Genomic DNA, 57671 nt, shown 5'->3' with positions numbered 1-57671 from the left:
TGCATAAAGTTGGAAGCAAGTCCGGCAATAATAGCAATTATCATAATTGGTGCAAGCATTATTGCAACTTCAACTGCTGCCCCGGAAAAAATTTGATGAACACTATTTTCAGTCACATCCCAGTGAATAAATTCTGTAAAGGTTTGTTCATATAATGTTGTCATCGTATTTTTCATTGAACTGCCAAAAACTATTAATATAATAAATACAAATAATAGAAGAAAAGCAGTATTAATATCCTGGCTTTTGGCAACCTTCCCTTTTTTACGTTCATCCTGTCTTTTCTTCGGAGTTGCTTTCTCAGTTTTTTCACCTGCAAAAAATTGTAGATCCATCTTTAATTGCAAGTTAAGCACCTCCGAATAGTTGCATTAATCCCCTCATCGTATCAAACATTGTTTCAAATAAACTTTTAATCAGAACAATATACAAACTGAGGAATAATAAAATCACAATAAAACTTACCAAAATTTTCAAGGGCAGACCTACAACAAATACATTCAACTGTGGAACAGCTCTGGCTATTATTCCTAAAGCTACATCTACCAAAAACAGACAGCCGACAATTGGGATAGCCATTTGAAATGCAATGAGAAACATTTTATTAAATGCATCGATAATAAAATCAGCAATGGATCCATCTGTAAAAGGTATAAATGCATCGATTGGTATAAAATTATAACTATTAAAAATTCCATCTATTAACAAATGATGACCATTAACCGATAATAGAAATAACAATGCAATAATATAAAAATACTGTCCGGTTAAAGGACTTTGTGCACCTGTTTGAGGATCCATTACGTTTGCAATGGCAAAACCCATTTGAAAATCAATAAATCCTCCCGCAATCTGTACAGCTGATAAAATAATATAGGCTATTAAACCAATTAATAAACCAACAAGCGCTTCTTTTACAAGTAGAAAAATGTACATTTCATCAATTAAAATAGTTGTTGCATCAACTGTATAAAACATAATAAAAGCTAAAAAGAAACTAAATCCTATTTTAAATGGTGTTGGTATTGTCCGATATGAAAATAAAGGGAGTGTAACGAAAAAAGCAGCTACCCGGACAAAAATGAGTAAAAACACAGGGATACTATTCAAATTAATTACTTCCAGCATAATCTAACCTACAAACTGATTTAAATTTTGAAACAAGTCAGTGGTGAACTCGATCATTTTTGTAAGCATCCATGGGCCAAAGAAAATAAGGCCCACTAAAACGGCTACTATTTTGGGAATAAAGGCAAGGGTTTGTTCCTGTATTTGTGTTGTTGCCTGAAATATACTTACAAGCAGTCCGACAGCCAGTGCTAGAATAAGCAACGGTCCAGATACAAGCAAAACCGTGTAAATTCCTTTTTCTGCTAATGACAAAACAAATTCACTACTCAAGCAACATAACCTCCTTCTCCTTTATCTCTTCAATCAGCATTAAAAGCCGTCCAACAATGAATGTGTAATCAAATACCAGCCATCAACTAACACGAATAATAATATTTTAAATGGCAGGGATATCATTACAGGTGGCAGCATCATCATTCCCATTGACATTAAAACACTGGCTACAGCCATATCAATGATTAGAAATGGAACAAAAATCATAAAACCCATCTGGAATGCTGTTTTTAATTCACTGATTGCAAAAGCAGGAACAAGTGTGGTTAGCGGAATATCCTGTAAACTCTCTGGTTGTTCCAGTTCAGCATAATTCATAAATAATGCCAGGTCCTTTTGCCTCGTATGTTTTGCCATAAACTCTTTCATTGGGATACTTGCTTCTTCATAAGCTTCATCCAGCGTGATTTCCTCATCAAAAAGAGGTTGTAATGCCCCATCATAAACCTCTCCAAATACCGGTGCCATAATAAAGAATGTGAGAAACAAAGCGATCCCCACCAATACCTGGTTAGGCGGCATTTGTTGTGTCGCCAGCGAAGTTCTTACAAATGATAGAACTATTATAATTCTGGTAAAGCTGGTCATTAAAATTAAGATACTTGGTGCTAACGATAAAACAGTTAATAACAGCAGTAATTTAACCGATGTCGAAATATTTGAAGGATCTGAACTGGAAAACATATCTATAAATTCATTCATACTTATCTTCCTTCTGTTTCTGTTGATTGATTAGTTTGGTTCTGTTTGCTTTAAGTTTATCCAGTTCACTAGAAAATAGATTTTTAAAATCCTTTTTCGATTGATCATTGCTATTATTTTCCCCATTGGCCTTACGCTGGAATAAAGATGTTACGAGCGCACCCGCATTATAAGTGTCTGTATCTCCATCACGATCCAGTAAATCCTTTATTACTTCTTCATCTGTAATCTCCTGTAGCATTTCGACATTTTCGCCAACACCTATTAAATAAAAGCTATTTCCCAAACGAATAATTTGAATGGATTTATTCTGACCGACAGACACGCCACCCAGATTCTCCAAAGCTTTTATCTGCTGAAATAATTTATTGCGTTTACCCAAAAACTTTAATAGTAAATAAATAAGTGCAAGAATAAGCAATAAAGCAAAAAACATTTTTATTAAATCAAATAATAATGATCCATTACTTCCGACATTTGCTTGCGTGTCATTTTCACTGGATTCAGGCTCATTAGGTGTTGTCCCATTATCCTTATCTTCATGGTCTTCATCTTTCAACCAATCATCTACACTTTCTGCCTCAACCTGAATAGTAAATGTGATAAGAAAAAGGCCAATGATACAGATACTTAAAAATCTTTTAATCAACATACTCACTCGTTTCTTAACTTAAAGCCTTTTGAATCGCCTCAATTACTCTGTCTGCCTGAAAGGGCTTCACGATAAAATCTTTTGCCCCTGCCTGAATGGCATCAATTACCATTGCTTGCTGTCCCATGGCCGAGCACATAATTATTTTTGCATTGGAATCTATTTGTTTAATATTCTTTAATGATGTAATTCCATCCATTTCCGGCATGGTAATATCCATCGTTACTAGATCTGGTGATAACTCTTTAAACTTCTCGACTGCATCTGCTCCATCCTGTGCTTCGCCAACTACTTCAAATCCGTTTTTTGTCAAAATATCCTTAATCATCATTCGCATAAATGCTGCATCATCTACAATTAAAATACGCTGTGCCATTGTAAATCCCCCTTGTATAACTATTATTTTAGATTCATTAAACGATCAGTTTGACTGATTATATCTGTTACCCTTACTCCAAAGTTTTCATCAATTACAACAACTTCTCCTTTGGCAATCAGTTTTTCATTTACTAAAATATCCACAGGCTCACCCGCTAATTTATCCAATTCAATGATGGAACCAGCGGATAAATCAAGAATATCCTTAATGGTACGCTTGGTTCTCCCAAGTTCTACTGTAACCTTCAATGGTATATCCAATAACAGGTCAAGATTCCGTTGTTCTGCTTTGTTTAATTCCACTTGATTAAAGGTTGAAAAGGCTGCTTGCTGGATCGTTGAATTATTTTGATCGATATTCTTACCTAAATATTGTGGTGTTTCCTGCTTCACTTCTGTTTGAACTTCAGGTTCAGCCATCTGTTTGACTGGTTTTTCAATTTCCTCCACAGCTGGTGCCATTTCACGTTCAGCAGGCTCATCATCATTAAGCAATTGGCTAACAAGCTGTTTTGCAAAGTTAATCGGTATTAACTGCATAATATTTGAATCTATTAAACTTCCTACCTTTAATTGAAAAGAAACCTTTACATAAGCATCTTCTTCAAAAATGGTACCATCATCTTCAGTTTTAATAGTCGGTGGTGAAATATCCACCTTTTTATTAAAAACAGTAGACATACTTGTTGCTGCAGCACCCATCATCTGGTTCATCGCTTCCTGTACTGCACTAAGATGTATGTCATTTAATTCTTCCTCAGGAGCTGTACCGTCACCACCAAGCATAATATCTGAAATAACAGCAGCATCCTCCTGCTTAATCACCAATAAATTATTCCCGGTAAAACCATCGATATAATTCACTTGAATACTCACAGGTTCAAAAGTAAATTCTTTATCCAGCTCATTCTTTTGTATAACAGAAACTTCTGGTGTAGTGATTTCCACCTTTTGATTTAACAGCATGGATAATGTTGTTGCAGAACTGCCGAATGAAATGTTGCCAATCTCTCCCAGCGTATCCTCTTCAATGTCCAATAAATACGCAGGTTCATTTGTATGTAAACTATCATCATTTTCTTCATCATCAGAACTAATATTTAAAAGTGCATCAATTTCATCCTGAGAAAGCATACCATCATTCATTATTTACGTTCACCCCTTTAATTTCTTCCAATACTTGCACTGACATCTTATTTTTATACGTGCCAGGCTGTACATAAAATTTAGGTTCATTATTAACTGCCAATGTAAGTGGATGATCTATTGGTTGGTTTAATGTTATCACATCATTTTTGTCTAAATTTAAAAATTCCTGTATATTAATGCTCGCTTCACCCAGAATTGTTTTTGCTTCAATTTCAGCATGTTGAATACTTTTGGAAATTTTTTCATATGCATTAATGTCCCTATTTTTAGTAGCCGTCTGCATCCAATAATGAACAGATAACTTTGATATAATTGGTTCCAGCACAATATGTGGAATACAAATGTTAATCATCCCACTCGTTTCCCCTATTGCTGTATTTAACGAAACCACAACAACTGTTTCATTTGGTGACACCAATTGTAAAAATTGCGGATTTACTTCAAAGTCTTCTAGAATAGGATCTATTTCGACGATAGAAGACCATGCTTCCTGCAGATTACCTATCGCTTTTTCAAAAAGCTGTGACATCAGTAATGTTTCAATTTCTGTCAAGCTGTCCACTTTATTAACACTATTTCCTTTTCCTCCAAGAATCCGGTCCAGCAGGGCATATGCGATATTGGGATTTACTTCCAATATCAATCTTCCATCAAGTGGGGCAACACTATACACATTCAGCACAGTCATTTTAGGAACAGATCTAACGAATTCCTCATATGGCAGCTGATCTACAGAAGCAACCGAAATATTAACATATGTTCTTAATTGTGCAGAAAAAAATGTCGTTAACAAGCGTGCGTAATTTTCATGAATTCTAGCTATACTTCGAATTTGATCTTTGGAAAAACGAAGTGCCCTTTTAAAATCATATACACGTACTTTTGGTTCATTTTCTTCTTTTTTTAATTCATCTGCATCCATTTCACCTGAAGTGATCGCAGATAATAGAGCATCAATCTCATTTTGCGAAAGGACTTCATCCACCAAAAACACTCACCTCCAAATTGGAGCATTCCTTATTCATTATTGAAGTATTTTATTTATCGTATAGACATCTGTTATCCTACCATCTGTCATAACTTCATTTAACTTGGTCTGTACAACATCTTCCAGGTTGGACAGGCCGGTTTTAAAATCTTCTTCTGTTAATTTTGCCAATTCTTTTATTAAGATATTTTTTAGTTGAAAATCACGTTTGCTTATTTCTTCTTTTGCATCTTTTCCATCTGTCAAAATTTGAAATTGTATCCGGACAAAGCTTCCATCTTTCAGATCTGTCGTAACCTCCGGAGATTGGTAGGAATGCTCTATGATCTCATCAATAGATACAGCTTGTCCCTTATTTTCTTCACCATTTACACCCCATATAACAACCAGTGCAATTGAGCCCCCTATTAATAGAATTGCTAAAGACGTAACCATTGTTTTTACCAATCTATTCACCAGTCTCACCTGCCTTATTAATTGCTTTTTGAATTCCAATTTCCTGATAGTATGCTGTAATCTTATGGACAACTTCAATCTCAGCATCTTTAACAATCAGTTTCTTTCCATTTGTTAATGTAATGGTTGTATCCGGTAATGATTGAATCTGTTCAATCATGATGGCATTCAAATTAAAGGGGTCTCCATTTAAACGTGTTAGTTGAATCATAATGTTGGCGGGAGCACCCAAATCTAATTAGGCACCCCCTACCTCCCTATTTATTATCGTTTTAAGTTAACAAGCTCTTGCAGAATCTCATCAGACGTTGTGATAATTCTAGTATTCGCCTGGAATCCACGCTGTGCTGTGATCATTTCAGTGAACTCTTCAGCTAGGTCAACGTTGGACATTTCGAGTGCACCACTGACGATGGATGCAGTACCTTCAGTTTCTGGGGTAACTAAATTCTCAGCTAAACCAGCATTGGGTGAATTTATAAACAGGTTACTTCCAGCTTTTTCAAGACCTGATGGGTTGGAAAAACTAGCTAATAGGATTTGTCCTGCTACTATTGTTTCATTGTCTTCATTTACATAATTAACAGTACCATCTGTTTGTATGCTGAAGCTTTTTGCAGTTTCTGGTATACTCAAATTACCTATCCCAGTTGTTATTTCTCCATTGTCATCTGCAGTAAATCCTCTTAGATAATATCCATCCGGATTAACAATATTATCATTATCATCTAAATAAAAATTACCTGCCCGTGTATAATACGTTGAATCATCTGCATCTTGTAAGACAAACATCCCATCCCCTTCAAGTTGAAGGTCAAGCGGATTATTTGTCGTTTGACGAAATCCTTGTGTATGAATATTATCAATTGTCCCCATCTGTGATCCCAAACCAACCTGCATTGGATTAACCCCGCCGCGTGTTGCTGTTGGCCCTTGTGCACCTGCAGTTGTTTGACTCATCATATCCTGAAAGGTAACTCTTCCTTTTTTAAAGCCTGCTGTATTCACATTGGCAATATTATTACCAATTACATCCAGCTTTGTCTGAAAATTTTTCATACCTGAAATCCCTGCATACATTGAACGTAACATTTTATTTATCCCCTTTTTTGGTTAAATATTAATTGCTGTATCCATCAGTCAACAGCTTTATTGGCCTCCCAAAAGGGTCCAGCCTAGTCGTTTATTAAAATTGTTCCATTAATATTTGTAAAAATTCTGCTTGTTGCTTCTTCACGATCCATTGCAGTCACAACCGTATTATTTTTTGCACTTACAAGTAATGCAGCATGATTCATAACAACTAATGAATCGGTTATGCCTTTTTGCTTTGCTTCCTTCATTTTTTCTCCAATTGTCTGCCATTGCTGCTCATTAATATGAATATTTCTTTCATTCAAACGCTCTGTAGCATGTTTACTAACTTTTAAAGATTGCTGATCTGCTAAAATATCTTTAAAATTTGTATTCGTTTGATTCGATTTCGGCTTTTGTACAGTTGGAAATTGCAAAGCTTGCTGCTGTGGTACTTGATGAATGCGATGATCCATATTATTCACTTCCTTTTACCGATACCTCAGCTTCCCCGTTTTCTCCGCCAGAATTTGGTGTACCAATTTTCAAAATTGCATCAGCATATATTTGCTCACCGTTCTCCAGTTCTAATATAGCCCAGCCTTCTTTTTGACTGACAGCAACAACACTACTTGATTCCACATCCAGTTTTTCTCCTGTTTCCTGATCATAAGCCTGGTAGGAAATCTCTTTACCAATCATATGGCTATATTGAATTACCGGTGACATTAATTGACTTTGTACAAGTGTATCGATTGATTCTGCCATATTCATCGTTTGTTCCAATTGCGAGAATGTAGCCATTTGCGAAATAAACGCTTTATCATCCATTGGACTTAATGGATCCTGGTTTTGCAGTTGCGTCATTAATATTTTTAAAAATTCATCCTTACCAAGATTATTACTTGGAGTTCTTGTAGTACTTTGGTTACTTAAATATAACGATGGATCTATTGTTGTCATTCTACTCACCTACACTTTCTCATTCATTAATAAATCCTGAAATTTCGTTTCAAAATTATTCCCTGATTGTTGCTTATCATCTTTATCTGAGTGCTCAGATTGATTTTGCTCATGATCCGCTAATTGCTCGTCACTTTTTCCCTTCTGCACATCCTGACCTTGTTGTACTGTTGCTTCCTGCTTTTCAACCACTACCTGATGTGGTGAAAACATATTTCGTAATTGATGCATATTTGATTCGAGCATTTCTTTGGCAGCTTGGGATGTAACCATAATTTTTACAGCCATTTCTCCATTTATCTGTGTAAAGCGAACCATCATTTCACCCAGGTTATCCGGACGTAATGTTATATTTAATTGATTTGTCCCATTTGGCATACTTAAGAATCTGCTAGATTTCATTATCTTCTCAAATTGTTCGATGACCTGCTGATTGTTAGTATGTGAGCTTTGTGTTTGATTCAGATGAATAACATACTGTTCTAACCTAGATATTGGCTGTGTCGATGTTGTAATGGTTTGATGACCAATCACTCTATCGATTTGACCGTGATTATCCAGAGCTTTTGATATCCATTTAGCTACATCCACATTTGTCACTTTAGCATCACTATTGTATTGCTGCTTCTGAGCCAATTGATTCCTCTTTTGAAAAGCTTGCAGCAAATTGTTCCAAACAGTTTGCTCTTTTGAAGCTTCATTTTTTAATGATCCATTTACAGCATCTAATACATGACTTCCAGCCATTCTTTTTTCCAATGCTGTCCATTGCTGTAATAACTCTAAAATCTTCGGTGCTGCTTTTGTGATATCTTTTTGGTTACTCATTTGAGTTAAAATTGCTTCAACCTTGGCAAAAATATCAGTAAATTGTTTTTGTATCTGAGTCATATTCGCTTCATCAACATATCCTTGACCAAGTGAAGGGATTACTTGCTTTGAAACAAAATTATCAATAGTACTATTAGTTTTAGTTTCTGTTAATAAATAATTCCTTAGCATTTTTTCTAATTCTTCAGATCCTGTTGTCATATTCTTTAAAGATTGTAATTCTGCTAGCATATTATCAATATTTGCCACATTCGATTCAGGATTTGCTTCATCTGTTAATTTATTTAAGTAGCTTTCCAGTTCATCTGATCCATTAACCATGGAACTCAAAAACTCTCGTAAATCTGTTAATAAGTTATCCGTATTTTTCATGCCATGATCATTTACTTGTAACCTATTACCAGTTGCTTTCTCTCCCTTAGTTTGCACATCACCTAACAATGACTGAAATAAAACCGTGTTTTCACCTGTGGTTTTCCCTTTTGAATCGCCGTGCAGTGTTTTCGGTGATTGTACGGATTGGAATAGCATTCCGATTGCGTTCATTTTCTCTCTCACCCCCTTTCAAGTGGTTACCTCTGATCATTCACCACTATTAATAAACAACTGGGTTAAATCGGCTGCATTTTCAGCATCCATTGCTTCCAGAATCTCACCACGGACTTTATTTGAAACTTCTTTTAAGATGGAAACTGCTATATCGTTATCCAAATTCTGAATAATTAATGCAGCCTGTTCATTATCCATATCCTTAAAAGAACCTGATACTGTTTTAACTGTGCTGTTTGCTTGTTGCTCTTCATTATCAGCCTCGGAGCTTGCGCTAGTCATATTATTTTCCAGCTTGACTATTTCCTGCTCCAGATGTTCTATCGTTGCTTTTAAATCACTGTTTTCCTGACTTAATGCCTGAATCTCTGCATCCTTATTTTCCAATGTCGCTTGAGTCTTTTCTGTTTCCCGATCTATATTTTCTTCCTCCGGTGTTGTGATTAAAGACGAGATAACCGGAATATTATTTCCTTTGTCCTTTGCCCAATCAATTACATTAACACCTGCAACAGATAATATAATAATCGTTAAGGTTAATGTGACTAAGATTGGAATAATTATTGCAAAGAGAAACCAAAGAATTGGATTCATTTTTTTCTTTTCTGCTATTTTTTGCCTGGCCATTAGCTTCACCTGTTTTTGTTGGTTAGATATTGTTGAATCGAAATCTCATCCATCGCTAAATTTTCCATTTTACTTTCCGTGTCTGCTTTTGCTTTTTTTCGTATATCAATAATTTTTTCAAATTTCTTTACCTCTACATGGGCATCGGTTAATTGCAATTGCTTGGATTCCATAGCTGTTCTTGCATTTTGCACATCTTGCTGCAGACTCATAATTTGCGTATTTAACTTGTCAATATATGCTATCTGTTCTCTGATTTTATCCAAGGATGTAGTTGTTGAAATATATTCTTCATAGGATTCCTCAGCTGATTCTTTTTTTCTTAATAATGTATATAGTTGTGTTGCTACCTTTTCGAAAAAATCCATGGATTGATGATATGCTTTTTGCGCATCATTTTTTTCCTTTTCACGTACATTCAATATTTTTGATAATACGATAGTCTCAGCCACTAATTAGTACCTCCATAAATCAAAGCTTTCATCATTTTGATAGATTCATCAAGGGTTACATATTCGAATACTTCCTGTTCTAGAAACGCCTGTATTTTTGGATAATATAAAATTGCTTTATCTATTTCGTGATCTGTCCCACGTTTATACGCTCCAATTTGAATCAATTCACTATTTTCTTCATATGTAGCCATAAGGGAACGCATTTCCTGGGCGATTTCCTTATGATCCTGACTTGCTATCTGATTCATCACTCTGCTTATTGATTTCAGGACATTAATAGCTGGAAATTGACCACGTTCAGCCAATTTACGATCCATTACAAAGTGACCATCGAGTATTCCTCTAACTGTATCTGCTATCGGTTCATTCATATCATCCCCATCAACAAGTACCGTGTAAAATGCGGTGATGGTCCCATGCTCATTCGTACCTGTTCGCTCTAATAGTTTTGGCAATGTTGCGAATACAGAAGGGGTATAGCCTTTCGTTGTTGGTGGCTCACCTGTTGCAAGTCCTATTTCTCTTCCTGCCATTGCAACCCTTGTTACAGAATCCATCATTAAATTCACCTGAAGCCCAAGATCTCGAAAGTATTCACTAATAGCAGTCGCTGTATAAGCACCTTTTATCCGCATTAAAGCAGGTTGATCAGATGTTGCTACAACTACAATTGATTTTTTTAAACCTTCTTCACCCAGATCCTTTTCGATAAATTCCCTTACCTCACGCCCACGTTCACCTATTAATGCAATTACATTAATATCTGCACTGCTATTTCTGGCAATCATCCCGAGCAGGGTACTTTTTCCAACGCCACTACCGGCAAAGATTCCAATTCGCTGGCCTTTTCCAACTGTTAGAAGTGAATCAATCGCTTTTACACCAACCTGTATAGGTTCAGCTATTGGTGGGCGAAGCATCGGATTTGGTGGAGATTGTTCTGTCTGGTAATTCGATAAACCTTTTGGCAATGGGGATTCATCCAAATTCTTACCTAATGAGTTAACAACCTTACCAATCAGGCCTCGTCCTATTTTTACACTTAACGGTTTACCTGTAGATTCTACTAAACAGCCAGGTCCGATCTCATTTACTTCTGAATATGGCATGAGAATGATTTTTTCATTATTAAAACCAACTACTTCTGAAAGAATAGGAGCCTTATTATTGGAAGAAGTATGTATATAACAAACTTCTCCAATATTTGCTTCTGGCCCCTGTGATTCAATCATAAGCCCGACTACTTGTAGGACTTTACCATACCGTTTATATGTATCTGCCTGTTCAATTGCAGAAAGATAATGCTGTATATTCATTGCTTATTCTCCATTGCTATTTCATGTAAAACAGTTCGAATCTCTTCAAGCTGTGTGTCGATACCAGCATCAATTTGACCGAAGGGGTGCTGTATCAAACAGCTATTTTCATCCAGCTCGTCATTCATATAAATGGATAGTTTTGTATCATTCTCCAGAATATGCAGTAATTCATCTTTTTGTTTTAAAACAAATTCATATTTTTCAGGATGTAAATAGATTGAAATAACAGATTGATCGGTTATTTCTTTAATTGCAGCTTTTACTATTCTTAGAAATGATGATGGATCTGTCTCCAGTTTTTCTTTAATTATTTTCTCTGCTGTGTGGATAGATAGGTTTAATATGGTATTTTCGCTTTTTTCAATGGTAGAGTGATAATCTTTGATCACTAAATCCGTTATTGAATTTGCCTTGGTCAATAATTCTTCGTATTGCTTCAGGCTTTCTTCTTTTCCAAGTGCAATACCGGCAGTATGCCCTTCTTCTTTTGCTTTTTCGATATAGAGTTGTTTTTCTTTACTCCAATTTTCTTTTTCAACCTCTATTTCTTTTTTTGTTTCATTAAGCAGTTTTTCTTTTTGTTGTATTAGACTTTGTAATTCATTTTTTGCAATCTGCAATTCATTTTGAATCTCATTAATTCCCTCATTTTCAGTTGGAATTGGGTCTTTTTTTAAAACTTCAATTGGTTTAATCTGGATAACTTTATTATTGTGGGTCCCGGTATTAGACAATAATGTCGTCACCTCCACCACGTGCGATAACAATCTCACCAATATCTTCCAACCTTCGTATAATGCCCACAATTCTCGTTTGTGCTTCTTCAACGTCTTTTAATCTTACTGGTCCCATATATTCCATTTCTTCTTTAAATGTCTGGGCCATTCGCTGGGACATATTCTTAAAGACAATATCTTTGACCTCATCACTGGCAACTCTTAGAGACAGGCGTAAGTCTTCATTTTCAACTTCACGTATAACCCTTTGAATTGCCCGATTATCCAGAATTACAATATCTTCAAATACAAACATCCGTTTCTTAATTTCATCAGCCAGTTCAGGATCCTGAATTTCAAGTGCATCAAGTATCGTTCTTTCTGTACTTCTGTCAACACCATTTAAGACTTCAACCACAGCTTGTATACCACCAGTCTGTGTATAGTCTTCTGTTAGTGAAGAGGATATATTCCTTTCAAGAACCTGTTCCACCTGACTGATAATTTCAGGTGATGTCGAGTCCATTGTTGCGATCCGTCTCGCTATATCTGCCTGCATTTCCTGTGGCAATTCAGATAATATTTGACCAGCCTGTTCAGAATCAAGGTAGGATAAAACCAGAGCAATTGTTTGTGGGTGTTCTCCTTGAATGAAATTCAAAACCTGCTGTGGATCAGCTTTTCTGGCAAAGTCAAATGGTCTTACCTGCAAGGAAGATGTCAGGCGATTAATAATGTTTGAGGCTTCCTGTTGACCAAAAGCCTTTTCCAGTACTGTTTTCGCATAACCGACCCCACCCTGGGAGATATAATCCTGAGCCAAAGCTATTTGGTGAAACTGATCAAGAACATCCTCTTTTAAACTGGAATCCACCTTTTTAACTGAGGAGATTTCCAAACTTAGTTTTTCAATTTCCTCTTCTGTTAAATGTTTATAAACCTGTGCGGACACATCCGGACCTAAGGAAATTAATAGAATAGCTGCCTTCTGCTTTCCTGTTAATGCATTTTTAGTTCTTGCCATTTAAATTCACTCCTACTCTTCCCCGATCCAACTTCTTAAAAGCTTCGCAAATTCTTCCGGCTTTTCCTTCGCTATTTTCTCCAGTTGTTTTCTGCGAATAACTGATTCTGAGTCTTGATTTTCAGGCATTTCTGGAATTTCCAGGCTTGATTCAGCAGTAATTGCTTCTTCCATAACTTCCTCTATTTCATCTTCTTTTTTATTACGAATCAAAAGAAGAACAATTAATATAATAATAATTAACAGTAATACTGCTCCTGCAATATACAGCCATAAAGGAATTACCGGAGATGATGGCTGTGGCACAGCACTATCACCATTAAATTCCTGAAAAACAATGGAAAACTTTTCTTCCGGTATTACTTCTCCATATTCTTTATCAATTGAAGTACCAATAATTGATTCTAATATGGAAGAAATACCTGCCTCGACCGTATTTTCATCTGCTTGTGTTAAATATTGAGGTTCATTTCCATCTGAATCTATTACACTGTCAACGGCAACCTGAATACCTAAGTCACGAACCTTATATGGACTTTCAACAATGTTTTTGCGAATACGGTTAAACTCATTGTTAATTGTTTCTTTTGCTAATTCATACTCACCATTGTCTCCACCCTCTTCAGCTGGATAATTCGGAACGTCACCCTCACCAGTTCCAGGTTCCCCACCTACAGGAGGATTTCCAGAATAGGTTTCCTGAATGGTTTCAATACTTACAGGCAGTCCTTCCATATTCTCAAGATCTACAGGTTCCACAAGCTCTTCCGTACGATTTTCCTGGGTAAAGTCTATATCCGATGTAACGGAAACAATGACATTTTCCCCACCTACCATTGCCCCAAGCATTTGCTGTAGCCTTCTTTGTATATCACGTTCGATATCTTTTTTAACTGTTTGCTGATATGTATGTGCATCTTGAGTCCCAAACGCTGTTTGAGAGTTGCGATCGTAATATTCAAAGTACTGATTCATAATTACGATGTTATCCTGCGGCAAATTAGGTACAGCTTTTGAAACGAGATGGTATAGTGAGTCAATTTGATTCCCTTGAAACTGGTAACCAGGCTGTGTATTGATCACAATAGAAGCACTCGCCTGTTCAGTGGACTCACTCACAAATACAGGATCTTCAGGCATATTAATCATTACTTTTGCATTTTCAATTCCTTCAATGCTTTTCATCAGATTAGCAAGCTCTGTCTGCATTGCATCAAGCTTCATAATATTAAATTCATTATCTGTTATTCCCCATGAGGTATTTTCACTAAAAAATGAATAATCGATGTTGCCACTGTTTGGGATCCCCTGCCCGGCGAGATCCACCAAAAGTGTATCCACTTGTGCTTCCGGTACAGTAATAGTTTTACCGCCATCCTGCAGTTCATAAGGAATTCCTCTAGCATCTAATTCTGTTTTTATTTGACCGACTTCCTGTAAAGATAAATTATTATATAATGGAACAAATTTGGTACTGGAAGTAAATAAAGCTATCCCAACAATTAATAGAATCAGAATTAGAATAGACCCAACAAAAACTCCTTTTTGACTTTTTGTCCTATTTGTCCAAAAAGCAGTACCTTTTTCTTTCCATTTTGCCATTTTTTCTTTCATATATTCCCCCACCAAAACATTAGAAAACTTGGCATACGCCAACGCTTTAGGCGTATGCTCATAGCTTGCACTTATGCAGTAAGAAAGTAGTTATACTTTCTTAACTGCCAAAAATAAAATGCCTTGTAAATAGCGTGTTTAGATATGTAATTTATAAAATCACACCTGCATACGCATAATTTCATTATAGGCATCAATTGCTTTACGTTGTATTTGCACCGTAGTTTCTAATGTAATACTTGCTTTTTGGGCAGTAATCATTACATCATGCAGATCATCAACACTGCCATTTGCTAATTGTTGTGTTTTTTCATCTGACGTGAGCTGTGCATTGTTAACTCCTTCAATGGCTGTTTTTAAAACATTAGCAAAATTAGCCTGTGCAGCGCCTGGTGACATTACAGGTTTAGCAACCTCAGAAACAGGCATTGTCGTTTGAGGTATCGAATTCAGTAGTAAATTATTCATTTTTTAGTTTCTCCCAACTAGTCTATTTTCCAATTTCCAATGCTTTCATAAGCATAGTTTTACTGGCGTTTAATGACGTTATATTTGCTTCATAGGATCTGGTGGCACTCATCATATCCACCATCTCTTTTAACGGATCAACATTTGGCAATTGTACATATCCTGCTTCGTTAGCGTCCGGATGAGATGGATTGAATACAAGTTTAAAGGGTTCATCGTCTTCTATGATTTCGGTTACTTTAACACCTGAGGACCCATTAGCATTTGCTGCTTTATGTAAAAATGATTTAAAACTTTGATTTTGTGGTTCCATAACTACCGTTTTTCTGCGATAAGGATCATACTCCCCATTTTCATTTATCGTAGCCCTAGTTGTTTGGGCATTAGCAATATTGGAAGAAACAACATCCATTCTGAGCCGTTGTGCTGTCAATGCACTTGCACTTGAATTAATAGCATTAAATATTGACATGGTTAATTTCCTCCCCGAATAACACTTTGAAGACTGCTGAATTTACCGTTGATTCTGTCAACCAACGCCTGATAATAAATTTGATTTTTAGCTAGTTCAGCCATTTCCTTATCAACATCAACATTATTACCGTTATGATTATACATCGTATTATTTTTTGCGATAGTTTGATAAGGTGAATGATTAATTGAGTTAAATGGCAAATGTCTTTCATTTGTTCGTTTGGCTTCAAGTGAATTTGCAACTGCATCATTTAAAGCATCTTTAAAAACTACATCTTTGGCTTTATAGTTTGGTGTGTCGATATTTGAAATATTTGTAGAAATTGCTCGATTTTTTGCCGTAGCATAATTGAGCGATTTTTCCAATGTGCGAATTGTCCCACCAAATAATTCCAATTAAATTCCTCCTATTAAACCTTATAAACAACAGTCATAAAGTTTATTACATCTACGAACATTGTAAATTATATCACAACTAAAGTCTATTCTATTTCGACATTTTCTTTAAAATGAAAAATAAATAGTTATATATTACTAGGTAAAATTAAGTAACAAAATGTCTTTATGTGGAAGGAAAATCAGTTAAAATCAAAAACAGAATAGTAATACGTGAATTTTATGTCGAAATTCAATATAGAAAATGAATTTTATACCATTTGTTTTTTATATAAAACATTTTAAAGTCTTTACACTTATTATTATAAATGGATACAAAAGTAATGTATGTGAAATAAATTACAATAAGATGACATTTTAAACACACTAAAAAAACCAGGTTTCCCTGGTTTTTTTAACTTTTTCTATAATTATCTTGAACGTAGTTTTTCAAGCTCTACTAAGAATTTATCGTTTAGGACCTTAATATAGGTTCCTTTCATTCCAAGTGAACGGGATTCAATAACCCCAGCACTTTCAAGCTTTCTTAGCGCATTTACAATTACAGATCTTGTAATTCCTACTCTATCTGCAATTTTACTTGCTACAAGAAGTCCTTCATTTCCGTTTAACTCTTCGAAAATATGGTCAATTGCTTCCAATTCACTGTAAGAAAGTGAACTGATCGCCATTTGTACTACTGCTTTACTTCTTGCTTCCATTTCAATTTCTTCTGTTTTCTCATGTAAAATTTCCATACCAACAACGGTTGCACCATATTCAGCGAGTAATAGATCATCATCATTAAAGCTTTCTGTAAGTCTTCCTAAAACAAGCGTTCCCAGACGTTCTCCTCCGCCAATAATTGGTACAATTGTTGTTAATCCATTTTTAAATAATTCACTGTTTTCAACAGGAAATACTGTATGTTTGCTTTCAATATCAAGGTTTGCTGTAGTTTCATGAATACTTGATAATCCTTGAATATACTCTTCAGGGAATTGTCTTTCCTCAAGCATTCCTTTCATTCTCTCATTTTCAATTTCCTGATTAATTGCAAAGCCTAATAATTTACCTCTTCTGCTGACAATATAAACATTTCCAGTGATTACATCTCTTAATGATGCAGACATGTCATTAAAATTTACCGATTTTCCTGTAGCCTTTTGCAGCATTGCATTAATTTTTCTTGCGCGATCTAATAGTTCCATAATGATTCTCCTTTTTATTCATAAAATTATAGTGGATGTTGAAAAATTTATTATAGTATAAATTGACTTAAATCTTTATTTTTTGCAATTGAACTTAGTTTTTCATCAACATAGGCGGGAGTGATTTCAATTTTATCCATATTAATATCCGGTGCTTCAAAGGATAGATCCTCCAACAGCTTCTCCAGAATCGTATGCAATCTTCTTGCCCCTATGTTATCAGTCTCCTGATTTACCTGAAATGCTATTTCAGCAATCCTTGTTATAGCTTCGTCTGTAAATTCAACATTTATACCTTCTGTTTGCAACAATGCCTTGTATTGTTTTAACAAAGCATTTGAAGGTTCATTTAAAATTCGCTTAAAATCCTCAATTGCCAGTTTTTCCAATTCAACACGTATTGGAAATCTTCCTTGCAATTCGGGAATCAAATCAGATGGTTTTACCATATGAAATGCTCCTGCAGCGATAAAAAGCATGTGATCTGTTTTTACTGGACCGTGTTTTGTAACTACTGTAGAGCCTTCTACAATTGGAAGAATATCGCGCTGGACACCTTCTCTAGAAACATTTGCTGAATTATCCTGCTTACCTGCCACTTTATCAATCTCATCAACAAAAATGATACCAGATTGTTCTGCCCGAAGGATAGCAACTTGTGCCGCTTCTTCCATATCAACCAGCTTCTGAGCCTCTTGCTGTGTTAAAACTTTTCTCGCTTCGGAAACTGGTAGCTTTCGTTTCTTTTTCTTTTTTGGCATAAACTGTCCAAGCGCATCCTGCATATTCATCCCCATTTGTTCCATACCCGAACCTTGCAGCATGTCAAACATGGATGGGGGTAATTCATCAATTTCAACTGTAACCATATTATCTTCAAGTTCACCGAGTGCAAGCTTGTGCTCCACACGTTTTCGCTTATTTTTTATTTCTTCATCTTTTTCGCTTTCTTTTTCACTGCCTGTTTCATCATCACTGTTCATTTGCTGAGAAAAAAGCATTTCAAATGGGTTTTTCATCGTTGATTCTTTTTTATCAGCTTGGGGTACTAACAGATTTATAAGTTTTTTATTCGCTTCCACTTCTGCTTTTCCTTTTACTTCATTCATTTTTTCCTCTTTAACCATTCGCAAAGCCATTTCAACAAGATCACGGACCATTGACTCAACATCACGACCAACATAGCCTACTTCTGTGAATTTTGTTGCTTCCACTTTAATAAATGGAGCTCCAACCAGCTTTGCCAGCCTTCGTGCTATTTCAGTTTTTCCTACACCTGTTGGACCAATCATTAAAATATTTTTAGGAACAATTTCTTCTTTGATTTTTTCATCAAGCTGCATTCTTCTATAACGATTTCTCAGTGCGATCGCAACAGACTTCTTAGCATTATCCTGTCCGATAATATATTTATCTAATTGACCAACAATTTGTTTTGGCGTGTAATCTATTCCCATGCTTTCAAAAGGCCTCCTTATTAGTCAAGTACCTCTAATGTAATATGGTCATTCGTATAAACACATATTTCTCCAGCAATCTCGAGGGCTGATTGTGCAATGTCTTTTGCTGACAGCTGGCTGGAATGTTTAACAAGTGCTCTTCCTGCACTTAAAGCATAATTCCCACCTGAGCCTATTGCCAGTATCCCATCATCAGGTTCGATCACTTCCCCTGTACCGGATACTAAAAACATATTTTCTTTATTCATCACAATAAGCATTGCCTCTAACTTACGCAATACTTTATCACTGCGCCATTCCTGGGCCAGCTCAACGGCTGCTCGTGCTAAATTCCCATCAAATGTCTGAAGCTTTTTTTCAAACTTTTCAAACAATGTAAATGCATCTGCAACAGAACCCGCAAAGCCTGCTAAGATTTGTCCATTATATAATGTGCGTACTTTTTTTGCTTTATGTTTCATAACGACTGCATTTCCGAGTGTCACCTGACCATCACCACTCATCGCACTTTGGCCATTATGCATGATTGCAAAAATAGTAGTAGCATGCATTTCCGTTGACAATTTAAATCACCTCTTTGGGTCTATTATTATTTATTTGCTCTTGGATGGCTGTTCATATACACATTTCGTAAATGGTCTTTTGTTACGTGGGTATAAATTTGTGTAGATGATAGATTTTCATGTCCTAATAACTCTTGTACACTGCGTAAATCAGCACCTTCATTCAACAGATGTGTAGCGAAGGTATGACGCAATTTATGGGGATGTACATGAATGGTCATTGCAGCTTTTTCTACCATTTTATTAAGTATCATCCTTATCCCTCTTGCAGTTAGGGGCGTACCCCGGGCATTTAAAAAAACGGAATCCGTTTGTTGTTTGGATTTCTTTAAAAGCTCACTTCTGCCTTCAATTATGTAATTATTCAAGGCGTTTTCTGCAAAACTTCCAAAAGGTACGTAACGTTCCTTTCCACCTTTACCTTTTACAAATAAAGTTCCAATTGAAAAGTCTATATCGTCCAATTGCAAACCTTGGCACTCACTAACCCTTATTCCTGTTCCGTATAGTGTTTCCAGAATAGCCTGATCACGTTGTCCAAGTGGATCAGTTGAATCACTTACTTCAAATAGTTTTTCCAATTCTTCCTTATATAAAAATCCTGGAATTGGTTTATTTGTTTTTGGTAAGGTTACATGCATAATCGGATTTGTTGTAACTAGACTTTCACGTTCGAGAAACTTATAAAAGCTTTTTAATGTAGAAATTTTTCTCGAAACAGATCTTCTTCCTAACTGTCTATTATAAAGACTGGTTAAAAATGTGCGAACAATCCGCTGATCTACATTATCCAAGTGGTCAATTCCTTCACTTGTTAAAAAGGAAAAAAATGTTTCCAGATCATTCTGATAATACTTCACAGTATACGGGGATGCGTTTTTTTCAATTTGTAAATACTCAATGAATAAATTATTTTCATAAGTAAAATTGTTCAATTTTCCACCCCATTAAACAGCAAAATAAATCATACCATATAATAATATGATATGCAATAAACTTAACACAATTGTAACAAAATTCTGAATTGACCTTGGTATAATTATAACATAAAGATTCTATTTATAGTATAATTTTCTAAATTCTTTCATACTCTAATAGGGTGTCAAGTAATTATCCTTACCAATGCGTAATTATATCTTTTTCAAAGTAAATAGTCAACAATAAACAATTCGATCTGTTTAGAAAATTAAATAGGGTGAAAATCTTTGTGCTATTAATTGATTATTACAGTTATAGACAACTTTTTAATCAAATAACCCTATTTCTTTTATTTTTTCTTTTGTTTGCATTGTTCCTAATTCATTGATCTTACGATATATTTCCATTAAGTGCTCATCATATCCTTCTCTTTCACTATCTGCTCCCCTTTCATCAAACGGCTTCGCTAAATATTGTACTGCCTTTTTGGCGTTTTTATTTTTTTTCATAAATAACTTTTCTATTTCTTCTATCTCATTTTGACTCGCAATAATTTCAAATTCAATACCGCTGTCAGGGATGGAAATTTCACGAATATCCTGTGTATCCACCGTAACGAAATAATGTTTTCTCATGTCCATGTTGAAAACCTCCTTAGGTATTAGGGGTTTTCCCTTATTCTTATTGCCTGAAACTTATTCATTAATGAACCAAACAAAAAAAGCTGCTCTTAATTTTGAGAGCAGCTTTTAATTAATCTTGTGTTTTTTCTTTGTAGTCACAATTTGTACATTTAATTTGACTTTCCTTTTTGCTTTTCTTTTCTACAAGTAATGATTCACACTTCGGACATGGTCTTGCTATTGGCTTATCCCATGAGATAAAATCACAGTCCGGAAATTGATCACAACCATAAAATGTTCTGCGTTTTTTTGATTTTCTTTCTACAACATTACCTTCTTTACATTTTGGACATTTCACACCAATTTCTTTTAGTATTGGTTTTGTATTTCTACATTCAGGAAAATTGGAACAGGCAAGAAACTTTCCGTAACGCCCCATTTTGTAGACCATTTCATGTCCACAATTTTCACAATCCTCACCTGCGGGTTCATCTTTGATTTCAATTTTTTCCATTTCTTTTTCCGCTATTTCCAATCGCTTTTCGAAATCCTGATAAAAATTATCAATGATTTTTACCCACTCTGTTTTTCCCTCTTCAATTGAATCCAGGTCGCCTTCCATTTTCACGGTAAAATCTACATCAATGATTTTCGGGAAAAATTCTTCCACTAATTCATTTACAATGCCTCCAAGTTCAGTTGGAATGAACCGCTTATTGTCAATGTTTACATAATTTCTCCGCTGAATGGTATCAATTGTCGGTGCATACGTAGAAGGTCTTCCTATTCCTGACTCTTCCATTGTCCTAACAAGTCTTGCTTCTGTATACCTTGGTGGTGGTTGTGTAAAGTGCTGGTTTGGAGTGATATCTTTTGCTTTTACCTTCATTCCCTCTGATAATTCCGGCAGGAGTTTATCCTCAACCTTTTTATTATCATCTGAGCTTTCTACATAAACCTTCATAAAACCTTTAAATTTAACTTTTGATCCCGTGGCACGAAATTCCACATCATTATTTAATAAATGAACTGTCATTGTATCCATAATAGCAGGAGCCATTTGACTTGCTAAAAATCGCTCCCAGATCAATTTGTACAAGCGAAGCTGATCTCTTGATAAAATATCCTTTATCGATTTCGGATCTCTTAAAGCAGATGTTGGACGTACTGCTTCATGGGCATCCTGGGAACCTTCTTTTTTCTTTTCCGATTTATTATTTCCCAAAAATTCTTTGCCGTATTTTTCTTCAATATAACCTTTTGCTTCTTGTTTTGCTGTTTCCGATATGCGTGTGGAGTCTGTACGCATATAAGTAATCAGTCCGGTAATCCCTCCGGCTTTCTTGCCCAGGTCAATACCTTCATATAATTGTTGAGCAACCATCATGGTTTTCCTTGCCCGGAAGTTTAGCTTTCTGGCTGCTTCCTGTTGTAGTGAAGAAGTGATGAAAGGCTTAGCCGGATTTCTTTTTCTCTCTCTTTTATTCACTTTGTCAACCGTGAAGTTTTTCTCCTTAAGCGCATTTAAAATATTTTTTACGTCTTCTTCTGTTTTTAATTCAAGCTTTTTGCCATTCAATCCGTAAAATGCACCTTCAAATGTATCTTTATCCTTTTGGAAATCAGCTTCAATTGACCAATATTCTTCCGGTACGAATTTTTCAATTTCCTTTTCTCTGTCAATAATCATTTTAAGTGCTACAGACTGTACTCTCCCTGCACTCAATCCTTTTTTTACTTTTTTCCAAAGTAATGGACTGATGTTATAACCAACCAATCTATCAAGAATACGTCTAGCCTGTTGTGCATCAACTAAATCTGTATCAATTGATCTCGGATGTTTAAATGATTCTTTGATCGCATCCTTCGTAATTTCATTAAAAACAACACGGCACTTGGAATTCTCATCTACATTTAAAATATGTGCCAGATGCCAAGCAATTGCCTCTCCTTCTCTATCGGGGTCGGCAGCCAGAAATATTTTTTTTGCTTTTTTAGCTGCTGATCTCAGTTCCTTTAAGACATCACCTTTCCCGCGAATGGTAATGTATTTCGGTTTATATTCATCATCTGTATCAACACCCATTTGACTTTTTGGCAAATCCCGAACATGCCCCATGGATGCTTTTACTTTATATTTCTTTCCTAAATAACGTTCAATTGTTTTTGCTTTTGCTGGTGATTCAACAATTACTAGATAATCCGACATGGTATTCCTCCTATAATGAGGTTAAGCACAATAAATTTTGAAATCTTCACTAATATTAAATATATACTATACATTTGTCAAACTTACTGTGAAATGTATTTTTTAAAAGTTAAGCGTTTTCCTCACTTGATGGGTTGCATTAAATTTATTCCAATGCTTTCCCAATCCTCCAGGATATCCTCGGCGTTATGAACCAGTTTTGCTCCATCCTGGATCATTTTATGACACCCTTTCGTTTGAGGTATCAAGGGGGATCCTGGTACTGCATACACTTCTCTTCCCTGATCAAGTGCTTGATCCACAGTAATTAACGTACCACTTTTTTCAGTTGCTTCAATGACAAGTGTTCCAAAACTTAACCCACTAATAATACGGTTTCTTTCGGGAAAATGATACCTTTTAGCAGGCGTATCCGGGGGATATTCGGATAGTACTAATCCTTTTTCCGCAATTTGTTTAAACAGCGATGTATTTTGTTTTGGATAAATATGATGAAAACCACTGCCTAATACGGCAATGGTTTTACCCATGTTTTCTAAAGCTGCTATATGTGAAAAGCTATCAATCCCTTTAGCCATCCCACTTACAATTAACCAATCCATTAGTAGTAACGGTTTCACCAACAGGTCTACTTTTCTTTTTGCTTCAGTGGAAGGATTTCTCGTTCCAATCACACTTATAGCGGGTGTATAGGTTAATAATGATCTGTTTCCTAACGTATATAATACTAATGGTGGATCTTTAATTGTTTTTAACACAGGTGGATAGGATTCGTCAACTATAGTGATGACAGGGTATCTCGCAATATCTCTTTTTATTTGTTGTAGTATCGTTTCACTATGAAGGTCTGAAAAAAGTAATGTGGCATTCTTCGAAGGAAGTAAATATTGCTGGCTTATTTGTGTGGAAGACAAAAGGTAAATATTATTTAATGTCGGGTCATGATAGATAATTTTCCTGAGGGTTCGTCGGGAAATACCTCGACATCGGTGTAAATGAATTAATCGATCTCGTGAGGATCTCAAGCTAAATCACGTCCTTTATATAATTGGAACCTAAAAGTGATTATTCAAAACTTTTAGGTTCCAGATTTAAAATTTAATGTGTTTTACATTTTTCTTTCAAGCCATTTTCTTCTAATACTTTAATCATTGTTTCACCCATTACTGCTGGTGTTTCTGCAACTTGAATACCACATTCATTCATCACGCGGATCTTTTCTGCAGCAGTACCTTTACCACCGGAAATAATTGCACCAGCATGTCCCATACGTTTTCCTGGAGGAGCTGTTGCACCACCGATGAAGCCTACAACAGGTTTAGTCATATTTGCTTTTACCCATTCAGCTGCTTCTTCTTCAGCTGTTCCACCTATTTCACCAATCATAATAACAGCTTCAGTTTCAGCATCTTCATTGAATGCAGAAAGTACATCGATGAAATCTGTTCCGTTAACAGGGTCTCCACCTATTCCAACTGCAGAAGTTTGACCATAACCAGCTTCAGATAATTGATGAACAGCTTCATATGTTAGTGTACCGGAACGTGAAACAACTCCGATATGTCCTTTTTTATGAATATAGCCTGGCATAATGCCAATTTTACTTTCATCTGCCGTAATTACACCTGGACAGTTTGGTCCGATTAAACGGGTTTTCTTACCTTCCATATAACGTTTTACTTTTACCATATCCAATACTGGAATATGCTCGGTAATACAGATTGCAAGATCCAGTTCTGCATCAACTGCTTCAATAATCGCATCTGCTGCAAATGGAGCAGGCACATAAATTACCGATGCAGTTGCACCGGTTTGGTCGACAGCTTCCTGCATTGTGTTGAATACAGGTACTCCTTCTACTTCTGAACCGCCTTTTTTCGGTGTTACACCACCAACGATTTTTGTACCATATTCAAGCATTTGTTTTGTATGAAATTTTGCAGTGCCGCCAGTAATTCCCTGTACAATAACTTTTGTATCTTTATTAACATATACACTCATTTTTGTCCGTCCTTTCTATATAATCATCCATTACTATTATTTAACCATAGAAACGATTTTTTCTGCGCCATCTGCCATGGAATCAGCTGATGTAATATTTAATCCTGACTCGTTTAGAATCTTCTTGCCCAAGTCAACATTTGTACCTTCCAAACGCACGACAAGTGGAATTTCCAAACCTACCTGTTTCGTTGCTTCCACAACACCTTCGGCAATAATATCGCATTTCATAATTCCACCAAAAATGTTTACAAAGATTCCTTTGACATTGGAATCGGACAAAATGATTTTAAATGCTTCCGTCACTTTTTCAGCAGTTGCACCGCCCCCTACATCAAGGAAGTTTGCGGGATCGCCGCCATAATGTTTAATAATGTCCATTGTAGACATAGCAAGTCCGGCACCATTTACCATACAACCAATATTTCCGTTTAAAGAAATATAGCTAAGGTCATATTTAGATGCTTCGATTTCTTTTTCGTCCTCTTCGTCCAAATCCCTAAGTTCCTGTATATCTTTTTGACGGAATAATGCATTATCATCAAAGTTTAATTTTGCATCAAGTGCCAATACTTCTCCATCACCTGTTGTCACAAGTGGGTTTATTTCAGCAATAGAGCAATCTTTTTCGACGAATGCATTGTATAGACTTGTCATAAATTTAACTGCTTTACCTATTAATTCATTTGGAATATTAATATTAAATGCTAGTCTTCGAGCTTGATAACCTGAAAGTCCAACAACCGGATCAATCACTTCTTTAAATATTTTCTCAGGTGTTGCTTCAGCTACCTCTTCAATCTCTGTACCGCCCTCTTCTGAAGCCATCATAACAACACGGGAAGTAGCACGATCAAGAACAACCCCTACATAGTATTCCTTCTTAATGTCACAGCCTTCTTCAATAAGTAAACGCTTTACCTCTTTACCTTCTGGCCCTGTTTGATGTGTTACTAATGTTTTTCCAAGAATTTCATCAGCGTATGTACGCACTTCATCCAGATTTTTTGCGATTTTTACTCCTCCGGCTTTACCTCTGCCACCAGCATGGATTTGTGCTTTAACTACTGTAACTGAGCTTCCCAGTTTTTCGGCAGCTTCGACAGCTTCATCCACTGTATATGCAACTTGTCCTTTAGGAACAATTACGCCATAGCTTCGCAAAATATCTTTACCTTGATATTCATGAATATTCATCCTTAATCCTCCTATCAAAATTCACTGCATTTCCATTGTATTAAAAAACAACAAGTTTCACAAGAATAAGGGGGATTTATCGACACAAAATTGTCATTTTATATTATAGCTGTTTCCATAAAGATTGTTTTTTTGCCAGATTAATATATAAAATGCGACATAATATCTCTGGTGGTAGGTCTCATTGACCGCTACAGAAATACACTTCGCTTTCCTTATTCTGCGGTATCTTCTCTTAGACAGTTATGCACCTGTTTTCGGTCAGTTCGGGCATAGAGAGACGTTCTATGCGACCGTTAGCACCTTATTTTCGCAGTCGCTGCGAGGGTTAAAGAACAACAGTATTTTTGGTGGGACGAACGAAGTGCAGTCCCAAAATTCACAAAAGAACTTTAATTTATTTCAAAGCTTTCCTGTTTGCTGATCTGTACGATAAATAAATGCAAAGACTTCCGCTACTGCCTGATATAATTCTTCCGGAATCGTTTCATTGATATTTAATTCAGCCAATAACTCTACAAGGGAGGAATCCTCAAGAATCGGTACATTATTTTCCTTCGCTTTTGCCAGTATATTATCCGCTAAAAGCCCTTTTCCTGCTGCAGCAATGACCGGAGCACTTTCTTTCGTTTGATCATAGCGAAGAGCTGCCGCTTTTTTTCTGTTCTCACTCATATCAGATAATCAACTCCTTTATAGGATGGATTGACAGATTTTACAGCTTGATTCATTTTTTGATTTTCGGTTTGCTGTAAAGGTTTGAATGAAACTGTTGAAAGCTGATAATTTAATTCTTCTAACCCATTCTTTAACATAGGCTGTAAGCTTAGTGATTTCTCTCTCATATTTTCCTGATCATTAAATATCGTTACAGCTACCGATCTTTTTTGTATCTTCATGTCGATAACGGTTTTATTTAGATTAGCAAGATCCAAATAAAATAAAATCCGGCAATAATCAGGATTAATTTCTCCATTCTCCATCTTTCTGCCTTCAAATTCCAGTTCAAAATCATTGCTCAAACCTAGCCTCTCCCCCGGTATTTGCAAATTTGCCTGTATGAAATTATTGGTTTCATTTACGGACTGTATCTGCATGCCATTAATAAAATGTAAAAGTTGCTGGGAACGTTCAGGTATAACCCCTTCACTTTGCTGTATTAATTGCATGAGCATTGCTTTTATGGGGAGGGGTTCCTGCTGCAACTTATTATTAACTAGCTGACTCTCATACGACAGCCCTGTGAAAAGCAGTGTTTGTCTAACCTGTGATAGAAATTGTTCTTTTGGATTTGACAGCATGAACATTTTATCCTGATCTAATGATTTTACAAAATTGTCTGCTTTTGTATAAACCTGTTCTGAATTCAATGTTTTCACTAAAGCCAAGAGTTGCTGTAATTTAGCAGGATTGTTTTCCAAAAGACTTGTCATTCGTACCTGCTGTTCAGTTGTTAGGAGTGGCATTAAAGTTTGTGAAATCTGTTGTTTTAATTTTGTGAAATCCTGCGCTGTTAATCCGACATTATTTATTGCGGTCTGATTAATTTTATTGTCCCATAATTGGATGATTTCCCGTGTTTGATTTAATAATCCAGACTTATTAATAATCATTTGTTCTAATGTCTGGACGACCTTCATTTCGTTTAGCTGGATTGGTAATTTAATCCCGGATAACTGTTCATTGGGTGCATTTGCATTTTGCTTCATAAGTGCCTGAACTGGCTCCCATTGTGACCTCCATGAATTGAAATCAATTGCAGGGTCTATAGTTCCGGTTGCTTTTAATGTATTGAAAAATTGTTGATTATTACTAGCTGTCCCTGTAATAATTTCATTTAAAATTGCTGGCCTGGCAGTCAATGGACGTTCAAGCATTTGGCTTAGACGTTCCACTAATTGTGGATAGTTCCTATCAGATTTTAATTGGCCCAGTAACCCTTTCATTTGTGAAGATAAAGTATGTGAATTTTTTATCAATAAAGCTTGAAATACCGAGTCATTCATTGGAAGTTTTCTTAGTATCATTTCTTTTAGAATTTGCTGTGTTTGATTTGTGTTTTTTGCATTACCATTCAACAGCTGAAGTGCTTTAACCAATTGATTTTTATCAAACGGGATTTTTTCATTTAAGAGTGTTTGAATAAATGCGGTATTTACTTTCGATGACCCCAAGCCAAGCTGTTTTATGAGATTGATTGTATTTGCAGTGTCCGAACCTTTTATTCTGTCTCCTAATACCTTTAAATGAATAACATCATCTGTTGTTTTTACCTGAAAATGATATTTCTCACCGATCATCAATGAAGCTTCTAGTTGAGCAACCATTTTTTGTGCACCAAGCTGTATTTGTGCTTTATTATCGGGATAAATTTTCAGGATTTCCCCTTGAATAATTTGACCTGCCCTAAGTGATTGCTGAGATTTGACTATCTTAGCTAATCGTTCACCTGTTACGTTATGTATACCCAAGCAGAGTCACCTCCAAATTAATGATTAACTAAATTTCGAACTGGTGCAAATGAGGTTCTATGGTATGGTGAAGCGCCATATTTCAGTAAATTATCCATATGACGTTTTGTTCCATATCCCATATTTGATCCGAAATCATATATCGGATATTCTTTATGTAAATCCTTCATTAAAGTGTCCCGTGTTACTTTTGCCAAAATACTTGCGGCGGCAATGGAAATACTTTTTGCATCGCCTTTTATAATAGCTTCTGATGTACAAGATAAGCCTTTAAGATCGACTGCATCAATCAATACATGATCCGGTTTGGGCTGCAATTGATTAATGGCTTCATGCATCGCTAATTTTGTTGCTTCAAAAATATTAATTTCATCTATTTTATGATTACTTATAATTGAAACACCATAGCTGACTGCTTTTTCTTTGATAATCGTATAAAATTTATTACGTGTTGCTTCATTTATCTGTTTCGAATCATTTAATCCAAGCAATATAAAATCCCTTGGCAAAATAACTGCTGCAGCAACAACAGGGCCTGCCAGTGGACCTCTGCCCGCTTCGTCAATACCGGCTATATACTGACAACCATTCTGATAACTGCGTTCCTCATAAAAGCACATATCAACAAATTGTTTTTCCAGTGCTTCTTCTTTTAACTTTTGCTTTTCATATGCTTTTATTAGTTGTTGAACTCCTTTTCGTTCATCTAATTTCAAATTTAAAATTAATTCTTCACTGATTTCCCCAGCTTTAAATAATTGTTTTAGATCAGTAATTGATTTTTTCATCATACACCCTGTCTCTCTATCTTATATCGGCTTCTGGAACACTTTTATTAATATTAGAAAACTAGGGCATACGCCAAGCCTTTAGGTGATAGCCCTAGTTCAACGAAAAATACTTTTCGTCTGCGATGTAAATGCTTCGAAGTATTACTTATGCACTTATGCAAATCTTTACGGTGGGGCGAGTAATCGTAGTCCCGGTATAAGAAAGTTTTATATTTTCTGCGAAAAAAAGATGACATCCATCCTAAGATACATGTCATTTATGCTTGAGCTGATTCCAGTGTAATATTTCCCAGTTTTCCTGTGCGTAGATCACGCAGAACGATATCTGACACTTTATCGAAGTTAACACTCCCGCCACTCACAAGTGCACCCCGTTGCTTTCCAATTTCTTCAAATATTTCCCACATATCTTCCATATCACGAGTGATATTATATCTTTCTTCAATCAAAGCAGGATAGTGTTCCTGCATATATTTTATAACAAAAGCTGTAATGTCCTGAAGTGAAAGTAATTGATCCTTAATTGTACCGATTGCTGCCAGGCGGTAGCCTACAATTTCATCCTCAAATTTTGGCCATAGAATACCTGGTGTATCGAGCAATTCAAAATCCTTCTTCACCTTAATCCAAAGCTGCTGTTTTGTTATCCCGGGTCTATCACCCGTTTTAGCAATCTTTTTATTGGCAAGTCGATTAATTAATGTGGATTTACCAACATTGGGAATCCCAACAATCATTGCCCTCGCTGGACGAGGTTGGATCCCCTTTTTCATTAGTTTTTCCATTTTTTCCTGTCCCAGCTCTTTTGCAAATTGAATAATTCGCTTAATGTCTGCTTTATCATTTACATTAACTGCAATCGCCAAAATGTCTTTTTCTTTAAAATAGGAAATCCATTTTTCTGTTTGCCAATGATCTGCCAAATCCTTTTTCATTAAAACAATCATTTTTGTTTTATTTTGCAGAACCTGCTGCAACATCGGATTTTGTGATGATAGTGGTGCTCGTGCATCGACTAATTCCATAACAAAATCCACTAACTTCAGTTTTTCTTCTACTTCCCGTCTGGCCTTTGCCATATGTCCCGGAAACCACTGTATTGTCATTTTAAATCTACTCTCCTATCGTTTGCATACGATCTAAAGGCCAATAAATTAAACTTGTTTTACCAACAATTTGATCCATTGAGATTAGACCAATCATGCGACTGTCTGTTGAATTCCCTCGATTATCTCCTAAAACGAGTACATGCTCTTCCGGTATAACTTCATATTCTCCCGGCAGGTTTTCAAGCGAGAAGTCATTTGTAAGTGTTTGGTACAACCCATCTTTTTTCTCTAAAAAAGTTTCTTCCACTTTCTCACCATCAATGTATAATACATTATCAATTACTTCCACATGTTCACCAGGGAGCCCGATAACCCGTTTAATAAAATCCTTTTGTGCCGATGCATGAAAAACGATAACATCAAAACGATCCGGTTCATCTATTAGATAAGTAAATTTATTAACAATCATTTGATCCCCATCATGTAAAGTCGGCATCATCGATGGTCCATCTACAACAATTGGGGCAAAAAGGAACATTCTTATAATAAATGCCAGGCCAAAGGCAACTAATAATGCCTTAACCCAATCAAACCATTCACTTTTTTTCTTTTTCCGTTTTTCCATGAATTCTCCTCCGACAAATGCATTATATTCCATGAACATACCTTATAGTTTATTTTAAACTAACTCTACCCTATCATTCCACAATTATTCATCAAATAAATCAAAAAGGAGCTTGTGCATAATGCCAAGCTCCTTTCCAATAACGTTTTTATCCGGTCATGCAGATTAGCGACGTTCTTTAATACGTGCTGCTTTACCGCGTAAATTACGTAGATAGTATAGTTTTGCACGACGTACAATTCCACGACGGGAAACTTCGATTTTATCGACACGAGGTGAATGTACTGGGAAAGTACGTTCAACACCTACACCGTAAGAAAGCTTTCTTACTGTAAATGTTTCGCTGATTCCACCGTTTTGGCGTTTAATTACAACACCTTCGAATATCTGAATACGTTCACGAGTTCCTTCAACAACTTTAACATGAACTTTTACAGTGTCACCCGGGCGAAAATCAGGACGATCTGTGCGAAGTTGATCTTTTGTGATGTCTTCAATTAACTTTTGCATCTTACTTCACTCCTTCCAAACCAATGCTCATATCTCACATAGGTGATAGCGGAACATCGTTTTTCGACTCAAAGTTTCCACTTTAAGCACAACAATAAATATATCACAATGAATTCATAAGTTCAACTGTTTTTAAATGTAAAGTTAGATATTTTTATTTTTAAATTCATTCAATATCTTTTGATCCTCATCAGATAGCGTTTGTAAATCCAACAAATCTTTCCTTCGTTCATAGGTTCGTTTTAATGATTCTATTTTTCGCCATCCTACTATATTTGCATGATGTCCGGACAACAACACTTCGGGGACTTTCATTCCTCGAAAATCAGAAGGCCTGGTGTAGTGCGGATGCTCCAATAATCCGGTGGAAAATGAATCTTCCGGTGCGGATTCTTCGTTTCCAAGTACATCTGGTAATAAACGTACAACACTATCAACAACTACCATTGCACCGAGCTCACCACCAGTTAAAACAAAATCCCCAATTGAAATTTCATCTGTAACAAGATGTTCCCTGATCCGCTCATCATAGCCCTCATAATGGCCACAAATAAACACAAGATGATCCTCTTTAGCCAGCTCTTCTGCTTTTTTCTGATTATATGGCTCTCCCTGTGGACACATAAGAATGATACGTGGATTTAATGCCTTTTCTTTCGTGACTGCTTCTACCGCATCGAAAACAGGCTGTGGAGTCAGCACCATTCCCGCCCCGCCACCATACGGATAATCATCTACCTTTTGATGTTTATTATCAGCATACTCGCGGAAATTCACCAGATTATAACTAAATTTTTCCTTTTCATGAGCTTTTTTTATAATCGAGGAATTAAAAGCACCTGATATCATTTCTGGAAATAGTGTCAGTACATCAATATGCATTAGTCTAACAGTCCTTCCATTGGTTCAATGACAATTCTTTTGCCTTCCACATCTATTTCTTTAACAATTTCCCCGATATAAGGAATGAGTATGTCTTTCCCTTTTAATGGTTTTATCACCCATACGTCATTTGCTCCAGGTGATAATATTTCTTTTATGGTTCCTAATTTTTCTTTATTATTCGTAAAAACTTCACATCCGATTATTTCATGGTAATAGAATTCATTCTCATCTAATTCAGTAAGCTGTTCCTCGGATATTTTCAATTGCGCTTCTTTAAAATGTTCTACATCATTAATAGTGTGATAGCCTTCAAACCGAATTAGATCAAACCCTTTATGTGAACGATGTGCATCAATTAGCAGTTTAACCGGTTGATTCTTATCTTTTACAATATAAACAGTTTCTCCAACAGCAAACCGTTCTTCAAAATCACTAATTCGTAAAACTTTTACTTCACCACGTATACCATGTGTATTTACAATTTTACCTATGTTAAACAACTTTTCGGTCATTTTAATCACCTGCTATTTATCTATTCGAATAACGACATCATCTTCAATGACAATCGCCTGTTCCCCCATAATTTCATTCCAATGCGATCCTTCAGAAACCTCAACAAGAGCCTCAACTTCTTTTTCGGTAATCTCACTACCCATTTCCAGCATGTCCAATTGCTCAATCTTAAACTCAACCAGCTTTATTTTTTCTTTTCGATTATTGATTTCCTGCCCAAAACGATGTGCTACCTCTTGTTTGGAGACACCTGTTTTATTTTGCAGCTTCCGTTGTTCAAACAGAAGTTGTTGACACTCTTGTTCAAGTCGCATTTTATGATTATAAAAATTTTCATGTATTTTTTCTTTACTTTTCTCTGTGACAATTTGTTTGATCAGGACCTTTTTAATAATTTCCATTTTCTTCCTCACTCTCACAAAAACGTCTTCTATTATTTATTCCAGAGATGTGTAAAAAGGGAAAGGTATCCCCTTTCCCTTTACATAATATCCAAATAAATACGCTTTTTCGCATCCGTCTTAGCTGCATAAACAACTGTACGGATTGCTTTTGCTATACGTCCGTTTTTACCAATTACCTTTCCGACATCTTCCTGATTAACAGTTAGATGATAAACAATTTTTGTTTCCTCTTCTGTTTTAGCTACAACGATGTCTTCCGGGTGATCAACTAAAGACGTAACAATAGATTCAATCAGGGCTTTCATGATATCACACTACTTTACTATTGATTTTTCTGGTCGTGGAATTTCTTCATGATGCCTTCTTTTGAAAAAAGATTGCGAACTGTATCACTTGGTTTTGCACCGTTTGTCATCCAGCTAAGTGCTTTTTCTTCATCGATCTTAACTTCAACCGGGTTAGATACCGGGTTATATGTTCCGATTTGTTCGATTTGACGTCCGTCACGAGGAGAACGTGAATCAGCTACAACAATACGATAAAATGGATTTCTTTTAGATCCCATACGTTTCATACGAATTTTAACAGCCATTATTTTGCACCTCCAATAAAAATGTTTTACATTAGAAAACTTGTCATTCGCTTTAGGTTGGGCGAATGTCTTAGTTGCCCTTATGCAGATAGGAAACGTTTTATACTTTCCTACCTGCCAAGTTTAGATTCTATCAGAAACTTGTAGGTCTGTAAAGTGTTTTTACATTACAACGATTAAAATAAATTCTTACATAAATGGAAAGTTCATACCTTTTCCTTTTTTACCTTTTTGCATGTTGGTCATTTGCTTCATCATTTTCTTCATTTCCTCGAATTGCTTTAACAACCGATTCACTTGTGAAACAGATGTACCAGAGCCTTTTGCAATCCGTTTTTTACGGCTTGCATTCATAATACTCGGCTCATGTCTTTCTTTTTTTGTCATTGATTGAATAATTGCTTCTACATGGACAAGCTGTTTTTCATCCAATTGGGCATTTTTTAGCCCTTTCATCTTATTGGCTCCAGGGATCATTGCCATTAAATCATCTAATGGCCCCATGTTCTTTACCTGTCCCATTTGTTCCAAAAAGTCATCAAAGGTAAATGACATGGTACGCATTTTTTCTTCAAGTGCTTTTGCCTGCTTTTCATCTACATTTGTTTGGGCTTTTTCAATTAATGATAACACGTCGCCCATGCCAAGAATTCGTGAGGCCATACGTTCAGGATGGAAGGCTTCCAGTTCATCCAGCTTTTCACCCATCCCTGCAAATTTAATTGGCTTATCCGTTACAGCTTTAATGGATAAAGCTGCACCACCACGTGTATCACCATCCAGTTTTGTTAATACGACGCCGGAAATATCCAGTTGGTCATTAAAGCTATCCGCAACATTAACCGCATCCTGACCTGTCATCGCATCAACTACTAGAAAAATTTCATCAGGTTTAACCTTGGATTTAATTTGCTGTAGTTCATCCATTAATTCATTATCAACATGAAGTCGACCAGCTGTATCTATAATGACATAATCATTATGTTCTTCTTTCGCTTGCTCTATTGCTTTTGTTGCAATATCAACAGGGTTTGCCTCTGTTCCCATTGAAAATACCGGCATACTGAGTTGTTCGCCTAGCGTTTCCAATTGCTGGATTGCTGCTGGACGATAAATATCACATGCAACAAGCAGTGGGGAACGATTTTGTTTCTTTCTGAGATGATTTGCCAGTTTTCCTGTAGTTGTTGTTTTACCTGCCCCTTGCAGACCTACCATCATAATGACAGTCGGCGGGCGATCGCTGACAGCAATTTTGCTATGCTCTCCACCCATTAATGTTGTTAATTCCTCTTTAACTACTTTGATGACCTGTTGACCCGGCGTTAAGCTTTCCATTACTTCCTGACCAACAGCCCGTTCTTTAATTCGGTTAATCAAATCTTTAACTACTTTAAAATTTACATCAGCTTCCAACAGTGCAAGTCGCACTTCACGGGTCATTTCTTTTACATCTTGCTCCGAAACTTTCCCTTTGCCTGTGATTTTCTTAATCGTACTTTGCAGGCGGTCGGCCAATCCTTCAAATGCCATAGAAGGTGTCCCCCTAATCCAATTCTTTTAGTTGATTTATCATTTTCAGTACTTCATTATCTGTCACTGTTTTTTCAATTTGCTCCATAAGCTTAACTCTTTGTTCAAATTTTCCATATAAATGTAATTTTCCCTCATAGGATTCAAGCATTGCTTCCGTTCTTTTAATATTATCATACACAGCTTGTCTTGAAACCTGAAGCAGTTCAGAAATTTCGCCTAGTGAATAATCCTCCAAATAATACATTTCCATGTAATTTCGTTGTTTGGGTGTTAACAATGCCTGATAAAAATCAAATAAAAAATTAATACGTGTCGTCTTCGTAAGCAATCTCCACACCCCTTGTTAAGTGAAACACCTTTACAATCCATGATAACGAATAAGAAGCTTTACTGTCAAGTGCCTTCAGCCAGTTATTCTCCTTCCAGCATGTCAGCAAAAAGCCCATATACAAAGGCATGTGCGTTGAATTCCCTTAAGTCTCCAACCTGTTCCCCTAAACCCACAAATTTCACAGGTATGTTTAATCCATTACGAATTGCCAAAACAATTCCACCTTTGGCAGTTCCATCCAACTTTGTTAAAACAATTCCCGAAACGTTTGTTGCTTCTGAAAAGGTTTTAGCTTGGTTTAATGCGTTCTGGCCAGTTGTTGCATCTAATACCAGTAATACCTCATGTGGGGCTCCAGGTATCTCACGCTCAATAATCCGTTTCACTTTAGCCAGCTCATTCATTAAATTAACTTTATTCTGCAATCTTCCTGCCGTATCACATATTAATACATCTGCATTTCGTGATTTAGCCGCTTTTATCCCATCAAAAATAACTGCAGCAGGATCACTGCCGGCACTTTGCTTAATAACATCAACTTCTGCCCGCTCTCCCCATACTTCCAACTGTTCTATTGCTCCTGCACGGAAAGTGTCACCAGCAGCTAAAACTACATTTTTTCCCTGCTGTTTTAATTGATGTGCCAATTTACCAATTGATGTTGTTTTTCCAACCCCATTTACACCAACAACTAAAATAACAGACAACTGGTTTTCCTGAATATTTAATTTCTCTACTTTTTCGTCATCATCGCCATAATAAATTTCGACAAGTTTTTCTGAAATAACATCTTTAACTTCTTTTGTATCCTTTATGTTTTGGCGTTTCACTTCCATTTTTAACTCATCAATTAAATCCATAACTGTCATGACACCAACATCTGCCGATATAAGAACTTCTTCCAGTTCTTCAAAAAAATCTTCATCCACTTTACGATATTTAGCGATTAAATCATTTATTCTTCCTGAAAATGAATTTCTTGTTTTTTTCATACCTTCTTTATATTTTTCGGAAACTTCTTCTGTTTCTTCATTTTGCTTAAATTTGTTTTTCAGCTTTTGCATGAAACTCATTTCTCGTATTTCCTCCTTAAGTTTGAATTAACTCTTTTGTTTCTTCCAGACGGACAGAAACCAGTCGTGACACCCCTGATTCCTGCATAGTAACTCCATATAAAACATCTGCCTCTTCCATTGTACCCTTTCTGTGGGTGATCACAATAAATTGTGTGTGTTTACTATAGAGTTTTACATATTTTGCAAACCTCACCACATTTGCCTCGTCAAGGGCTGCTTCTACTTCGTCCAGCACACAAAAAGGTACAGGCCTAACTCGTAATATAGAAAACAGCAAGGCAATTGCTGTCAATGCACGTTCCCCACCGGACAATAGCCCAAGGTGCTGCAGTTTTTTCCCGGGAGGCTGTGCAATAATTTCCACACCTGTATCCAATAAATTTTTAGGATCCGTTAACTTTAACTCGGCATGACCTCCACCAAATAACTCCTTGAAAACAACAGCGAATTCTTCCTTGATTTGAGTAAAAGTAATATCAAATCGTTTTTGCATTTCTTCATCCATTTCAGCAATAACAGCATATAATGTTTGTTTTGCTTCGACCAGATCATTTCTTTGGACAGTTAAAAATGTATACCGTTCAGATACACGATCATACTCATCAATTGCACCTAAATTAACTGCTCCCAGTTGCTCAATACTTTGTTTCAGTTGCTTCACAATTGCCTTTGTTTCTTCTGGATTATCAGCTTTTTTATAGGTTTGTTTTGCTTTCTCAAACGTGATCGTATAGTCGTTCTGCAGGAGTGTCAACCAATTCTCCAGTTCAACATCCAGACGATTTGCTTTAACATCCTTTTCCTGGATTGCTTGTATAAATAGTTGATGCTGTTTATTTTCTTCTTTTAACTCTCTTTCACGATCCTGCAACAGCTGTGTCCGCTCTGATCTTTCAGAACGTTTGGTTTGGATAGAGTTCATTAATTCTGATTTTCCAATCCTTTTTGTTTCAATGAAGTGATCAATATCCTCTTCAGTTTCCTTTGATCGATTGAATGTGATTAAATCTTCTAAATCACTAGTATAGCTATCATATTGTTCCTGTAATTCTGTTAGCTGAAGCTTGATAGTATTTGTTTTCCCTTGTTGGTTTTTCACTCGTTCTTCAAGTTCTGCAAGAGAGACTTGATTCGTGTGCAGCTCTTGTTGCAATTGGTCCTGATTCTCTTTAAATTCTGTTTCCTGATTTGTTAGTATATTGATTTTTTTCTCGATTGATGCAAGCTTCTGACTTAGTTCTTTTAACTCCAGTGTCAATGCCTTATCACGATGCTTTAATTCTTCACTATCCTGATTAAATTGCTGTTTGTCCTGATCATATATAGAAAGATTGTCGTTGACTGATGCTAATTTCATTTCTAATTCTTTATAGCTTGAGCGTAATTCCTGAAGTGATTGCTGCCAGGAACTTAACGATTCTTCCTCCTGATCCAGCTTTTCTTCTATTAGAGAAATTTGTTGTTTTTGATGGTCAACCTTTTGTTCAAAGGCATTAGTTCTTCTCTCAAAATCCTGCAGCTTTTCCGTTATTTCCTGCAAATCCTTATCTCTCGTAAATAGGGACTGATTTTTCTTCTTACCGGCTCCACCGGACATAGAACCACCCGGATTAACAATGTCACCGTCGAGTGTTACAATACGGTATTTTCTCATAACAAGGCTCGCAATTTCATTGGCATCTTTTAAAGTTTTTGCTATGACGACATGACCCATTAAATGATTAACTGCTTTTTGAAATGAATCCTTAGTTCCAACTAAATTGGAAGCAATACCAACAAATCCAGCATGTTTGTCAATTTTAGCTAAAACATTATTCATAATAAACCGTTCCTGGATAGAAGACAGAGGCAGGAATGTTGCACGTCCGTTATTCGTTTTCTTCAGCCATGCTATTGCATTTCGTGCAGCTTGATCATCTGTAACAACAATATGCTGTGCTTGTCCACCAAGTACCATTTCTATTGCCGTAATGTATTCTTTTGGAACATCAATAAGTTCAATTATTGCACCATGAATTTGCTGCAATTTACTTTCCTCACGAGCTTTCAGTACAGCTTTTACACCAAAAAAGAATCCTTGAAAATCTTCTTTCATCTCTTCAAGCATTTCTTTTCTGGATTTTAGTTTTTCAATATATTGATAGCCTTGGTATAGTTTCGTTTGTGATTCCTGAAATTGGCTTCGCTCTTGTTCAAGCTTCTGTTTTAGCTGTTTAATCAATGATTCTTTTTCAGCGTATCTTCTTTGTTTGGATAAAAAACCTGATTTGGTTTCATTGAATTTATAAGTTAATCCTTCTCTTTGCACGACCAGGTCTTGAAACTTTTCATCCTGTCTGTCTTTCCTGCCGGATATTTGCTGTAATTGCTGATCAATTGATTGTTTTTCATTTCGCTTGGCAGCCTGCTCATTTAGATATTCAATGTACTCCGATTTCATTTCTTCAATTGTACCGGCAATGTTTTCCTGATCTGTTGTTAATTTACTTTCCAGCTCTTCCACTTTTTGTTTATTTTTTAGTTTAAGTGCTAGTAAATCAGTTAAATGTTTCTTTTCGTTTACAAGCTCGGCATGTAATTGATCAATCCGAACTGCTGTATCTTGCTTACCGGATTCAAGTTTTTGTTTATTTTCCGCAAAATGCTTGGTCTTTTCATTGAGCAGTTGCTTCTTTCCTTCATATTTTTCGAGTTGCTGTGTAGTTGTTAATAAATTTGATTGTAATGTTTCAATTGAAGTATCAAGCTTAAGTAAATTCTCACGTTCATTTTCTAAGGCTGCTTCCTTTTTTTGAATTACTGTCTTGCGGTTAATTTCCTCTATTTTTTCTTTTTCTAATTCATTTAACAGTGTTTGCCATTGTTTATGGACTGTTTCTATTTCGCTTATGAGATAGGAAATTTCATTTTCTTTTAATTGATCCCTTAACTTCAGATATTTTTTTGCTGTTTCTGCCTGTTCTTTTAATGGATCTATTTGCTGTTCAATTTCATGAATGATATCTTCCACTCGATTTAAATTTTCCTGTGTTTCTGCAAGCTTATATTCAGCTTTTTTCTTACGTTGTTTATATTTTAAAACTCCAGCTGCTTCCTCAAAAATAGTCCGTCTTTCTTCCGCCTTTGAGCTTAAAATTTCCTCTACTTTACCTTGACTTATAATTGAAAAAGCTTCCCGGCCAAGTCCGGAGTCCATAAATAAATCAATAATATCTTTCAGGCGGCAGGACTGTTTATTAATATAAAATTCACTGTCTCCTGAACGATAAACACGTCTTGTTACACTAATTTCTGCATAATCAAGGGGCAGTTTACTATCGTGATTATCCAGTACTAGTGTAACTTCAGCAACATTCAAAGCTTTTCTGGAATCACTGCCTTGGAATATGATATCTTCCATTTTGGAACCTCGTAGTGATTTGGCTGATTGCTCCCCAAGCACCCAGCGTATCGCATCGGTTATATTACTTTTCCCGCTCCCATTTGGACCAACCACTGCTGTTACCCCTGGCACAAACTCGACCTTAATCCGCTCAGCAAATGATTTAAACCCAACACTTTCTAACCGTTTTAAATACATAGACATTCTCCTAATTAACCTATTCCCTAAGCTAGTTCTCTAATTATTTTTTATTCACGAATCACCCTTAGGTACGTGAAGTTTCAACTACGGTCGCATAAGAGCATCAAAATATACGAACACAACCTAAATAATAGAGGTTGTTTTAAAATATAATTTGGCTTTTTAACGCATTTATTTTATCATAAAGAAGAAAACAAAAGAAGTGCAGAACCTATAGACACATTAAGTTTTGCTTTATTTTTTAAAATTTGGAGGGGTGCAGAAATGAATTTAGAATATCCGTCACAGGAAAATCTAGAGATTATACTGAATGAGTTAGCTGATCGATTAGATGTAGTTAACCGAACAATTATGGATCCGGAAGATTATGACCTGGATAAATATGATGATTTGAAGTTCATGTATGATATGATTACTCAAAAGGGTCGGCTGAGCGCATCTGAAACACAGGCTTTTATTGAAGAACTCCGTGCAGTACGAAAAGCGAAATAGACTGATGGAAAAGGCTGTGATTCTTCTTGGAATTACAGCCTTTATCATCAATTATTAAATTCATCCAGCGCTTTTTTTGCAGCTCTTTGTTCTGCTTCCTTTTTTGTTCGGCCCACTCCAATTCCCTTTACGTCACCTTTAATAATGACATGGGTTATAAATTCCTTATTATGTGAAGGACCTTTTTCATCCACTATTTCATACTCAATCGATTGATTTTTATATTGTTGAACTAATTCCTGTAATTGGCTTTTATAATCCATCGCATGAGAAAAAGCACCAGTCGATATTTTCGGAAAAACATGTTGCTCTAAAAAATGAAGTGCCTGATCAAAGCCATGATCAAGATATAATGCTCCAAGAAACGCCTCGAAAACATCAGCTAATAATGCCGGCCGATCACGTCCTCCTGTTTGTTCTTCACCTTTTCCCAATAGAATATGATCTCCAAAGTTAAGATCCCGTGCAAAATTAACCAGTGAAGGTTCACAAACAATCGAAGCACGTAATTTCGTCATTTCTCCTTCAGGCATTGTTTTGTTTTTTCGATATAAATATTGTGAAACACCTAATTCCAATACGGCATCCCCCAGAAATTCCAATCGCTCATTATCCGAAAACACTTCTTTTCGATGCTCATTCACATAAGATGAATGTGTAAAAGCCTGTTTTATTAATGTATGGTTTTTAAATGTAATATCAAGCTGTTTTTCCAATTGTGTCACATTCATGCACAATGCCACCTCTACTTCAAAGAATATACTTAAAAGTCCCGCATGATGCGAGACTTTACTTTAAACTATTCTTGTGTACTGTTTATGTAATTCACAGCATCACCAACAGTATTTATTTTTTCTGCTTCTTCATCAGCAATTTCCATATCAAATTCATCCTCAAGCTCCATAACAAGCTCAACAACGTCCAGTGAATCAGCTTCAAGATCATCTTTAAAAGATGCTTCCATTGTTACTTTTGATTCCTCTACGTCAAGACGATCAATGATAATAGCTTTTACACGATCAAACACATCTGCCATCATACTTCACCTCCCTTCAAGTAGTATAGTTGATTTTAATTAATATTCCTATAGAAAAGAAGTTGTTTTCGCTTTTTTCTGTTGACTCTTTTCATAAACTTTGGGACTGCACTACGTTCGCCTCACCAAAATACTGTTTTTTTAATTCTTCGCAGTTTCTATAAGTGCGACGTAACTACAGATGATGAAAGGTACGTAATCATCGCTCCAGAAATATACTTCGCTTTCCGCGGGCGGCTGGTGAGCCTCCTCGTGCTACGCACTGTGGGGTCTCACCGATGCCTTTCCTCCCGCAGGAGTCTTCGTATATTTCTTCCGCTAGTGTCTTCGGTTCCGCCAATTTACTACATTAGTATTTAATATTCAAAACATCAACCAACTCACCAGTTTGGGTGAGAGAAGGGCGGTGACTCCTGCGGGAACAGCACGTGTCCGAAGACCCCGCAGAGTGGTTTTCTCAAGGAGGCTGAGGCCGTGCCCGCGGAAAGCATCCGCCCGAAGCGATCCCGAACGGCAATTTTAGAAAATACTTTTAGCAAACAGTAATTATGTCGTCCTTTACATCGACTACGGAGCAGATAACAACAAGTCTTTTGGTGGGGCGAGCAGTGCGCAGTTCCAATCTATGCGAAAACAGCCATTCTGTTCAACTCCGGCGACTGGTGGACAACGCATTTTTTTACTACATCACCATTCCGCCGTCAATGTGAATTGTTTGGCCTGTTATGTAATTTGCGTCTTCGGATGCAAGGAAGCGAACTACTTTTGCCACATCTTCGGGTTCACCAAGCTTAGCCAGCGGAATCAATGCCAGCATGCTTTTCTGCTGCTCATCTGTTAATGCATCTGTCATATCTGTTGATATAAATCCAGGCGCAACAGCGTTAATTAGAATATTTCGTGACGCCAATTCTTTTGCAGTAGATTTAGTTAATCCAATAACACCGGCTTTAGCAGCAACATAATTGGCCTGTCCTGGGTTTCCGCTTACTCCAACAATTGATGCTACATTTACGATTCTTCCGGACTTTTGTTTCATCATTTGTCTTGTAACAGCTTTTGTACAGACAAAAGCGCCTTTCAGATTTGTGTTAATGACCTGATCAAATTCTTCTTCTTTCATTCGCATTAACAGGTTGTCCCTAGTAACCCCGGCATTGTTTACAAGGATATCCAGACTGCCAAATTGGCTGATTACTTCCTTAACCATTTCCTTCACATTCGTCTCATTGGCAACATCTGCCTGTACTTTAAAAGCCTTTACACCCAATAGTTCAATTTCTTCAACAACCGCCTGTGCCTTTGCTTCACTTCCAGCATAATTAACTGCTACATTCGCACCTCGTGCAGCTAATTCCAATGCAATTGATCGTCCGATTCCACGTGATGCACCTGTTACTAAAGCATTTTTGCCTTTTAACATTAGGAATCCCCCTTATACCATGTAATAAATTCGTTCATTGAGTTAATATCCTGTACTGCAAATGTTTTTACACTACGATCAATTTTCTTTAATAAACCACATAAAACCTTTCCGTTTCCTACTTCAACAAAAGCATCAACTCCTGCATCGATCATGTGTCGAATTGATTCTTCAAATCGGACTGGAGAATATAACTGTTTGAGCAGAAGTTCTTTTATTTTTTCACTTTCCCTGACCGGTGAAGCGGAGGCATTGGCATAGACAGGGATGCTTGCATTTTTAATATCTACTTCATTTAGGTATTCACCAAATTGATCATTTGCAGATTTCATCAACCTGGAATGAAACGGTCCACTTACATTAAGTGGCAGAACACGTTTTGCACCATGTTCTTTTAGTAAAGCCGTAGCCTGTTCAATCCCTTTAACAGATCCTGAAATAACAATTTGTCCAGGGCAATTTAAATTGGCAATATCGACAATCTCTCCCGTTACTTTTTGTAATGCTTTATCTATTTCTTCTTCACTTAGACCCAGAACAGCAGCCATTGTTCCTTGCCCTTCAGGAAATGCCTCTTCCATTAACTTTCCGCGAATTGCTACTAAGGGTAATGCCCTGTCCAAAGGGATTGATCCTGCTGCAACCAATGCACTATATTCACCAAGACTATGTCCTATTGTCATTACTGGTTGAATTTCTTCTTTTAAAAGCAATGTATGTATTGCTATACTTGTCAGTAATAATGCCGGCTGTGCGTTTTCTGTTTCCGTTAATTCCTCTTTCGGACCATCAAACATTATCCTTGCTATATCTTTATCCAGGGCAGTATTTGCCTCCTGGAAAAGCTCTTTAATATCTGAATAATAATCATGAAATTCCTTTCCCATTCCAACTGCTTGCGAACCTTGTCCTGGAAACATAAAGGCTACCTTCTTCATGTTAGTATCACTCCTTTTCAAATTCTATTGATTCAACTGTGGTTTTAATTGTATCTGTTACATTATGTTCAACCATATGACAAGCTTGTTTAATTGCACTGAAGATAGCTCTTCGATTGGAGGATCCATGTGCTTTAATAACAGGTGCAGACAATCCAAACAAACCTGCTCCGCCATACTCGGAGTAATCTAATTTACGCTTCAGACCCTTTAAATCATTTTTTATCATCCCGGCAGCAAGCTTTGTTTTCATTGAGGCCATAAATGTTTCTTTTAGCATTGAAAACATTGTCATTGCCGTTCCTTCAATTGTTTTTAATGCCACATTTCCACTAAAGCCATCTGTTACAACAACATCAGCAGCACCACTTAAAATATCGCGTGCTTCTACATTTCCAATAAAATTAATTGGTGCTTCTTTCATTTGCAGAAATGCTTTTCTAGTAAGATCATTTCCTTTTCCATCTTCTGTACCTACATTGAGGAGACCTACAGTCGGGTTTTTAATGGATCGTACTTTTTCTACATAAATGGATCCCATGACCGCATATTGAACTAAATGATTTGGTTTAGCATCCACATTTGCACCAACATCCAGTAGCAAAAAACCATTACCATCTATAGTGGGAAGTGTAGGACTTAATGCAGGACGATCGATTCCTGGAATTCTTCCGACAACAAATAATCCGGCACTCATTAATGCACCGGTATTTCCAGCCGAAATACATGCATCTGCTTTCTTATCTTTTACTTCCTGGGCCATTAACACAAGTGATGCATTTTTTTTACGACGTACCGCACGTACAGGCTCATCATCACTTGTAATTACCACATCTGTATGGATAATATCAATATTTTTTTCATTCGTTAAGTATTCTTTTATTTTGTTTTCATCACCGATTAAAGTAATATGTAAATTTTCTATTTGGGAAATAGCATCCATTGCACCAAGAACAATTTCTTTTGGCGCATGATCGCCTCCCATGGCGTCAATTGCTAATCTCATGTGATTTTTTCCCCTTTACGTTCGTTTGATTGATACATATGAAATAACCCTGTAAATACGATCTCATTTTCTACAAAACTATCCACCTGTACAATCGTTAGGCCTTTATCATTCTTTCCTTTTACAGTTGCTTTTGCTACAACTCGTTCTCCTTCAATTACCTGTCTTGTAAACTTAAGCTCTGTTTTAGCTGTTAAGGCCAGCTCATCATTGATGACTGCAACTGCCAGTGAATTTGCTTGGGCAAACAAATGATGGCCACGAGCTATTTTATTTCTGGAAAAAACCAGATCTGGACTAATATCTAAAATTGATATGGCACGAATATCCAGTTCCAAATCAATCACTTCACCAATCACTTCATCCAAAGGCAATGCTTTAACTGTTTCATTCCATTGATTATTTGCTACATTTTTTATACGTTCACGCAACTCAGGAATGGAAAGCTCCATCCGGTCAAGTCGAATGGTTTGTATACTGACAGAAAATTTTTTCGCAAGCTCTTCGTCAGTAATAAAAGGTGTTTGTTCTATTGTTTCTTTTAATAAACGTTGACGTTCTACCTTTGTTCTCTTCATCCAGGCACCATCCACACGATTAAATCGAATATTTTATGATGTTGTTCGCTCACTTTAAGACTTGGTACTAATAGTAATATATAATACCACCTTTATTTATGCAAGAAATCCTTTTAATCGAGTTTATCTGTTAATACGGAATCATTTTCCAGTTTCTTTTGCAATTGATAGAATGCTGCATCCTGCTCCAGCAGATTTGTTTCGATTATTTCCTGGGCATCTTTGCGTGCTGTTTCCAACGCTCTGTAATCATGAATCATATCCGCAACTTTAAATTCAGGAACTCCACTTTGTTTCCTGCCAAAAAAATCTCCCGGCCCCCGCAATTTTAAATCCTGCTCAGACAACTCGAAGCCGTTTGAAGTCTCTGTCATAATCCGCATTCTTTCTCTTCCTGCCTCACTCTTGGGGTCAGCAATTAAAATACAGTAGCTCTGCATATCCCCTCTTCCAACTCTTCCTCTTAATTGGTGGAGCTGTGACAGGCCAAATCTCTCTGCATCATAAATAACCATAATCGTTGCATTTGGAACGTTTACCCCTACCTCTACAACTGTTGTTGATACAAGGATTTGAATTTCATTTCCTGCAAATTGCTTCATCACATTTTCTTTATCGTCAGCATGCAGTCTACCATGCATCAATCCAATGTTGACATCTGATGGATAATATTCCTGTAGCTGATCGAAAAGATCCACAGCATTTTGGATGTCCAATTTGTCAGACTCTTCAATCAGTGGACAAATAACATATGCCTGTTCACCTAAAGCAATTTGTTTTTCAATGAAATGCAGTACACGTTCAAATGTATTTTCCTTTGTCCAATATGTCTCTATTTCTTTTCTTCCCATAGGCATTTCATCAATTACTGATACATCCATGTCACCAAAAGCAGTAATTGCCAATGTACGTGGAATTGGTGTAGCTGTCATAAACAAGACATCTGGCTTGAGACCTTTATCCCGTAATGTCCTTCTTTGTTCAACACCAAAACGATGCTGTTCATCAACAATGACAAAACCTAGATCATTAAAAAAGACATCATCCTGGATTAACGCATGTGTCCCTATAACAATATCAACCTCATGATTTTCAATTGCAGAAACCATTTCTTTTCTTTTTTTACCTTTAACTGATCCTGTTAATAACACAATATTCGCTTTATCACCAAAGGTTTCCGTTAATGATTGATAGTGCTGTTCCGCTAAAATTTCCGTAGGCACCATCAATGCTCCTTGTTTTCCTGCAGTAATCGAAGCATACAGACAAATCGAAGCAACTGCTGTTTTTCCTGAACCAACATCACCTTGCAGGAGTCTGTTCATTCTATATGGGGATTTCATATCTGATAGAATTTGATTTAATGATTTTTCCTGAGCCTTTGTTAACGGAAATGGAAATAGGCCGATAAATTCCTTTATCTTTTCTTGATCAAAGACTTGTGCATTTCCCACGGTAGCTTCACGTTTGATTTTTCTGAGTAACTGCATTTTAAGCTGGAATAATAAAAATTCCTCATATGTAAACCTTCTGCGTGCATGCTTTAAATCTATTCTATTTGCCGGAAAATGCATGGTTATCAAAGCTTTTCTCCGCTCAGGTATTTTATAAGCTCTTAAATATCTGTCCGGTAAAAACTCAATTATTTCATCTGCATAATCTCTTATGGCATTTTGCATCACTTTTTTTAGTTTAAAATTACTAATGTCACCTTTAACAGAGTACATTGGTTGAATCTCAGCCTGACTTTCCGCAGGTCCCAGTTTATATTTGCTAACCGTAATTTGAAGGCGGTTTAGATCCCATTTGCCCGTTAATGTAATAATATCTCCGGCATTAATCTGTTTTTTTGCAAAAGCACGATTAAACATTACTGCTTTTACTGCAATGTTTTCTACCTCTACCGTAAACGATAGTCTTGACTTTTTCTTTCCATAAAAAGCGAGGGAAGGTTCATGTACAACCCTTCCCTCAATGGTTACTTTATCATCGTGAATTAATTCGCTTAGAGGCTTAATTTCAAATACATCATATCGATATGGAAAATAACTCAATAGATCTTCTACATTAAAAATATTTAATGTTGCTAAATCCTCGGCAAATTTTTCTCCTATACCCTTTATTGCTGTTACTGGGTCGCTTAGCATGCTAATCACACTTTCTTAGAGGTTCTACTATTATACTGACATACCAAATATTTTTTCTTTTAAAAGACGTCCTGTTGGTGTGTCTGCAAGTCCGCCTTCACCCGTTTCCCGAAGTGCTGAGGGCATTTGTTTGCCAATTCGGTACATCGCCCCGATTACTTCATCACACGGTATTCTGCTTGTAACCCCAGCCAGTGCCATGTCTGCTGAAACAATCGCAAGAGAAGAACCAGCTGCATTTCGTTTTACACAAGGTACTTCCACTAATCCCGCAACCGGATCACATACTAAACCAAGCATATTTTTCAATGTCATTGCAAAAGCTTCTGCAGATTGTTGTGGAGTACCTCCTGCCATTTCCACGATTGCTGCTGAGGCCATAGCGCCTGCTGAGCCTACTTCAGCCTGACAGCCACCAGCAGCACCGGAAATAAAAGCGTTGTTCGCAACTACAAATCCAAATGCACCGGAAGTAAATAAATAACGGATCATTTGTTCACGGGTTGGATTCAGTTGATTTTTAACTGAGAATAAAGTTCCTGGTACTACACCTGCACTACCTGCAGTCGGTGTTGCGCAAATTGTGCCCATTGCTGCGTTTACCTCGTTCGTTCCCATCGCCTTACTTACTGCATCGAGTAAAAGATTTCCTGATAATGGTGTTTTTTCCTTCATATAATTTTGGATTAACACAGCATCTCCACCAGTTAATCCAGTTACGGACTCTACTCCTTTTAATGCATCCTCTATAGCATCTTCCATGACTTGCAGATTTTTTTCCATTTCCGTATATACTTCTTCACGCGATCTATTTTTAACATCCATTTCCTGACGTATCATAACTTCGGATATTAATAGATTATCTTTTTCTGCCAATTCCACTAATTCGGCCACTGTTCTAAACATATGAAATGCTCCTCTCACCTAATATTGGTTTAGCTGACAAGTTTTGCGATTTGATTGATATGATCAGCGTTTTCCAACTCTTTTAAAATACTATCTTCCACATTTTGATCTACTTCAATTACCATTAATGCTTCTTTTCCAACATCTTTCCGATTTACTTCCATATGTCCAATATTAATTTCGTGTCTTGCTAAAATTTTTGTAATGGATGCAATGGCACCATATCGGTCATTATGCATAATTAATATAGCTGGATGGTTACCTGATAACCGTAATTCAAATCCATTTAATTCGGTGATTTCCACTTTACCACCACCAATTGATATTCCAATTAACTCAATAGAATCCGTATCATTACCGATAACAAGACGTGCCGTATTTGGATGATCAACCGCTGCACTGTCTACGATAAATTCAATTTGCAGATTATTTTCCTTAGCAATCTCTAGTGCCTTGCTCATTCTTGTATCATCCGTTTCAAAGCCCAGCAATCCACCAGCTAAAGCAAAATCAGTTCCATGTCCTTTATATGTTTTGGCAAATGATTCATATAAATAAATCTTCGCCCATTTTGGCTGTTCACCAAAAAGATTTCGTGCAGCCTTACCGATTCGTGCCGCACCTGCAGTATGTGAACTCGATGGTCCAATCATAACAGGACCAATAATATCAAAAACTGAATTATATTTCATACCAATTCACCGCCTATTTTCGTATAATTTTTATTCTATTGTAAATTATAACAAAAACTACTATAATTATCATTTGTGGATTATACACGCAGTATGTGGTTCACATTTACAATAGTGAATGTTGAACATTTTTATAATCGGGTGGGAGAGGGACGCAACAACTATGAGGAGATCAAATGCCTTATAACAGACAACAACCAATCCTCAAAAATGAAAGCAATTTCCGCACGGAAGTCACTGCTGGATTAATTGGGTATCTTACTACAGTATACATCGTAGTAGTCAATGGGTCTATACTTAGTGAAGCAGGAATTTCATTGGAAAGTGGTATGATTGCTACTATTTTGGCAAGCTTTTTCGGTACACTGCTGATGGGGATATTTGGCAGGCTGCCATTAATTCTGGTTCCTGGTATGGGAATCAATGCTCTTTTTGCTTATTCCATTGTGGAAGGTACTCAATTAACTTTTCAGGAAGGACTTGCAGTGGTCTTAATCGCTGCTATAGTCTTTTTAATTACAGCCTTTAGTAAATTGGGAATATTACTGAGAGATACGGTACCGAATTCATTAAAGCACGCAATTAGTGTTGGTTTGGGATTTTTTCTAATATTAATTGGTTTGGAAAAAAGCGGATTGGTCGTAAGTGGGGAAAATACGATCATTGCAATTGGGGACTTTACTTCACCAACTTTTATTGTAAGCTTACTAACATTATTCATTGCGATATTTTTATTTATGAGAAGTATTCCTGCTAACTTTCTGATTACCATGATCAGTGGTACCATTCTTGCCTACCTTTTTGGCGTAATGGAAACTAGTAATAACGCTGTGAATATTAGCTTTAATGAAGTTTTATTTATCCCTTCATTTACGGCAATTGATGAACTGTCATTTTGGCTGGCAATCTTTCCACTTGCGATGATTCTCATATTTGAAAATATGGGGTTATTACATGGACAGCTTCATATGCTAAAAAGAAGTAAAAGCTATAGTAAAGCCTATCAGGTCACTGCTCTTTCAACACTTACCTGTGCTTTTCTTGGTACATCACCGACAGTTTCTGCCGCTGAAAATGCTGCTATTATCACATCTAAAGGTAAAACAGGAAAAGCAGCGGTAACAGCAAGTATATTGTTTCTGGCTACTATTTTTATTATTCCATGGATTTCAATGATACCTAATTCAGCAATTAGTCCTATATTAATCATTGTAGGGGTACTCATGGCTCAAAGTATTCGCCACATCCCGATCGATGATTTATCAGAATCATTACCTGCATTTTTAATTGTGGTTATGATTCCTTTCACTTATAGCATTGCTGATGGAATGGCATTTGGGTTTATTGCTTATCCAATCGTGAAAATTGCTTTGGGTAAACATAAAGAGCTGCCAATACCATTAGTCATTATCTCATTACTGTTCCTATTTGATTTCATTATGAAAATCACCGGAATATAAAAAATTCGCCTTTCAGGAGGCGAATTTTTTAATTTATATTATTACTTAGGAGCTTTAAAAATTAAATGCTGTAGATAACTCCAGTTTCCCCGGAATAGCCACGTCCAGCTCCAGCACCCAGCGACTAGCGAAACTTCCCTCACCTCCGTACGATAAGTCAACATCGACTCCCTACGGTCATCGTGTTTCCTTTATCTCCTACGGCTCAGTCCAGTCCGTACGTCGCTAATCGGGCGCTTGCGCTTTTGTTCTTACTCCACTGAAAAAATATAGGAATAAATAGGCTGATTTCCATGATGTACTTCAATTTCTATATCTTCGTATGTTTCTTCAATATAGCCCACGAGTTCTTCAACTTCTTTTTTCTTTACATCCTCACCCTGTAATATTGTGAGGATTTCATCGTCCTCAGTGATCATTTCTTGAAGCAATAATTTTGCAGTTTCCGTCTTTTCATGATGGGTTGCTTTAATTTTACCATCAGCTATTCCCATAAAATTACCATTTTCTATTGTTATACCATCAATTTGTGTATCGCGAACAGCATATGTAACTTGTCCGGTTTTCACTTGTTTTCCAGCTTCATCCATGGCTTCTTTATTTACAGTAATATCGGCCTCCGGATGGAATGCAAGCATTGCACTAATCCCTTGTGGAATCGTTTTCGTCGGTACAACCTGCACATTTTCTTCTGCAAGTTCGGCAGCTTGATCTGCAGCCATTATAATGTTTTTATTGTTTGGCAAAATTAAAATGTTTTTAGCATTTGCTGACTTTATAGCATCTGTAATGTCCTGAGTACTTGGGTTCATAGTCTGTCCACCCTCAATGACAACAGAAGCACCGAGACTTTTCAGTAGAGCAGTTAAACCACTACCCATTGCAACCGTTACAATGGCATACTCAGCTTTTTCTTTTGGTGTTTCCTGTTTTGGTTTGTCTCCAACAATCGCTATATGCTGTTCCCGCATATTTTCGATCTTCATGTTGATCAGACTACCATAGCGTTGACCAAGCGTCATACACGTTCCAGGGTATTCTGCATGGATATGTACTTTTACAATTTCATCATCAGAAACTACTAACAAAGAATCGCCATGTTCACTTAGTTCATTACGAAATGCTTCTTCATCGAACGGATTTTCGGTAATCTTTTCATCTTCAAATTTGACCATGAATTCTGTACAATAACCGAATTCAATTTCAGATGTATCCATAAAATCCTGAGTAGCTTTATGGTGCTCTGCATTTACCATATCTTCCATATCAATATCGGAGGAAGCTTCCTCTGGCAATTCCTCACCCTTAAGGGCTGCCAGAAAACCTTCGTAAATCGTAACAAGACCCTGCCCACCAGAATCAACTACTCCAACCTCTTTTAACACAGGTAATAAATCCGGCGTACGCTTCAATGAAGCTTTAGCCTCTGCTAAAACCATTTCCATTAAAGCGATTACATCCTTTTCTTTTTTCGCTTGATTTACAGCCTCTTTTGCAGCATCTTTTGCCACAGTTAAAATCGTGCCTTCAACTGGCTTCATTACAGCTTTATAGGCTGTAGCAACACCCAAATCAAATGCAGTAGCCAAATCCTTTGCGGTTACTGTTTGCTTCTTTTCCATCCCTCTCGCAAAACCACGGAAAATTTGGGACAGAATAACACCCGAATTTCCTCTGGCACCCATCAGTAAACCTTTGGCAAAGGAATTTGCAACTTCAGAGATGTCATTCGTGTTAAGCTTCTTTACTTCTCCAGCACCGGAAGTCATTGATAAATTCATATTTGTTCCTGTGTCTCCATCAGGGACCGGGAACACATTTAATGCATCTATTTTTTTGGCATTGTTCGTTAAATGGTGTGCCCCAAAGCGCACCATTTGTGCAAAAGTAATGCCATCCAACTTTTGTACCGTCACTATACTTCCTCCTCTTGTAACAAAAAGCAAATTATTACATCGTATAATTTCATTTTAAAAACAAATAAGCAAAGTTTAATCCTTTGCTACTCGGACTCCTTGAATATATATATTAACTGAGTCAATTGCCAATCCCAACGATTGATTTAGTGTATATTTAACCTGTGATTGTACATTATGTGCTACTTCAGATATCTTTGTTCCATAACTTACAATAATGTACATATCAATATGCAAATGATTCTCTTCCTGACGAACAACAACACCTCTTGAAAAATTTTCCTTACGTAATATCTCTGCAAGACCATCTTTAATTTGACTTTTGGATGCCATTCCAACAATACCATAACATTCTACTGCTGCACCACCGGCAATTGTTGCAATAACTTCATTTGTAATTGTTACCTGACCATCATTTGTATTAAGTTCAATGGACATAATAATCCTCCTTAAATACCTACTCTAATAAGCATATTCTACTACATGCAGACCGAATTTTAAAGCGGGGTTTACATTTATGTATAAAAATACCCCTTATTACAATGGATTATTTATTTTAATCTGTCAAGTAATTTTTCTTTATGCTAAATCAAAAAAATATTGCATTTCTTGACGACTTATGGTAAATTATATAAGTATTAAATGACACGTATGAAGAGTAAGGAGTGATTATCATGGCTAGAAAATGTGTTGTTACCGGACGTCAAACCCACACTGGAAACCAACGTTCCCACGCTATGAATTCCAACAAACGTAATTGGAAAGCTAATGTGCAAAAAGTACGTATAATGGTAGATGGCAAGCCTAAACGTGTTTATGTTTCTGCACGTGCCCTTAAATCAGGTAAAGTAGAGCGCGTATAATCTTAAATAAAGTACAGTTTAGCATTAGTTATTAACAAAAAAGCACCCATTGTATACCTGCAATGGGTGCTTTTACTTTTTTATAAATAAAAAAAGAGCTTCTGCCATTTTTTTGACAAAAGCTAAGCTGAATTATTTTTCTTTCTTAAACGTACCAATTATAACCCTCACAAATCCACCGATAAATCTTGGGAGCTTAATAGTATAAAATTTCATGAGTTCGCCCTCCTCTAAATACAAACAAAGCCTACCTTTGAATCGTATCACGACTCTTTACTAGTAATAGTATGCCTTCTTTATACGAAAAAGTACCACTTTTTGAAAGAAGCTTGTTTGATATGCATAGTGTAGAGCCCCAGGAAATGGTTTGGTTTTCTAATGGATAGTAAAAGTCTGATAGCGTTATCCCGCTTACCTCTTTTGTAAAAGGGATAAATGAAATATATGGATACTTTTCACAATAATTAATTGTATGCATACCCGGCGTTGTTAATTCCAATTGATTTAGACTATCTGCAATTACTCCTCTTATTCCTTTATTTACTATAGAGCTTAACAGTTGTATATTTATTAATTCATGATCCAGCCGCCCACCTGTTACTCCAAATAAATAAATTTCGTCTGGATCTAATTCATAAGCTTTTAATAATGCAATCTCCAGATCTGTTTCATTTTTTTCTGAAGGATACTCCTTAAAAAAATTGGTGTTTTGCTGAATAACTTTTTTTTCTTCCTCATTAATCGAATCGAAATCTCCTACAGCGTATTCAATTGGAATTTCATTTGTTACTAATGTTAACGCACCTCGATCTGCACCAATCCAAATATCAATCACATTTTTATATTCTTGGAAATCCGGATGACGTTCAATCGGTCCATTGCCTACAATTGCAACTGACAGCATGTACTTTATTTCTCCTCGGCTGCATTTAAAATATTTTTAATTGCCTGATGCCTGTCTGTTTGATTAAAAATAGCACTTCCAGCTACTAACACATCTGCTCCGGCTTTCGTACATAATTTAGCAGTATCCATATTTACTCCGCCATCCACTTCTATTTCAAAAGTAAGATTCTGCTCATTTCTCCACTTAGCTACTTGCTCTATCTTGTTCAATGTACTCTTTATAAAAGATTGACCACCAAATCCAGGATTAACGGTCATGATCAGAACTAGGTCTATATCTGGTAATATTGGCAGCAGAACTTCAGCAGGTGTTGCAGGATTAATTACAACCCCTGCTTTTACACCATTGTCTTTAATTAATTGAACCGTACGATGCAAATGTGGGCAAACTTCCTGATGCACCGTAATAATTGATGCTCCTGCACTCGCGAACATCGGTATATATGCATCTGGATTTTCGATCATTAAATGAACATCCAATGGTAATGATGTTACTGGTTTAATTGCTTCAACGATTAAAGGGCCAATCGTAATATTCGGCACAAAATGCCCATCCATTACATCTACATGAATATAATCTGCTCCGCCTTTTTCAACATCCTCTATTTCCTTACCAAGTTTTGCAAAATCTGCTGATAATATTGATGGTGCTATTTTCGTCATTTTTAATACCTCGGCTTTCTAGATTGTATTTCTTCAAAAAACTTCATGTAATGCTCATATCTGTAGGTTGCAATTTCCCCTTCTTTCACTGCTTGCTTTACACTGCATCCTGGTTCTTTATGATGCATACAGCCTCGAAACCTGCAAAACTCTTTATCCGCTCTCATCTCGGGAAAACAATCTGTTAATTGCCCCAATTCCAGATTGCTGAAATCCAATGCACTAAAACCTGGAGTATCAGCTACCAGACCTCTACCTACTTCTACAAGCTCCACATGTCTGGTTGTATGCTTACCCCTTCCTAGGCTTTCGGAAATCTCTGCAGTCTTCAGCAGCAGTGAGGGATTTAATGCATTTAAAAGGGAAGACTTTCCAACACCGGACTGCCCGGCAATTACCGTTACTTTATTTTTGAAATAATGTTCTAATTCAGGTAAGCTATTTGGCTTCTTTGACGAAAGCAATTCAACATCATAGCCCACCTTTTCATAATTCTTCTTATAACTCTCAATTTCTTCATTTTTCAAATCATCTATCATATCCATTTTCGTAATAAAAATTACTGGTTTAATATCTTTTGCTTCAATCAAAACGAGAAAGCGATCGAGTAAAAGAGTACTGAAATCAGGTCTGATGGCAGAACTGACAATAATTGCCTGATCAATATTCGCTATTGGTGGACGAACGAGTTCGTTTTCTCTCGGTTTTATTTCCATGATATAGCCCTCATTGGGGTCGTTTATATCGAAGGAAACAAAGTCACCTACCAATGGTGAAATTTTCTTATTACGAAAAACACCTCTGCCTCTGCATTGATAAATTTGTTCACCTGATTTAACGTAGTAAAATCCACTTAAAGCTTTTATTATTTTGCCTTCTGCCATTTATTCACCCTCTTCATAGGAAACTGTTTCTTCTGTTATAACATCATCATCACGCATAACTCTGTATTCTGCAGTTTCACCTGGAGCTATCGTTAGTGTTATCGTATATTCCGTGTCTTCAGTTATTGTATCTTCTTTAAATACATCTGAAATATCAGGATTATTCGCATCTTTCACATAGATTCTTACAATTTGTTCAATTGGTTCTACTTCCGTACCCGGGTCCTGTTCTTCCTCATTCCCCTCGGTTTCAGGGTTATAAGGTACAGTAAATTTACTGGAATGTGTACGAGGTGGTTTTTCCTCAGGCCCTGTTGAAATATATACATTAACTGTAGAGCCTTCCTCTAATTCTGTACCGGATGATGGTTCCTGGCTTATAACCTGCCCCTGGGCAACACTTTCTGAATTATCTCTGATCAGGTTCATTTTTAAATTTTTACTTTCCAGATAATCTTTTGCTTCCTGCTCTGTCATTCCTTTAAGGTTGTTCAGGCTGATCAATTCCGGTCCTAGACTTACTTCAAAGATAACCTTTGTATCACTTGGTACAACCTCTAGATCAGGTGACGGTTGAATCTGTCTTATAATTTCCCCTTGGGGCCGATCCGAATGTTTTTCAATCGGAATAATTTCACTGTATCCCGCATCATTCAGGATTCGTTCCACCTGGTCAAAATCTCTGCCGACATAATCTGCAAATTCTTCTTTTTCTTTCCCCTGACTTACAAATACATCTACAGTTGACTCTTCTTTTCTGGTACTCCCTGCATGCGGATCTGTTCTTACAACTTTCCCTTCCTCAATTTCGTCAGAATAGGTTAATTCTTTTTCCACTTTTAAATTAAGGAGCTCAAATTTCTCCTTAGCGTCTTCATAATCCATTTCTATTACATCCGGAATCTCAACATCCTTTGGTTGTAATAAATCCGGGATTATAAACAATGCGGCAACTCCTGATGCAAGCAACAAAAATATTACAACAAAAATGATAA

General features: G+C 36.5%; 66 protein-coding genes (2 of these 66 cut by a window edge). 3 read left to right on the top strand and 63 right to left on the bottom strand.

Going from position 1 to position 57671, the window contains the following annotated elements; genetic code table 11:
* From flhB to smc, 47 genes are all read right to left on the bottom strand, one after another.
* Window positions 1-347: the 5' end (the start) of a flagellar biosynthesis protein FlhB gene (gene flhB / locus CIL05_RS09075; protein ID WP_095655212.1), read on the bottom strand. 733 nt of this gene lie to the left of the window's left edge; only the first 347 of its 1080 coding nucleotides appear in the window; its start codon is at window positions 345-347; the stop codon falls past the left edge of the window.
* 1 nt (window position 348) lies between these two features.
* On the bottom strand, window positions 349-1128 hold the full coding sequence (gene fliR / locus CIL05_RS09070) for a flagellar biosynthetic protein FliR (protein WP_095655211.1): 780 nt from the start codon (window positions 1126-1128) through the stop codon (window positions 349-351).
* A gap of 3 nt (window positions 1129-1131) precedes the next feature.
* Window positions 1132-1401, bottom strand: a complete 270-nt coding sequence (fliQ, locus tag CIL05_RS09065; protein ID WP_095655210.1) for a flagellar biosynthesis protein FliQ — start codon at window positions 1399-1401, stop codon at window positions 1132-1134.
* Window positions 1402-1440: 39 nt separating this feature from the next.
* Window positions 1441-2106, bottom strand: coding sequence for a flagellar type III secretion system pore protein FliP (fliP, locus tag CIL05_RS09060; protein WP_095655209.1), 666 nt, complete (start codon window positions 2104-2106; stop codon window positions 1441-1443).
* Window positions 2099-2758 (bottom strand): flagellar biosynthetic protein FliO, encoded by a 660-nt coding sequence (locus tag CIL05_RS09055; protein WP_095655208.1) that lies wholly within the window; start codon window positions 2756-2758, stop codon window positions 2099-2101. The genes fliP and CIL05_RS09055 overlap by 8 nt, the downstream gene beginning before the upstream one ends.
* A gap of 13 nt (window positions 2759-2771) precedes the next feature.
* Entirely contained in the window at window positions 2772-3134 is a 363-nt protein-coding gene (cheY, locus tag CIL05_RS09050) for a chemotaxis protein CheY (protein ID WP_095655207.1), read from the bottom strand.
* A gap of 23 nt (window positions 3135-3157) precedes the next feature.
* The gene (gene fliY / locus CIL05_RS09045) at window positions 3158-4285 is read right to left on the bottom strand and encodes a flagellar motor switch phosphatase FliY (protein ID WP_095655206.1); all 1128 of its coding nucleotides are present in this window, start codon (window positions 4283-4285) and stop codon (window positions 3158-3160) included.
* Complete coding sequence (gene fliM / locus CIL05_RS09040; RefSeq protein WP_206207762.1) at window positions 4275-5273, bottom strand: flagellar motor switch protein FliM; 999 nt, start codon at window positions 5271-5273, stop codon at window positions 4275-4277. The genes fliY and fliM overlap by 11 nt, the downstream gene beginning before the upstream one ends.
* A 36-nt stretch (window positions 5274-5309) precedes the next feature.
* Window positions 5310-5729, bottom strand: a complete 420-nt coding sequence (gene fliL, locus CIL05_RS09035) for a flagellar basal body-associated protein FliL (protein WP_095655205.1) — start codon at window positions 5727-5729, stop codon at window positions 5310-5312.
* Window positions 5722-5940 carry a flagellar FlbD family protein gene (locus CIL05_RS09030; protein ID WP_095655204.1) on the bottom strand — a complete coding sequence of 73 codons (219 nt, stop codon included), beginning with the start codon at window positions 5938-5940 and terminating at the stop codon, window positions 5722-5724. The genes fliL and CIL05_RS09030 overlap by 8 nt, the downstream gene beginning before the upstream one ends.
* 53 nt (window positions 5941-5993) lie before the next feature.
* A complete protein-coding gene (gene flgG / locus CIL05_RS09025; protein ID WP_095655203.1) occupies window positions 5994-6821 on the bottom strand; it encodes a flagellar basal body rod protein FlgG in 828 nt (275 codons plus the stop codon).
* A gap of 83 nt (window positions 6822-6904) precedes the next feature.
* Window positions 6905-7279 carry a TIGR02530 family flagellar biosynthesis protein gene (locus CIL05_RS09020; RefSeq protein ID WP_095655202.1) on the bottom strand — a complete coding sequence of 125 codons (375 nt, stop codon included), beginning with the start codon at window positions 7277-7279 and terminating at the stop codon, window positions 6905-6907.
* A 1-nt stretch (window position 7280) separates the two neighbouring features.
* Window positions 7281-7766, bottom strand: coding sequence for a flagellar hook assembly protein FlgD (gene flgD / locus CIL05_RS09015; RefSeq protein ID WP_095655201.1), 486 nt, complete (start codon window positions 7764-7766; stop codon window positions 7281-7283).
* Window positions 7767-7775: 9 nt separating this feature from the next.
* Window positions 7776-9143 (bottom strand): flagellar hook-length control protein FliK, encoded by a 1368-nt coding sequence (locus CIL05_RS09010; protein ID WP_095655200.1) that lies wholly within the window; start codon window positions 9141-9143, stop codon window positions 7776-7778.
* Between the two features lie 36 nt (window positions 9144-9179).
* Window positions 9180-9773 carry a MotE family protein gene (locus CIL05_RS09005; RefSeq protein ID WP_095655199.1) on the bottom strand — a complete coding sequence of 198 codons (594 nt, stop codon included), beginning with the start codon at window positions 9771-9773 and terminating at the stop codon, window positions 9180-9182.
* A 5-nt stretch (window positions 9774-9778) separates the two neighbouring features.
* Entirely contained in the window at window positions 9779-10225 is a 447-nt protein-coding gene (fliJ, locus tag CIL05_RS09000; protein WP_095655198.1) for a flagellar export protein FliJ, read from the bottom strand.
* Window positions 10225-11544, bottom strand: coding sequence for a flagellar protein export ATPase FliI (gene fliI / locus CIL05_RS08995; RefSeq protein WP_095655197.1), 1320 nt, complete (start codon window positions 11542-11544; stop codon window positions 10225-10227). Before fliI ends, fliJ begins: the two co-directional genes overlap by 1 nt.
* Window positions 11541-12281: a flagellar assembly protein FliH gene (gene fliH / locus CIL05_RS08990; protein ID WP_165769089.1), complete on the bottom strand. Its 741-nt coding sequence runs from the start codon at window positions 12279-12281 to the stop codon at window positions 11541-11543. Before fliH ends, fliI begins: the two co-directional genes overlap by 4 nt.
* The gene (fliG, locus tag CIL05_RS08985; protein WP_095655195.1) at window positions 12274-13287 is read right to left on the bottom strand and encodes a flagellar motor switch protein FliG; all 1014 of its coding nucleotides are present in this window, start codon (window positions 13285-13287) and stop codon (window positions 12274-12276) included. Before fliG ends, fliH begins: the two co-directional genes overlap by 8 nt.
* A 12-nt stretch (window positions 13288-13299) precedes the next feature.
* Complete coding sequence (gene fliF, locus CIL05_RS08980; protein ID WP_095655194.1) at window positions 13300-14901, bottom strand: flagellar basal-body MS-ring/collar protein FliF; 1602 nt, start codon at window positions 14899-14901, stop codon at window positions 13300-13302.
* Window positions 14902-15060: 159 nt separating this feature from the next.
* Window positions 15061-15330, bottom strand: a complete 270-nt coding sequence (gene fliE, locus CIL05_RS08975; RefSeq protein WP_240510151.1) for a flagellar hook-basal body complex protein FliE — start codon at window positions 15328-15330, stop codon at window positions 15061-15063.
* Window positions 15331-15391: 61 nt separating this feature from the next.
* Window positions 15392-15841 carry a flagellar basal body rod protein FlgC gene (gene flgC / locus CIL05_RS08970; RefSeq protein WP_095655192.1) on the bottom strand — a complete coding sequence of 150 codons (450 nt, stop codon included), beginning with the start codon at window positions 15839-15841 and terminating at the stop codon, window positions 15392-15394.
* Window positions 15842-15843: 2 nt separating this feature from the next.
* A complete protein-coding gene (flgB, locus tag CIL05_RS08965) occupies window positions 15844-16239 on the bottom strand; it encodes a flagellar basal body rod protein FlgB (RefSeq protein WP_095655191.1) in 396 nt (131 codons plus the stop codon).
* 410 nt (window positions 16240-16649) lie between these two features.
* Window positions 16650-17429, bottom strand: a complete 780-nt coding sequence (codY, locus tag CIL05_RS08960; protein ID WP_095655190.1) for a GTP-sensing pleiotropic transcriptional regulator CodY — start codon at window positions 17427-17429, stop codon at window positions 16650-16652.
* Window positions 17430-17479: 50 nt separating this feature from the next.
* The gene (gene hslU / locus CIL05_RS08955) at window positions 17480-18886 is read right to left on the bottom strand and encodes an ATP-dependent protease ATPase subunit HslU (protein WP_095655189.1); all 1407 of its coding nucleotides are present in this window, start codon (window positions 18884-18886) and stop codon (window positions 17480-17482) included.
* Window positions 18887-18906: 20 nt separating this feature from the next.
* Window positions 18907-19452: an ATP-dependent protease subunit HslV gene (hslV, locus tag CIL05_RS08950; RefSeq protein WP_095655188.1), complete on the bottom strand. Its 546-nt coding sequence runs from the start codon at window positions 19450-19452 to the stop codon at window positions 18907-18909.
* 26 nt (window positions 19453-19478) lie between these two features.
* Window positions 19479-20387: a tyrosine recombinase XerC gene (gene xerC / locus CIL05_RS08945; protein WP_095655187.1), complete on the bottom strand. Its 909-nt coding sequence runs from the start codon at window positions 20385-20387 to the stop codon at window positions 19479-19481.
* Between the two features lie 309 nt (window positions 20388-20696).
* A complete protein-coding gene (locus CIL05_RS08940) occupies window positions 20697-21011 on the bottom strand; it encodes a hypothetical protein (protein ID WP_095655186.1) in 315 nt (104 codons plus the stop codon).
* Window positions 21012-21123: 112 nt separating this feature from the next.
* On the bottom strand, window positions 21124-23202 hold the full coding sequence (gene topA / locus CIL05_RS08935) for a type I DNA topoisomerase (protein WP_095655185.1): 2079 nt from the start codon (window positions 23200-23202) through the stop codon (window positions 21124-21126).
* A 122-nt stretch (window positions 23203-23324) separates the two neighbouring features.
* Window positions 23325-24227, bottom strand: coding sequence for a DNA-processing protein DprA (gene dprA, locus CIL05_RS08930; RefSeq protein ID WP_095655184.1), 903 nt, complete (start codon window positions 24225-24227; stop codon window positions 23325-23327).
* A 73-nt stretch (window positions 24228-24300) separates the two neighbouring features.
* Complete coding sequence (gene sucD, locus CIL05_RS08925) at window positions 24301-25203, bottom strand: succinate--CoA ligase subunit alpha (protein WP_095655183.1); 903 nt, start codon at window positions 25201-25203, stop codon at window positions 24301-24303.
* A gap of 36 nt (window positions 25204-25239) precedes the next feature.
* On the bottom strand, window positions 25240-26400 hold the full coding sequence (gene sucC, locus CIL05_RS08920; protein ID WP_095655182.1) for an ADP-forming succinate--CoA ligase subunit beta: 1161 nt from the start codon (window positions 26398-26400) through the stop codon (window positions 25240-25242).
* Between the two features lie 402 nt (window positions 26401-26802).
* The gene (locus CIL05_RS08915) at window positions 26803-27075 is read right to left on the bottom strand and encodes an EscU/YscU/HrcU family type III secretion system export apparatus switch protein (RefSeq protein ID WP_095655181.1); all 273 of its coding nucleotides are present in this window, start codon (window positions 27073-27075) and stop codon (window positions 26803-26805) included.
* Complete coding sequence (locus CIL05_RS08910) at window positions 27072-28871, bottom strand: TP0910 N-terminal domain-containing protein (protein ID WP_095655180.1); 1800 nt, start codon at window positions 28869-28871, stop codon at window positions 27072-27074. The genes CIL05_RS08915 and CIL05_RS08910 overlap by 4 nt, the downstream gene beginning before the upstream one ends.
* 17 nt (window positions 28872-28888) lie before the next feature.
* Window positions 28889-29662, bottom strand: a complete 774-nt coding sequence (rnhB, locus tag CIL05_RS08905; protein ID WP_095655179.1) for a ribonuclease HII — start codon at window positions 29660-29662, stop codon at window positions 28889-28891.
* Between the two features lie 257 nt (window positions 29663-29919).
* Window positions 29920-30768: a ribosome biogenesis GTPase YlqF gene (gene ylqF / locus CIL05_RS08900; RefSeq protein WP_095655178.1), complete on the bottom strand. Its 849-nt coding sequence runs from the start codon at window positions 30766-30768 to the stop codon at window positions 29920-29922.
* 7 nt (window positions 30769-30775) lie between these two features.
* Window positions 30776-31336, bottom strand: a complete 561-nt coding sequence (gene lepB, locus CIL05_RS08895) for a signal peptidase I (protein WP_095655177.1) — start codon at window positions 31334-31336, stop codon at window positions 30776-30778.
* Between the two features lie 165 nt (window positions 31337-31501).
* Window positions 31502-31846, bottom strand: a complete 345-nt coding sequence (gene rplS, locus CIL05_RS08890; protein ID WP_095655176.1) for a 50S ribosomal protein L19 — start codon at window positions 31844-31846, stop codon at window positions 31502-31504.
* 144 nt (window positions 31847-31990) lie between these two features.
* Window positions 31991-32728, bottom strand: a complete 738-nt coding sequence (gene trmD, locus CIL05_RS08885; RefSeq protein ID WP_095655175.1) for a tRNA (guanosine(37)-N1)-methyltransferase TrmD — start codon at window positions 32726-32728, stop codon at window positions 31991-31993.
* A complete protein-coding gene (rimM, locus tag CIL05_RS08880) occupies window positions 32728-33243 on the bottom strand; it encodes a ribosome maturation factor RimM (protein WP_095655174.1) in 516 nt (171 codons plus the stop codon). Before rimM ends, trmD begins: the two co-directional genes overlap by 1 nt.
* Before the next feature lie 12 nt (window positions 33244-33255).
* Entirely contained in the window at window positions 33256-33645 is a 390-nt protein-coding gene (locus CIL05_RS08875; protein WP_095655173.1) for a YlqD family protein, read from the bottom strand.
* 80 nt (window positions 33646-33725) lie between these two features.
* Window positions 33726-33953 (bottom strand): KH domain-containing protein, encoded by a 228-nt coding sequence (locus CIL05_RS08870; protein ID WP_095655172.1) that lies wholly within the window; start codon window positions 33951-33953, stop codon window positions 33726-33728.
* 17 nt (window positions 33954-33970) lie between these two features.
* Window positions 33971-34240, bottom strand: a complete 270-nt coding sequence (rpsP, locus tag CIL05_RS08865) for a 30S ribosomal protein S16 (RefSeq protein WP_095655171.1) — start codon at window positions 34238-34240, stop codon at window positions 33971-33973.
* Between the two features lie 189 nt (window positions 34241-34429).
* The gene (gene ffh / locus CIL05_RS08860; protein WP_095655170.1) at window positions 34430-35773 is read right to left on the bottom strand and encodes a signal recognition particle protein; all 1344 of its coding nucleotides are present in this window, start codon (window positions 35771-35773) and stop codon (window positions 34430-34432) included.
* A 13-nt stretch (window positions 35774-35786) separates the two neighbouring features.
* The gene (locus CIL05_RS08855; protein ID WP_095655169.1) at window positions 35787-36104 is read right to left on the bottom strand and encodes a putative DNA-binding protein; all 318 of its coding nucleotides are present in this window, start codon (window positions 36102-36104) and stop codon (window positions 35787-35789) included.
* Window positions 36105-36187: 83 nt separating this feature from the next.
* Complete coding sequence (gene ftsY, locus CIL05_RS08850; RefSeq protein ID WP_095655168.1) at window positions 36188-37180, bottom strand: signal recognition particle-docking protein FtsY; 993 nt, start codon at window positions 37178-37180, stop codon at window positions 36188-36190.
* Between the two features lie 16 nt (window positions 37181-37196).
* Entirely contained in the window at window positions 37197-40763 is a 3567-nt protein-coding gene (gene smc, locus CIL05_RS08845; RefSeq protein ID WP_095655167.1) for a chromosome segregation protein SMC, read from the bottom strand.
* A gap of 267 nt (window positions 40764-41030) precedes the next feature.
* Here smc and CIL05_RS08840 point away from each other — a divergent pair, with 267 nt between their 5' ends.
* On the top strand, window positions 41031-41258 hold the full coding sequence (locus CIL05_RS08840) for a DUF1128 family protein (RefSeq protein ID WP_095655166.1): 228 nt from the start codon (window positions 41031-41033) through the stop codon (window positions 41256-41258).
* A 47-nt stretch (window positions 41259-41305) separates the two neighbouring features.
* Here the strand turns inward: CIL05_RS08840 and rnc are convergent, their stop codons facing one another.
* From rnc to sdaAB, 9 genes are all read right to left on the bottom strand, one after another.
* Window positions 41306-41989 (bottom strand): ribonuclease III, encoded by a 684-nt coding sequence (gene rnc, locus CIL05_RS08835; RefSeq protein WP_095655165.1) that lies wholly within the window; start codon window positions 41987-41989, stop codon window positions 41306-41308.
* Window positions 41990-42057: 68 nt separating this feature from the next.
* Entirely contained in the window at window positions 42058-42294 is a 237-nt protein-coding gene (gene acpP / locus CIL05_RS08830) for an acyl carrier protein (protein ID WP_095655291.1), read from the bottom strand.
* Between the two features lie 682 nt (window positions 42295-42976).
* Window positions 42977-43717, bottom strand: coding sequence for a 3-oxoacyl-[acyl-carrier-protein] reductase (fabG, locus tag CIL05_RS08825; RefSeq protein ID WP_095655164.1), 741 nt, complete (start codon window positions 43715-43717; stop codon window positions 42977-42979).
* A complete protein-coding gene (gene fabD, locus CIL05_RS08820) occupies window positions 43717-44655 on the bottom strand; it encodes an ACP S-malonyltransferase (protein ID WP_095655163.1) in 939 nt (312 codons plus the stop codon). The genes fabG and fabD overlap by 1 nt, the downstream gene beginning before the upstream one ends.
* Window positions 44656-44662: 7 nt before the next feature.
* Window positions 44663-45661 carry a phosphate acyltransferase PlsX gene (plsX, locus tag CIL05_RS08815; RefSeq protein ID WP_095655162.1) on the bottom strand — a complete coding sequence of 333 codons (999 nt, stop codon included), beginning with the start codon at window positions 45659-45661 and terminating at the stop codon, window positions 44663-44665.
* The gene (gene fapR / locus CIL05_RS08810) at window positions 45658-46239 is read right to left on the bottom strand and encodes a transcription factor FapR (RefSeq protein WP_095655161.1); all 582 of its coding nucleotides are present in this window, start codon (window positions 46237-46239) and stop codon (window positions 45658-45660) included. Before fapR ends, plsX begins: the two co-directional genes overlap by 4 nt.
* A gap of 113 nt (window positions 46240-46352) precedes the next feature.
* Window positions 46353-48386: an ATP-dependent DNA helicase RecG gene (gene recG / locus CIL05_RS08805; protein ID WP_095655160.1), complete on the bottom strand. Its 2034-nt coding sequence runs from the start codon at window positions 48384-48386 to the stop codon at window positions 46353-46355.
* Between the two features lie 30 nt (window positions 48387-48416).
* Window positions 48417-49292: an L-serine ammonia-lyase, iron-sulfur-dependent, subunit alpha gene (gene sdaAA, locus CIL05_RS08800; RefSeq protein WP_095655159.1), complete on the bottom strand. Its 876-nt coding sequence runs from the start codon at window positions 49290-49292 to the stop codon at window positions 48417-48419.
* A gap of 29 nt (window positions 49293-49321) precedes the next feature.
* On the bottom strand, window positions 49322-49984 hold the full coding sequence (sdaAB, locus tag CIL05_RS08795; RefSeq protein WP_095655158.1) for an L-serine ammonia-lyase, iron-sulfur-dependent subunit beta: 663 nt from the start codon (window positions 49982-49984) through the stop codon (window positions 49322-49324).
* 176 nt (window positions 49985-50160) lie between these two features.
* On the opposite strand from sdaAB, the gene CIL05_RS08790 reads away from it, so the two are divergent.
* Window positions 50161-51444, top strand: a complete 1284-nt coding sequence (locus tag CIL05_RS08790; protein ID WP_095655157.1) for an NCS2 family permease — start codon at window positions 50161-50163, stop codon at window positions 51442-51444.
* Between the two features lie 251 nt (window positions 51445-51695).
* Here the strand turns inward: CIL05_RS08790 and CIL05_RS08785 are convergent, their stop codons facing one another.
* On the bottom strand, window positions 51696-53360 hold the full coding sequence (locus CIL05_RS08785; protein WP_095655156.1) for a DAK2 domain-containing protein: 1665 nt from the start codon (window positions 53358-53360) through the stop codon (window positions 51696-51698).
* A gap of 75 nt (window positions 53361-53435) precedes the next feature.
* A complete protein-coding gene (locus CIL05_RS08780) occupies window positions 53436-53798 on the bottom strand; it encodes an Asp23/Gls24 family envelope stress response protein (RefSeq protein ID WP_095655155.1) in 363 nt (120 codons plus the stop codon).
* Window positions 53799-54034: 236 nt separating this feature from the next.
* Here CIL05_RS08780 and rpmB point away from each other — a divergent pair, with 236 nt between their 5' ends.
* Complete coding sequence (gene rpmB / locus CIL05_RS08775) at window positions 54035-54223, top strand: 50S ribosomal protein L28 (RefSeq protein WP_095655154.1); 189 nt, start codon at window positions 54035-54037, stop codon at window positions 54221-54223.
* Window positions 54224-54355: 132 nt separating this feature from the next.
* Here the strand turns inward: rpmB and spoVM are convergent, their stop codons facing one another.
* The 5 genes in view from spoVM to pknB are tightly spaced (at most 31 nt apart) and all read right to left on the bottom strand, a layout consistent with a single transcriptional unit that may run on beyond the window.
* The gene (gene spoVM, locus CIL05_RS08770; protein WP_021291622.1) at window positions 54356-54439 is read right to left on the bottom strand and encodes a stage V sporulation protein SpoVM; all 84 of its coding nucleotides are present in this window, start codon (window positions 54437-54439) and stop codon (window positions 54356-54358) included.
* 31 nt (window positions 54440-54470) lie between these two features.
* Entirely contained in the window at window positions 54471-55127 is a 657-nt protein-coding gene (locus tag CIL05_RS08765) for a thiamine diphosphokinase (RefSeq protein ID WP_095655153.1), read from the bottom strand.
* Window positions 55128-55132: 5 nt separating this feature from the next.
* Window positions 55133-55792, bottom strand: a complete 660-nt coding sequence (gene rpe / locus CIL05_RS08760; RefSeq protein ID WP_095655152.1) for a ribulose-phosphate 3-epimerase — start codon at window positions 55790-55792, stop codon at window positions 55133-55135.
* Between the two features lie 2 nt (window positions 55793-55794).
* Entirely contained in the window at window positions 55795-56676 is an 882-nt protein-coding gene (rsgA, locus tag CIL05_RS08755) for a ribosome small subunit-dependent GTPase A (RefSeq protein ID WP_095655151.1), read from the bottom strand.
* Window positions 56677-57671, bottom strand: partial view of a Stk1 family PASTA domain-containing Ser/Thr kinase gene (gene pknB, locus CIL05_RS08750; protein WP_095655150.1) — the final stretch only. 1042 nt of this gene lie beyond the right edge of the window; only the last 995 of its 2037 coding nucleotides appear in the window; the start codon falls outside the window, past its right edge — the gene reads right to left on this strand; it ends in the stop codon at window positions 56677-56679. It lies immediately after the preceding gene.

The sequence above is a fragment of the Virgibacillus profundi genome (genome assembly GCF_002287375.1).
Lineage (GTDB): Bacteria > Bacillota > Bacilli > Bacillales > Amphibacillaceae > Virgibacillus_K > Virgibacillus_K profundi.
The sequence above is the reverse complement of the archived record's forward strand: the minus strand, read 5'-3'. Positions and strand labels throughout refer to the sequence as shown.

Bases quoted from the DNA above. Each gene is read 5' to 3' on its own strand.
- fliR (WP_095655211.1), bottom strand. From the start codon at position 1,128: ATGCTGGAAGTAATTAATTTGAATAGTATCCCTGTGTTTTTACTCATT.
- fliP (WP_095655209.1), bottom strand. From the start codon at position 2,106: ATGAATGAATTTATAGATATGTTTTCCAGTTCAGATCCTTCAAATATT.
- CIL05_RS09055 (WP_095655208.1), bottom strand. From the start codon at position 2,758: ATGTTGATTAAAAGATTTTTAAGTATCTGTATCATTGGCCTTTTTCTT.
- cheY (WP_095655207.1), bottom strand. From the start codon at position 3,134: ATGGCACAGCGTATTTTAATTGTAGATGATGCAGCATTTATGCGAATG.
- CIL05_RS09030 (WP_095655204.1), bottom strand. From the start codon at position 5,940: ATGATTCAACTAACACGTTTAAATGGAGACCCCTTTAATTTGAATGCC.
- flgG (WP_095655203.1), bottom strand. From the start codon at position 6,821: ATGTTACGTTCAATGTATGCAGGGATTTCAGGTATGAAAAATTTTCAG.
- CIL05_RS09020 (WP_095655202.1), bottom strand. From the start codon at position 7,279: ATGGATCATCGCATTCATCAAGTACCACAGCAGCAAGCTTTGCAATTT.
- flgD (WP_095655201.1), bottom strand. From the start codon at position 7,766: ATGACAACAATAGATCCATCGTTATATTTAAGTAACCAAAGTACTACA.
- CIL05_RS09010 (WP_095655200.1), bottom strand. From the start codon at position 9,143: ATGAACGCAATCGGAATGCTATTCCAATCCGTACAATCACCGAAAACA.
- CIL05_RS09005 (WP_095655199.1), bottom strand. From the start codon at position 9,773: ATGGCCAGGCAAAAAATAGCAGAAAAGAAAAAAATGAATCCAATTCTT.
- fliI (WP_095655197.1), bottom strand. From the start codon at position 11,544: ATGAATATACAGCATTATCTTTCTGCAATTGAACAGGCAGATACATAT.
- fliG (WP_095655195.1), bottom strand. From the start codon at position 13,287: ATGGCAAGAACTAAAAATGCATTAACAGGAAAGCAGAAGGCAGCTATT.
- fliF (WP_095655194.1), bottom strand. From the start codon at position 14,901: ATGAAAGAAAAAATGGCAAAATGGAAAGAAAAAGGTACTGCTTTTTGG.
- fliE (WP_240510151.1), bottom strand. From the start codon at position 15,330: ATGCCTGTTTCTGAGGTTGCTAAACCTGTAATGTCACCAGGCGCTGCA.
- flgC (WP_095655192.1), bottom strand. From the start codon at position 15,841: ATGTCAATATTTAATGCTATTAATTCAAGTGCAAGTGCATTGACAGCA.
- codY (WP_095655190.1), bottom strand. From the start codon at position 17,429: ATGGAACTATTAGATCGCGCAAGAAAAATTAATGCAATGCTGCAAAAG.
- hslU (WP_095655189.1), bottom strand. From the start codon at position 18,886: ATGGGAATAGATTACACGCCAAAACAAATTGTTGGTCAATTAGATAAA.
- CIL05_RS08940 (WP_095655186.1), bottom strand. From the start codon at position 21,011: ATGGACATGAGAAAACATTATTTCGTTACGGTGGATACACAGGATATT.
- topA (WP_095655185.1), bottom strand. From the start codon at position 23,202: ATGTCGGATTATCTAGTAATTGTTGAATCACCAGCAAAAGCAAAAACA.
- sucD (WP_095655183.1), bottom strand. From the start codon at position 25,203: ATGAGTGTATATGTTAATAAAGATACAAAAGTTATTGTACAGGGAATT.
- sucC (WP_095655182.1), bottom strand. From the start codon at position 26,400: ATGAATATTCATGAATATCAAGGTAAAGATATTTTGCGAAGCTATGGC.
- CIL05_RS08915 (WP_095655181.1), bottom strand. From the start codon at position 27,075: ATGAGTGAGAACAGAAAAAAAGCGGCAGCTCTTCGCTATGATCAAACG.
- rnhB (WP_095655179.1), bottom strand. From the start codon at position 29,662: ATGATGAAAAAATCAATTACTGATCTAAAACAATTATTTAAAGCTGGG.
- ylqF (WP_095655178.1), bottom strand. From the start codon at position 30,768: ATGACAATACAGTGGTTTCCGGGACATATGGCAAAGGCCAGACGGGAA.
- lepB (WP_095655177.1), bottom strand. From the start codon at position 31,336: ATGGAAAAACGGAAAAAGAAAAAAAGTGAATGGTTTGATTGGGTTAAG.
- rplS (WP_095655176.1), bottom strand. From the start codon at position 31,846: ATGCAAAAGTTAATTGAAGACATCACAAAAGATCAACTTCGCACAGAT.
- trmD (WP_095655175.1), bottom strand. From the start codon at position 32,728: ATGCATATTGATGTACTGACACTATTTCCAGAAATGATATCAGGTGCT.
- rimM (WP_095655174.1), bottom strand. From the start codon at position 33,243: ATGACCGAAAAGTTGTTTAACATAGGTAAAATTGTAAATACACATGGT.
- CIL05_RS08875 (WP_095655173.1), bottom strand. From the start codon at position 33,645: ATGGAAATTATTAAAAAGGTCCTGATCAAACAAATTGTCACAGAGAAA.
- CIL05_RS08870 (WP_095655172.1), bottom strand. From the start codon at position 33,953: ATGAAAGCCCTGATTGAATCTATTGTTACGTCTTTAGTTGATCACCCG.
- rpsP (WP_095655171.1), bottom strand. From the start codon at position 34,240: ATGGCTGTTAAAATTCGTATGAAACGTATGGGATCTAAAAGAAATCCA.
- ffh (WP_095655170.1), bottom strand. From the start codon at position 35,773: ATGGCATTTGAAGGATTGGCCGACCGCCTGCAAAGTACGATTAAGAAA.
- ftsY (WP_095655168.1), bottom strand. From the start codon at position 37,180: ATGAGTTTCATGCAAAAGCTGAAAAACAAATTTAAGCAAAATGAAGAA.
- smc (WP_095655167.1), bottom strand. From the start codon at position 40,763: ATGTATTTAAAACGGTTAGAAAGTGTTGGGTTTAAATCATTTGCTGAG.
- CIL05_RS08840 (WP_095655166.1), top strand. From the start codon at position 41,031: ATGAATTTAGAATATCCGTCACAGGAAAATCTAGAGATTATACTGAAT.
- rnc (WP_095655165.1), bottom strand. From the start codon at position 41,989: ATGAATGTGACACAATTGGAAAAACAGCTTGATATTACATTTAAAAAC.
- acpP (WP_095655291.1), bottom strand. From the start codon at position 42,294: ATGGCAGATGTGTTTGATCGTGTAAAAGCTATTATCATTGATCGTCTT.
- fabG (WP_095655164.1), bottom strand. From the start codon at position 43,717: ATGTTAAAAGGCAAAAATGCTTTAGTAACAGGTGCATCACGTGGAATC.
- fabD (WP_095655163.1), bottom strand. From the start codon at position 44,655: ATGAAGAAGGTAGCCTTTATGTTTCCAGGACAAGGTTCGCAAGCAGTT.
- plsX (WP_095655162.1), bottom strand. From the start codon at position 45,661: ATGAGATTAGCAATTGACGCCATGGGAGGCGATCATGCGCCAAAAGAA.
- fapR (WP_095655161.1), bottom strand. From the start codon at position 46,239: ATGAAGAGAACAAAGGTAGAACGTCAACGTTTATTAAAAGAAACAATA.
- recG (WP_095655160.1), bottom strand. From the start codon at position 48,386: ATGCTAAGCGACCCAGTAACAGCAATAAAGGGTATAGGAGAAAAATTT.
- sdaAA (WP_095655159.1), bottom strand. From the start codon at position 49,292: ATGTTTAGAACAGTGGCCGAATTAGTGGAATTGGCAGAAAAAGATAAT.
- sdaAB (WP_095655158.1), bottom strand. From the start codon at position 49,984: ATGAAATATAATTCAGTTTTTGATATTATTGGTCCTGTTATGATTGGA.
- CIL05_RS08790 (WP_095655157.1), top strand. From the start codon at position 50,161: ATGCCTTATAACAGACAACAACCAATCCTCAAAAATGAAAGCAATTTC.
- CIL05_RS08780 (WP_095655155.1), bottom strand. From the start codon at position 53,798: ATGTCCATTGAACTTAATACAAATGATGGTCAGGTAACAATTACAAAT.
- rpmB (WP_095655154.1), top strand. From the start codon at position 54,035: ATGGCTAGAAAATGTGTTGTTACCGGACGTCAAACCCACACTGGAAAC.
- spoVM (WP_021291622.1), bottom strand. From the start codon at position 54,439: ATGAAATTTTATACTATTAAGCTCCCAAGATTTATCGGTGGATTTGTG.
- CIL05_RS08765 (WP_095655153.1), bottom strand. From the start codon at position 55,127: ATGCTGTCAGTTGCAATTGTAGGCAATGGACCGATTGAACGTCATCCG.
- rpe (WP_095655152.1), bottom strand. From the start codon at position 55,792: ATGACGAAAATAGCACCATCAATATTATCAGCAGATTTTGCAAAACTT.
- rsgA (WP_095655151.1), bottom strand. From the start codon at position 56,676: ATGGCAGAAGGCAAAATAATAAAAGCTTTAAGTGGATTTTACTACGTT.